Consider the following 46,747-nt stretch of genomic DNA (forward strand, 5'->3'; position numbering starts at 1 on the left):
GCGCACCGCGCTCAAGGTCATGGTCACCGGCTGACGTGCCGCCCGGCGGACGGGCGGGCCCGCGTACGGCCCGCCCGCGCCCTGCGGCCGGGTCCGCTCCGACCCGGCCGGTACGTTCTAGGCGTGCGAGCGGCGGTTGCCGGTGACAACCCGGTAGAGCACCAGCAGGATCAGCGATCCGACGATGGCGGCGATCCAGGTCGAGAGTTCGAAGAAGCCGTCGATGGAGTCGACGCCGAAGACGACCTTGCCCAGCCAGCCGCCCAGCAGGCCTCCCGCGATGCCGATCAGCATGGTGACGATGATGCCGCCCGGGTCCTTGCCCGGCAGCAGAAGCTTGGCGATGGCCCCGGCCAGCAGGCCGATCAGAATCCACGCGATGATTCCCACAATTCCTCCACCGTCCGTTCGAAATCCGTTCCTGGTCCTCCGTGTACGCCGTTGATGCGAAAACAAACATCCTCCGCCGCGATTCCCCGGCACCGCGTCCGGCACGTCGGTCTCCGCACCGGCGCTCCCGGGGCACGGCGACACCGGACGGGCCGGTCGGGACCAGCCGCTCGACGCACGACGGGCGCCGAGGCCGCGGCCGCGCCGGCCCGCGGGGCGCCCGGCCGAAACGCGCACAACTGGCCGACAACGGCAGGTGGTCGAGCGCCGCGACGGTCGGCGCGCTGCTCCGGGCGCACCCCTTATCCGCCAATGGCGCGACGTCGCGGGACGGAACGACACACCGAGGAAGCGCCGGCCGTGCCACGCCCGGCACCTCGCGCTGTCATGCATAAATGCACGAAGTCACCGTCCGTGAGCGCTCGTTCACGGACTCTCCGCCCGGCGTCCACTTCCGGCCGCGCCGCTTCCGGCGTGTGCCGCCGGGGGCAGACGGTGCGTTCGCCGGATGCCTAGCCTCCCCGGTCATGCGATCCACACACACCAGACGCCTCGGCCTCGTCGGCATCCTCACCCTCGTCCTCGCGCTGTTCGGCCTCGCGCCCACCGCGAGCGCGGCCGAACCGGGCCCCGCCGAACTGACGTTCACCACCGACTCCGCCACGACCACTCCGGGCGGCACGGTGAACCTCTCCATGACGATCACCAACAACAGGACGTACGACATCTGGTTCGTGTACCAGACCATCGAGCCGACCTGGCTGACCACCCAGCGGCCCGACCTCAAGTACGGCTTCACGGGCTGCAACCTGGCGACCGCCGCCGGCAGCGTGCCCTGTTCCGGCACCGGTCCTGCCAACCTGGGCGGCAACTACGGCGCCACCGTGCCGCCGGGCCAGAGCAGGACCGTCACGTTCACGCTCCAGGTGGCCGCGGACTCCGGCTGCAACGGCAACATCGGCTTCTACTCGTACTACTACGCCGAGTTCAGCGACAGCACGAGCACCAGCGCCGGGCCGGTGTTCACCCCCGAGACCCGCGTGCTCTGCGCCTGACCCGGGACCGCACCCGGGCCTCCGGGCGGCAACCGGCGTGGACCGGCTCCTGATCGGCTCAGGGGCCGGTGCACGACCCTCGGCCCGCGGCGACCCCAACTCCGGTCGCCGCGGGCCGAGTCGCGTTCGGCGGCTACCGGCCCCCGGGCCCGCGACGGGTCGCGAGGGGCGGCCGGCCTCCGCGGAGCGGCCGCCTCCGGCGACCTCGCCCCTCAAACGCGTGTCCTGAAACCGATCACTTGCCCCACGGGGGCACCGGTCTGGACCACTGGCACGCCAAACGGCGGACCATATCGTTCCAGATCACCCGCAGCCCGGGCAGGAGCCAGTAATCCAGCCCATTGGGGGGATCCCGCCGGACGACTCCCGAGATCGTCCGATGGCCGTACCAGACCCGTTTCCGACCAAATGGATGCCTGCTCTTTTCCGTCATGTTTCGCAGCAGGCGCACGAAAACTACACAGAGACCTCACTATGTGACGCGACGAAGCGTTGACGACCTACGTCTGAGGGGGGCGACGGCGTCACGCGAGGGGGTGCGTCCGCTCCACTGGAGCAGTGCTCACCCCTGCCCGGGGAGGGGACTTCACCGCATGAAGCGGACCAGAGGCACGATCGCGCTCGCTGTGGGCGCGCTCATCGCCGCACTCGGCCTACCGGCCACGACGGCGCACGCCGACACCACCACACCTCGCATCGACCTGCGGGTCCTGGTCGTGAGCGACGGCGGCCCGGCCACCGACGCCATCGCAGCCGAACTGGAAACGGCGGGCACCCCGTACACGGAGGTCGACCTGCTGCGGTCCGACCGGCCCGTGATCGACGGCGACTTCCTCGCGGACACCGCGGACGGCACACCGCGCGGCAGGTTCCAGGCCGTCGTGCTGCCCAACGACAACCCGTTCCCGGCGGACTCCACCGAGATGGCCGCCCTGGTGGACTACGAGCAGGCCTTCGCGGTCCCGCAGGTCGACGCCTACACCTACGCGCGTCCGGAGGCCGGTCTCCAGTACCCGGTGTACGGGGGCTACTCCGGAAGCCTCGACGGCGTCCGGGCCCAGGTCACCCCGGCCGGCCGGGCCGGACCGTTCGGCTACCTGGACGGCGCCGTCCCCTTCGAGGACAACTCGCCCACCGTGGGCGAGAGTTACGCCTACCTGTCGACGCCGGTCGCGGGAGCCGACTTCACCCCGTACGTCGACGCCGCCATCCCAGGACAGTCCGCACGCGGATCACTCGTCGGCGAGTACCGGCACGACGGACGGCGCGAACTCGTCGTCACGTTCGTCTACAACCAGTACCAGCAGCAGTTCCGACTGCTGGCGCGCGGCATCGTCGAGTGGATGACGGGCGGCGTCCACCTCGGCGCCTCGCACAACTACTTCGCCGTGCACGTCGACGACGTCTTCGCCGGCGACGACCGCTGGGACACGGAGCTCAACTGCACACCGGGCGACGTCGACTGCCCGCAGGGCGAGGGCACACCGGACCCGATCAGGATGACTCCGGCGGACGTCGACCACGCGACCGCCTGGCAGGACAGACAGGACTTCACCCTCGACCTGGCCTACAACGGTGCCGGCAGCGTCGACCACCGCCAGGACAACAACGGCGCCGACCCGCTCGCCGACAGGTTCATCGCCGAGCGCGCGCAGTTCCGCTGGATCAACCACACGTACTCGCACCCGTTCCTGGGCTGCGAGCAGGACACCACGGTGGTCCCCTGGCGGTGCGCCACCAACGCCGACGGCAGCACCAAGTGGGTCGGCCGCAACACCATCTCGGACGAGATCGCCACCAACCGCGTCTGGGGCCAGACCAACGCACTCCCCCTGGAGAACGGCGAGTTGGTGACCGGCGAGCACTCCGGCCTCCAAGTGCTCCCGCAGCAGTCCGCGGACAACCCCAACCTGGCACCCGCGCTGGCCGACAACGGAATCACCTGGCTCGGGTCCGACAACTCCCGTGAGCCCCAGCAGCGCCAGGTCGGCCCGGCCACGACCGTTCCGCGGTACCCGATGAACGTCTTCTACAACGCCGGACGTGCCGCCGAGCAGGTCGACGAGTACAACTGGATCTACACCGGCCGCGCCCAGGGCGGCAGCGGCATCTGCGAGGACCACCCGGACACGTCCACCTGCCTGCCCGCGCCGCTCGACACGGCCACCGGCTACGCCGACCACATCGTGCCGCTGGAGACCCGCATCGGCCTCGGGCACGTCCTCGCCAACGACCCCAAGCCGCACTTCATCCACCAGTCGAACCTGGCCGAGGACCGCATCGCCTACCCGGTCCTGGACGGCATCCTCGACGGGTACGCCGGCCTCTTCGCGGACAGCACCCCCGTGGTGAACCTGCGGCAGAAGGACATCGGCGCCGAACTGAAGCGGCGTGCCGCCTGGAAGGCCGCCGTGGCCGCCGGCCAGGTCACCGCCCACCGTGTCGGCGACACGGTGACCGTCGAGGCACCCGCCGGCGTCGCCGTTCCCGCGACCATGCCGACCGGCACCTCCCGCGCCGGCTCCGGGTTCGGCAGTGCCTACGCGGGCGGGCTGTCCGGCTGGACGACCTCCGCGGGGACACCGCTGACGTTCGACCTGCCCGCCTCCGCCACCCCGCCCGCCGCCACGGAGGAGTCGCCCGGGCAGAGCAGCGCGACCCGCTCGGCGCCACGCACCCGGGTACCGGCCGGCGTACGCGAACCCGTGCCCTACACGCCGGAACCGGCCGACCGCTGACCGGCGCACCGCCCCGCCGGTCCCGGCGGCCCGGACCGGCCACCTCCCACCCCACACCTCGCCCGTGGAGCACACCGATGCACGTTCCCCACGGCGCGCGACGCCCCGGCGCGACGCGCGTCACCCTGCTCACCGAAGGCACGTACCCGCACAGTCACGGCGGCGTGAGCGTCTGGTGCGACCAACTCGTCGACGGGATGCCCGACATCGACTTCGACGTCATCGCCGTCACCGGAACCGGACGTGAACCCCTCGTCTGGGACATCCCGGAGCAGGTGTCCCGGGTCGTGTCGGTCCCCATGTGGGGACCCGCACCCGCGGGCCGCCCGCCCCGCGGCCGCCGCCGCAACCAACTGACCGCCGCCTACGAGCGGTTCGTCACCGCGCTGCTCGACCCGTGCGCCGAGGACGGGTTCGGCCCCGCCCTGTACGTCATGGCCGCGGCCGCGGCCGACGGGCTGCTCGGCCCGTTCCTGCGCGGCGACCGCGCGACCGCGGTGCTCACCTCCGTGTGGAACCGCCCGGGGCTGGCGGTCCGCGAGGCCCGGCCCACCCTGCACGACGCGCTCACCGCGACCGCGCTGCTGGAGCACGCGCTGCGCCCGCTGGCCACGCCCCTGCCGGAGCACGGGGTGGCCCACGCGGTCAGCGGCGGCGTGGCCGTACTGCCCGGACTGGCCGCGCTCGAACGGCACGGTGTGCCCCTGCTGCTGACCGAGCACGGCGTCTACCTGCGCGAGCGCTACCTCGGATACCGCACCGCCCCGTACCGCTGGCCGGTCAAGGCGGTCGTCCTGGGCTTCTTCCGGCTGCTGGCCGAGGAAACGTATCGGCGCGCCTCGCTGATCACCCCGGGCAACCGCTACAACCGGCTGTGGGAGGAGCAGGGCGGCGCCGACCCCGAGGCGATCCGCACGGTCTACAACGGCGTGGACCCGAGCGCGTTCCCACCGGCCGGACCGGAACCGGAGAGGCCCACCCTGAGCTGGGCCGGTCGGGTCGACCCCATCAAGGACCTGGAGACACTGGTCCGCGCGTTCGCGCTCGTCCGGCGCCGGCTGCCCGACGCCAGGCTGCGGCTGTTCGGCGGAACACCGCGCGGCGGCGAGGCCTACCGGGAGCGCTGCGAGGCGCTGGCCGCCGACCTCGGGCACGCCGACGCCGTCACGTTCGAGGGCCGCGTCGACGACATCAAGGACGCCTACGCCGCGGGCAACGTGGTCATGCTGTCCAGCATCAGCGAGGGCTTCCCCTTCACCCTGATCGAGGCCATGTCATGCGGCCGGGCGACCGTCTCCACGGACGTGGGGGGCGTACGCGAGGCCGTCGGGGACACCGGGCTCGTGGTTCCGCCGCGCGACCCGGCCGCCATGGCCGCGGCCGCGCTGGAACTTCTCGGAGACCCGGCCCGCCGCCGGTCGATGGGCGAGGCCGCCCGACTGCGGGTGATCGAGCAGTTCACGCTGCGGCAGACCGTCGACACCTTCCGCGCCATCTACCTGGAGCTGTCGGCGCTCGGCCGGATCGTCCCGCGCGACCCCTGGACGGCGGACACCGGCGTCGTCGTCGAGGCGGACCGGGCGCAGGACGCGAGACCGAGGAGCCTGGCCGGATGAGCGGACCGATGGCCCTCGAACCGGGCGGCACGGAACGCGACACGCTGGCCCTGCGGCTGGCCGACGACCGCACCCTGGCCCTGCGCATGCCGGACCGGGGCGTGGACCCGGACGCGGTCGACCTGCTCGCCGCCGAACTCGCCGACCGCGTCGGGCCGGCCGTCCACCCCTACGAGGTGGCCGCTCTCCTGGAGTCCGAGGGGCTCACCGGCGAGGTCATCCAGGAGCGGTACGGGCATCCCGACCTGTTCTCGCTCGCCTCCGCGCTGTACGAACGCGTGCCGCGCACCTACCCCGAGCCGGCCCCGCCGCCCGACCCGTGGCGGCCCGACCACCTGCGCTGCGCACTGCGCGGGGCGCTGTTCGCCCTGCCCGGCCTCGCCTATCTGCTCACGGGTCGGCTGTGGCACGCGGAGCGCGACACCGACGTGCTGATCGCCGCCGGGCTGGCCTCCTGGGCCTGGGGCCAGGCCCTCGGGCACCGGGCGTTCCTGCGGATGACCACCGGGCGGCGCGAGGCGGGCCGCACGCTCCTCAAGGGGGCGCCCCTCGGTGCCGTGGTGGCCACGGCCGCCGGCTCGCTGTTCGCCGGGAGCGCCACGGCGGCCGGAGTGGCGGCGGCCCAGTCGGTGTACCTCGCGGCGGCCGGAGTGCTGCTGGTGCTGGCCGGGGAGCGGCTCCTGCTGGCCGCGCTCGTCCCGGTGATCGCGGGCGCGGCGGCGCTGCCCTGGTGGGAGCCGGGCACCGCGCTGCGGGCGGCCCTGCCGCTGCTGTCGCTGGCCGGGGCGGTCGCCGCGGCGGCCTGGATGCTGCGGTCGGCGCTCGCGGCCTCCCCCGTACCGGGCGGAGCGCGGCCCCCGGTACTGCGTTCCCTGCCGTACGGGCTGTTCGGCCTGGCCGCCGGCGTGCTCGTCCTGGTCGAGGGCCATCGGCACCCGTACGCCGTGATCGTGCTGACCGTGAGCATGGGGCCGGCCGAGTGGCTCCTCTACAAGTACCGCGGGATGTCGGTGGCGGCGCTGCGGGCGGTCACCACACCGGCCGCCTTCCTGCTGCGTTCGGCCGGCGTCCTCGCCCTGTGCCTGCTCGCCTACCTGCTGCCGCTGCTGCCCGCGGCCCGGCTCACCGACTCGGCGCCGGTCCCCCTGATGCTGCTCGCGGCGGCGCTGTGGACCGCGCTGCTCCTCCAGGCCTTCGGGATGGCCTGGCCACCGGCGGCCGTGTGCCTCACGGCCGCCGCCGGGAGCGCGGCGGCCACCGTTCTCCATCGCCCGCCGGGCGACACCGCCGCGTCCCTGTGCTGCGGTGCGGCCGCGCTGTGTCTGGCGGTCTGCGCACTGCGCCTGCTGGGCCGCCCGGCGGCGCACGCCTGACCGCACTCGCCAGGCGGCCCGGACCGGCGCCCGGCACCGAGGGCGCCGAAGGGCCGGAAGAGCAACGCGACTTGGCCCGCGGGACGCAAGCCACAACGGAAAACAGAGCGACAAAGAGCCACAGCGACAAGGCAACAAAGCAGTCAACGGACAGACACCGCACGCGCAACCGACCGGAAGGAAACACGAGTTGACCTCCGCACCGCTCGTCGCCGTCACCGGAGCCGAGGGCTTCATCGGCTCCCACCTGACCGAGGCGCTGGTCGCCTCCGGGTGCCGGGTGAGGGCAATGGCGCAATACAACTCCTTCTCCTCCTACGGCTGGCTGGAGACCCTCTCCCCCGAGGTGCTGGACCACGTCGAGATCGTCCTCGGCGACGTCCGCGACCCCGGCTCGGTCCGCGGTCTCGTCGAGGACGCCGAGTGCGTCTACCACCTCGCCGCACTGATCGCGATCCCGTACTCCTACCGCGCACCGCACAGCTACGTGGACACCAATGTCACCGGCACGCTCAACGTGCTGGAGGCGGTGCGCGCCCTGGGCACCCCGCGGCTCGTGCACACCTCCACCAGCGAGACGTACGGAACGGCGCAGACCGTACCGATCACCGAGGACCACCCCATCAACACCCAGTCCCCGTACGCCGCTTCGAAGGCCGGGGGCGACCGCCTCGCCGACAGCTACCACGCAAGCTTCGGCACGCCCGTGGTGACGCTGCGACCGTTCAACACCTTCGGCCCCCGCCAGTCCATGCGGGCCGTCATCCCCAGCGTCATCGGGCAGGTGGCGGCGGGCGGGACGACCATCACGCTCGGCGATCTGCGGCCGACCCGTGACTTCACCTACGTCAAGGACACCGCACAGGCGTTCCTCGCGGTCGGCACCGCCCCGGCCGAGGACGTCGTGGGACGCACCTTCAACGCCGGTACCGGCGGCGAGATCTCGGTCGGCGACCTGGTGTCCCTGATCGGCAAGGTGATGGACACCGCGCTGGACGTGCGCGAGGACGCCGAGCGGATCCGGCCCGCGAACTCCGAGGTCATGCGGCTGGTCGCCGACGCGACGAGGCTCGGCGCCGCCACCGGCTGGAGTCCGGGCCACACGCTGGAGCAAGGTCTCGCCCGCACGGTCGAGTTCTTCCGGAACCCGGCCAACCTCGCGCGCTACAAGACCGGCATCTACAACATCTGACCCGTCGGGCACGTCCAAGAAGGAGGAGTCCCATGCACGCAGTGATCCTGGCGGGAGGCAAGGGCGTCCGGCTGCGGCCGTACACGACCGCGCTGCCGAAGCCGCTCGTGCCCATCGGCGACCAGCACGCCATCCTGGAGATCGTGCTGCGCCAGCTCGGCGCGGCCGGCTTCACGAGCTGCACCATCGCGATCGGCCACCTCGGCGAGATCATCCGCGCCTACGTCGGCGACGGCTCCCAGTGGGGCATGGCCGTCGAGTACGCCACCGAGGAGAGCCCGCTCGGCACGATGGGCCCGCTGCTGACCATGCGCGAGAGCCTGCCCGAGACGTTCCTCGTGATGAACGGGGACGTACTCACCGACCTCGACTTCGCCGACGTCCTGCTGCGACACCGGGGTTCGGGCGCACCCCTGACGATCGCCACGTACGCCCGCAAGGTGCACATCGACTTCGGGGTGCTCACCACCGACGCCAGCCGGGTCGTCGCCTTCACCGAGAAGCCCAGCATCGACTACCGCGTGTCGATGGGCGTGTACGGGCTCACACGGTCGACGCTCGACGGCTACACGCCCGGCCTGCCGCTCGGATTCGACGAACTGGTACTGGACCTGCTGCGGGACCACAACCCGCCGCATGCCTACGACTTCGACGGGTACTGGCTCGACATCGGGAGGCCCGACGACTACGACCGGGCCAACGCCGAGTTCACCACCCGCAAGTCGCTGCTGCTCAAGGGAGCCTGACCACCGCATGCGCATTCTCGTCCTGGGCTTCACCGGTTTTCTGGGCAGCCGGGTCGCCGAGCAGGTGCACGCCCTGCCGGGCGCGCGGCTGTTCGGCGCCGGCCGCTCGCCCGCCGCGGAGTTCGGCATCGACCTGGCCACCGCCCGACCGGACCGGCTGGCGACGGTACTGGCCTCCGTGGCGCCCGACGCCGTGATCAACTGCGCGGGCGCCACCGGGGGCGACGCCACGACCCTCGCCGAGGTCAACACGCGGGGTGCCGCCGTGCTGTGCGCGGCGCTGCGCGAAGGTGCGCCCGCGGCGCGCCTGGTCCACCTGGGTTCGGCGGCCGAGTACGGCCCGGGCACCGAGGGCAGCCTCGTCACCGAGTCGGCGGCCACCCGCCCGGTCTCGGTGTACGGCGCGACCAAGCTCGCCGGCACCGTCGCGGTCAGCACGTCCGGTCTGGACGCCGTGGTGCTGCGGGTGGGCAACCCGGTCGGCCCCGGTGCCCCGGCGACCGGACTGCCGGGGCGGGTGGCGGGGCTGCTGCGCGAGGCGGGCACGGACCCGGAGGCGGTACTGCGGCTGGGCGACCTGTCCGCGTACCGCGACTTCGTGGACGTGCGCGACGTGGCCCGGGCCGCCGTCCGCGCCGCCACCGCGCCCGGACCGCTGCCGCGCGTCCTCAACATCGGCAGCGGCCGGGCCGTCCCGGTCCGCGACCTGGTCGGCGGGCTGGCGCGGATCGCGGGGTTCCGTGGACGCGTCGAGGAGGGCGGCGCAGGCTCCGGCCGCTCGGGCGGGGTCTCGTGGCAGTGCTCCGACATCACGGCCGCCGGCGAGGCTCTCGACTGGCGGCCGGCCCACGGCCTCGACGACTCTCTGGCCGCGCTGTGGGAGGAGCCGTGCCGGCTCTCCTCCCGGCGGCTGGAAGGCGACCCGGCGCGGTGAACCTGCTGATCCCGCTGTATGTGCACCCGGCGGAGGACCCGGGTGCCTGGCACCGGCTGATCACGTCGGCCGACCGTACGTACGCGGTGGTGCTGAACCCCGCGGACGGTCCGGGACCCACCCCGGACCCCGCGTTCGTCTCGGCGGCCGAGGCGCTGCGGGCGGCCGGCGCGCGGCTCCTCGGGTACGTCGACACCGACTACGGGACGCGGGAGCCCGACACGGTCGCGGACGAGGCCGGCCGGCACCGCGAGTGGTACGGGGCGGAGGGCTGCTTCCTCGACCGGGTGCCCTCGGACGCGGAGTCGCTGCCCGCCTGCCGCCGCCTGGTGCGGGCCGTCCGCCGGCTGGGCACGGCCCCCGTGGTGCTGAACCCCGGTGTCCATCCCGCCCCGGGGTACGCCCGTCTGGCGGACCTGGTCGTGACCTTCGAGGGCCACTGGTCCACCTACGTGTCGGCGTTCAGCAGGCCGAAGTGGACCGCCCGGCATCCGCCCGAGCGCTTCTGCCACCTCGTGTACGGCGTCCCGGAGGCTCTCGTGCCGCTGGCCGTGCGCACGGCGCGCGAGCGCGGCGCGGCGGTGTCCGGACCCGTGACGGGCGAACTGCCCAACCCGTGGTCGCGGTTGACGCCCGCCCTGGGCGGGACGGCGCCCTGACGGCGCCCGCCGCCGCTCCCCCGGGAGCCCGGGAGCCCGGGAGCAGTGTCCCGCGCTCCGGGCTCCCGGGCTTTCGGGTTCCGCTCCAGCCGCTCCAGCCGCTCCAGCCGCTCCAGAGAGTGTGACCTTTCCTACTGAATCGGCGCGGGGGATGACTTCGCGGCTTTCGGGGGAAGGCGGAGGCGGACGGCCGGGCCGTTCCACCCCCACCCGCGGGTGGAACGGCCCGAAGACCCGGAACCCGTGGGGCCCGGAACCAAGGAACGGCACAGGAGGCAGTACATGTCCGATGAGCGTGGGGAGTCCGCCGGAACGGCGCTCGTTCTCGGCCCGAACGAGGCCGACCAGCGAAAACAGCGCCTTCGCAGACGACTGGAGCGGCTGCTCGGCATAGCCGCGACGGAAGGCAACGAACTCGTTCCGCTGCGCAACGGCGACGCCATCTTCCCGGCGATGCTCAAGGCGATCCGGTCGGCCGAGCACACCGTCGACATGATGACCTTCGTGTACTGGCGGGGTGACATCGCCAGCGAGTTCGCGGAGGCCCTCGCCGAGCGTGCCAGGGCCGGAGTCCGGGTGCGCCTGCTGCTCGACGGGTTCGGTGCCAAGGAGATCGAGCCGACGCTCCTGGACGCGATGGACGCCGCCGGTGTGGTGGTCGCGTGGTTCCGCAAGCCCACGCGGCTGTCGCCGCTCAAGCAGAACCACCGCTGCCACCGCAAGGCGCTGATCGTCGACGAGCAGACCGCGTTCACCGGCGGGGTCGGGATCGCCGAGGAGTGGCGCGGGAACGCCTCCAGCCCCGACGAGTGGCGCGACACCCACGTCCAGGTGCGCGGGCCGGCCGTCGACGGGATCGCCGCGGCCTTCGCCCAGAACTGGGCGGAGTGCCACGACGAGCTGTACGACGACCGCGACCGCTTCACCGCGCAGCCGCAGCCGGGCTCGTCCGCGGTGCAGGTGGTTCGCGGCTCGGCCAGTTTCGGCTGGCAGGACATGCAGACCCTGATCCGCGTCGTGCTCAGCTCGGCCGAGAAGCGCTTCCGGCTGTCGACCGCCTACTTCGCCCCCGACGCCTACTTCGCCGACCTGCTGGCGGCCACCGCCCGCCGCGGGGTCGCGGTCGAGATCGTCCTGCCCGGTCCTTACACCGACCAGCGCGCCTGCCAGCTCGCGGGCCAGCAGTTCTACCAGCAGCTCGTGGACGCCGGCGTGGACATCCGCCAGTACCAGCCGACCATGCTCCACACGAAGATCATCACGGTGGACGGGGTCGCCTCGCTGATCGGTTCGACCAACTTCAACCGCCGGTCCATGGAGCACGACGAGGAGATCATGCTCGCCGTCCTGGACGAGCGGTTCACCGCCGAGCTCGACCGGGACTTCGAGGCCGACCAGCAACGCAGCGAGGCGATCGATCCGCTCCGGTGGAGGCGGCGCCCGATGACCCAGCGCCTCGGCGAACTGGCCGTGACCCCCATCCGGCGCTTCCTGTGACGTGACCCCGGTCCCCGCTCCCCGGTCCACCGGCCGGGGACCGGCTCGCTCCCGCCGCCCGGACGCCCCGGCCCCGGCGCGCCGACGCCGCCTCACGCCGGGGCAAGGGCGGTCCCGCGGAACGGCGGCTCCGGTTGTGCCCGTCCGCCGCCCGACCCGGGTCCCGGTGGCCCCGCGCGAAGGCCCCCGGCCCCTTTCGGGTCCGGGGGCCGGGACACGCGCCGGTCAGAACTCGCTGTCGATGCCGGTGACGACCGCCGGACCCAGCGGGGCGTCCCGGTCCGTGAGCCCGTTGTCGCGCAGCGCCCCGGACACGAGCCGTACCGCCTCGGACTCGGCGCCGGCCCGGTCGTCCGCGTCGACTTCGACCCGCACGACGAACATCCCGTCGTCCTGCACCGTCAGCAGGCTCAGCTCCTCGCTCTCCCCGAGGTCCGTGTTCTTCGGATCCTGCGGACGGAGCCTGCGCTCGATGCCGGCGCGGGCCTCGTCGGAGACGCCGTGCACGAAGGTGCCGGGGACGGTGATGACGTACGTGGTCATGGGAACTCCTTACGGGAACGCCCTCGGCGTCGAGGGCCTCGTGGGGGCGGCGCAGGCCGTTCGTGGTCCCTGCCCCGGGAGGGCTCCGGGCCGACGGGTACGGCGGGCGGGCGCGGCGAGCCCCCCGCACCTGCCTCTCCCGCACCGGCCCGGCATCCCGCTCAGGCCGGTCGCGGGGCGGGGCGACCGGTGGGGGCATCGGCTTCGGACGGTCTCCTGAGTCGCATGAATGGCATCTTCCCCGCCTTCGGCCGGGAATGCTGATCACGCCACCACAGCCCCTCGCGGCGGTCGCGTCCCACCCGGCCCGGACCGCGAAAGACTTCGGCCGGATTGGTGGCCGGATCCCGTACTCGGCGCGGCCGAACCCCCTCGGGTGGGTAGCCCTTCCGCGGACACCGATCGCGGGGGTGGGGGGAGATGGCCCTGGTGACACGGAGGGGGCGTCGGTCCAGGACCGGCGTGTCGCGCCGCTCGCAGCGACGCCGCACGATCCGGGCCCTGCGCGCCGAGGGGCGGTACGGGCCCCGGCTGCGCGACGTGCTCCCCGCGCTCGCGGTGGTCGTCGTGGCCTTCTGCGCGGTGGTGGCCGGACTCGCCACGGCCTACCGCGCGCTCGGCCCGGGCATACCGGTCGGCGCGCTGGTGGTGCTCGCCGTCGTCGTCCCCGCCGTCGTCCGCCACAACCGTCCGCTGGCCCGCCGCCGACTGGGCTACTACACGCCCGAGGAGCTCGCGGACCTCGACGCGCACGGCCTCGCCCTCGCCGTGTCCCGCATGCTGCGCAGGGACGGCTGGCGGGTGCTGTCCGTGCCGGACACGCCGGACAGGCCGCGCGTGCGGGCGCGCGACGGCAGCGGCCACCGCATGGAGGTGGCGTTCCGGCCGGTGGCCGAGCCGCTGCCCGACGAGGACCCGCCCACCCGGTCCGGGCGGCGCGCCCAGGCGGGGCCGCACGTCCGCCTGGTCGTGCACCGGGGCACGTTCAGCCACCGCGACGTGCAGTGGGCGCGACGCCAGGGCGGGGTCCGCCTCATCGACGGTTCGCACCTGCGGCGCTGGGCCCACGGCACCCACCTGGACGAACTCACGGACGTGTCCTGACCGGTGCGCCCGCCCCGCGGCCGCACCGGCCCGCCCCTCACATGCCGGTCGCGTCCACCACGGTGCCGAGGTCGACGAACTTGAAGCCGGTCGACGTACGGCTGCCGCCCTCGCCGTCCGGTGCCGCGGGGGTCTCCAGGCCGTCCTGCACGACGAGCAGGCCCCGCGGATAGCGCGCTCCCAGCGGTGCGTTCAGCACGGCGGCCCCGTCGCACTCCTCCACTCCGTCGAGCGTCCGCGTGGCGGCGCCGATCCGGAATCCGCCCTCGTACTCGTTGCCGTCGCCCACCTCCCGGTCGTACAGGGCGAAGCTGTTGTCGCCCTGGCCGGAGGCGAGCAGGTGGCCGTCGCCGTCGCGTTCCAGGAACAGGGTCAGGCCCTCGACGTCGGCGGCCAGCCGCTCGCCGCCGTATCCGGGGTCCGCGCCGGGCACGCATTCCTCGGACACCTCGTCGTACGTGCCCGGCACGCCGAACTCCCTGACCCGGTCCACCAGTACCGGCCGGTCGGTGAGGTCTGCGCGCAGGCGCCAGATGCCGACGTCCTCCTGGCCCGCGTAGAGGGTGCCCGTGGCCGGGTCGACGACCATGCCCTCGACCTGGGGCAGTTCGCCCGGCTCCGCGCACGGACTCCAGGCCGTGCCGTCCGGCAGCGTGAAGGACGAGGGCAGCGCGAGCGTGCGCACCTTGCGGTAGCCGACGGCGCCGTTCGCGGCCGGGAGCAGTTCGAGCAGCGCCAGCTCGGTGCGCTCACGGCGGCTGACGAGCGCGTACGCGCGGCCGGTGGCCGTGTCCTTCCAGGCGGCCAGGCCGTAGGCGGTGCGCTGGTCGTTGATCTCCGCCTGGTCGGCGGAGAACACCGGTGCCGCCGCCGGGTCGGTGATGTCGGTGAGCGGCCCGCCCCGCCGCGCCGGGTCGATGCGGTAGATCCTCAACCGGTCGTTCCCCCGGTCGCTCACGACGGCCACGTCGGCGCGGCCCGCGGCGGTCCGCAGGCCCGCGACCAGGTCGACGTTGTTGAAGCGGCCGGGCGCGTCGCCCTCGGCGGGCGGTCGCGGGGCGGCGAGCGACTGCACCTGCCGCGCCCCCAGGTCGTAGACCCGCAGTCCGCCCTCCTTGGCGGTGGCGACGACGAGACTGCGCCCGGGGTCGGCCGCGTTGCGCCAGATCGCGGGGTCGTCCGCGTCGGCGTTGCCGCCCGCCTCGTCGTCGTACAGGGCGGCCGTCTCGCTCCTGGCGGTCACTGTCGGCAGGCCGGGCGCGCCGGCGCCCGCCGGGGACGCGGCGAGGAGGGTGACCAGCGCCGTGCCCGTGGCGAGGGCCGCGGCTCCGCGCGCGGTGCGGTGGGTTCTCACGGTCTCTTCCCAACCTTCGAGGATGTGTCGAGGACATGACGATGATGCCCGGGCAATCCTGCGCGCAGGCGACGTGCACCTGTCCGGGCAGTCATCTGCCGTACGCCCTCGCGTCGGCCGGAGTTCGCCGGGCGGGACCGGGCCCCGCATTCCGCGGGCCGCGTCGGCGGCCCGGCGCGGCGTGCGGCCCAGCGCCGGCGCGGGTCGGGCCGCGACGAGGGCGGCCGCCGACCGCCGGCAGCGGGCAGCGGGCAGCGGGCAGCGGGCAGCGGGCGGAATCGTGCCCCGGTGCCGCACCCGGCACCGTTCCCGTCGGCGGAGGGATCGCGGACCGGACGCGTCGGGGCTCATCGGGCGCGTCGGGCGCGTGAACACCGGCGGACCGTCGGGGTCCGGGCCGCCCGGGTCCCGAACCCGGGTCCCCAACAGGTCCCGTGCGGCGCGGAGGACTGCCGCACGGGCTCGGACAGCGGGCCACCCGGTGGCGGCGGGCCCGTCCGGTGGCGCCCCTCACTGACCCAGCGGGCTCGGCGGACTCGTCTCGGACACCGGAGCGGGCAGTGGCGGACGGGCGGTCGCCGCCGCCTCCCGCGTCAGGGCGTGGCTGACCTTGCGTGCCAGTAGCGGGTCGACCGGGAGGACGTGCGAGGCGAACCAGCGCGCGGCCGACGGGTCGGGGGACGGCTCGACGAACTCGGCGCCCGCGTAGTCGTCCAGCGGCGGGTCGTACACGTAACCGGACACCACACCGTGGCCGACGAGGCGCTCTATCAGGACGTCGCGGTCGTGGACGAGGAGCGGTACGCGGAAGAGGGGCAGCGGACCGTACTGCGCGCCCCGCTCGCGAAGCGCCGGGGAGGCCCAGGCGGTGCCCGACAGCAGTGAGACACCTGCCCTGCGCCGGGCGAGGTCGTCGTCGAGCAGGGCCATGCGGACCGCCAACTGGCCCCGGACCAGGGCCCCGTGGCGGGCGCGGAAGCCGTGCAGATCGACCCTGACCCAGGGCTCGTACGCGGTCAGGCTCGGTGCCTCCCGCGCGCAGCCTGCGAGTTTCGCCGCGTGCAGCGACATACGGAACTCGTCGCGTTCCAGCACCCCGAGCCGCTGCATCGTCCGCCACACGGGGCGGACCAGGTGGAGGGTGCGTACCCCCGAACGAGCCAGTGGGCGCAGGGTCGTTGCGAGGTCGGCGCGCAGCCGGCGCGGCTCCAGGAGGTCGTCCCGCAGCAGTTCCAGCTCGCGCCGGGTGCGGGCGTCGTCCACGGCGAGGAACCCGCCGGCCGTGGCCGCCACGTGCTTGGAGAGGCTGAAGACCGCCGCCCTGCCGAAGGTGCCGATCGGCTGCCCGTCGACATGGGTGCCGATCGCGTGGGCCGCGTCCTCGAACAGCGGAATACCCAACTGCTCGCACTTGCGCCGCAGTTCCACGACGCGGTCCGGTACGCCGTAGAGGTTGGTCGTCAGTACGGCGTCCACGTTCCGCCAGGTCGACTCCGGAACCGCGGCGGGGTCGATGTTCCCGTCGCGCACGGACACGGGGGCCGTGACCGGGCGCAGTCCGGCGGCCAGGACGACGAAGAGGATCACGTCGTCGTTCACCGGCGACATCAGCACGCGCGCACCCGGCCTGCACCAGCGCCGCAGGGCCAGGTAGAGAGCCAGCCGCGCAGACGGCGTGTAGACGCATTCGCGTCCGAGCCGCCGTGTCATCGCCGCGGCGAGCCGCGATCCGTACGGCATCGTCACCTCTTCGGTTCGTCGGGTCGTCGGGTCGGCCGAGGTACACAGCACGCTCTCGCGAGCGCCGTTCGGGGTGCGCCGTTCCTGGGTCCCGCCCCCGGGCTCCTTCGGCGGCGGCGAGGCCGGGGGCCGGGTGTTCCGCCGTGGGCTCAGCGGGCGCGCGGGGAGGCCTTGCCGGAGGGGACCCGGCCCGACGTGCGCAGTGTGCCGACCGTCCTCAGCAGCCGGTCCGCCGGCCGGCGCAGGGCGGGATGGGCCAGGACCACGTTCCGCAGGCCTCGCACGGGCCTGCGCCAGAGCCGGTGCGCGGCCGCCACCGGGTGGGGGCGCGTCGCGAAGCCCTCGCCCACCCGCAGCTCACGGGTCTTGAGCCAGTCCTTGTACTCCTTCTCGCCGCGGCCCAGGTCCATGATCCGTACGCCCTGCCGGCCCGCGGCCTCGGCCATCCTGAGGTGCATGATGAGCCCGGGCGAGTAGTAGCGCAGCTCGGGGTCGTACGCGGTGAACCACGCGGCGAACACTGTGCGCGAGCGCGGACCGAAGTGCGCGGCCACGGGCCGGTCCCCGGCGTAGACCACGGACAGGATTCCCGTGAAGTGCTCCTCGCGGACCCGGAACAGATGCTCCACCAGCTCGACGATCCACGGCCGCGCGAACCGGTCCATGCGGCCCGTCCTGCGGTACTGCGCGGACTTCCAGTCCATGAGGCGGCGCAGCGCCTCGGGATCGCGCTCGTCGAACACGAAGCGCATCTCCCCGAGGTCGCGCCCCAGTCGGCGCTCCTTCTTCAGCGTGGTCTTGGCGAGCCCCGGGTACGCGGCGCGCAGCCACTCCGCGTAACTGCCGCCGCCGTCCTTGAGGTCGACCACGGGTGAGGCGAACGTGCCGGTGACGTAAGGGCCGAACGGCTGCTGCTCCTCGACGAGGTGGTCGAACTCGAACACGGACAGCCCGCAGGCCCGCAGCAGTTCCTGCGGGTCCCAGGTGACCCCGGAGCGGTGCACGAGGGCCTGGCAGTCGGAGAGGCCGAGGCCGATGGCCCGTCCCACTCCGAGGGAGTTGTGCTCGTACGGCAGGAACCCGACGGGTTCGCCGCCCTCCCGCAGCACGGCGACCCTCGCTCCGCCGCGGCAGGTGCCCACCCCGGCCGCGAACTCCGGTGCCAGGAAGGGGTTCGCGTAGTCCGGCGACTCGTCCATCAGCCGGTGCCAGGCCCGGCGGAGCGCCTCGTCGAGCTCCTCGGGTCTGTGGATCGTGACGTCCATCTCAGATCGACCGCCCTTCCGCGGGCTCCGCGTGAGACCTACCGGATTCGGCGCAAGTCCGTAAGGCGTGTTGATCGCTGTTCGTGGAACGCATGGACGATCGCCCCCATCTCCCCCGTGGCGCTCTGCCGGCGCCCCAGCCGTCCTGCCGTCGTGCCGCCCCCGGGCCGTCCGCGGCCCACACCGTCCACGTCCTGCCCCACGGTCAACGACCGCGACTCGAGGTGTTCGGCGTTGCTCAAACGTCGCGAAACAGTACGCACCCTGTCAAGGGTGTCGGCCGTAACGAAAACGTGGGATCGGGACAGGTTCCGTCCTGCCCGGCCGCGGCGGTACCGCGCGGACGAGCCCGCCACCGGAGGCCACGGGCCGATCAACAACGGCGGCACACGGCCCTCCATGTGCGCGATTGGCGACACTTCACATCAAACATCGGTACGCCGCCTTCCCGCTCACTACCGTCCTCTTCCTGTCACACCGCGTAATCGGTGGTGCGGCACCGAGGGCGACCACGCGGAGGTGACCGGTTGGATCCGGCGACATTGGTGATGCAGGCCCTGGCCACGGGCGCCGGCGCGGGACTCGGCAACGCGGCGTCCGCGTCGGTCTTCGACGCCTACCGCGCGCTGCGGCAGGCGTGCGTCCAGCGTCTGCCCGGGCGGCTCGGGACGTCGGGGCACGAGGAGGACCCCGCGGACGTGACCGAGGCCTGCTCGCCCTTCCAGGCACAGGAGTTGGTGCGCGCGCTGGCGGCGGCCGGCGCGCTCGACGCGCACCTCGTGGACCTCGCCCGGCGACTGCTGGACCTTGCCGACGCGGCGGGGACGCGGTCCGGCGCCCACCGGGTCGACGCGCGCGGAGCCCGAGGGGTGCAGGTCGGCGACCACAACACGCAGCACAACACGTTCAGTTAGGCGTCCGGCGCACACCGACGCCCTCCGGAAGGCAGCACAGCGATGAGGATCGACCGCCCCAAGGGCGCGCAGGTCGGCGACGGCAACGTCCAGCACAACACCTACGTCCCGCCCCAGGCGGGCCCACGCCACCGTTCGCCGTCGATGTCCGTGTCGGCCGGCGACCACGCCCACGTCACCCAGAAGAACACCAGCCTCAAGTTCTCCATCCCGGTGGTCGGCCCGCTGCTCGCCCTCGCCGCCGCCCACCCGGTGGTCGCCGCCGGCGCCGCCGCGCTGGTTCTCGGCGGCGGGGGCCTCGCGGCGAACGCGGCCCTGTCCGACTCCGGGTCCGGGGCGTCCACGGCACTGGTGCGCGGCTTCACTCTCAAGAACAGCCCGGACGGCGCCTCCACCGGCTACGACTTCTCGCACACCCCGCCGGTGGTCGCCGACACGGCCACGGACGCCATCTACATGTCGGGGAGCCTTCTCGTGGCGACCAACGGCAAGCTGGCCCAGTGGAACACGTCGGAACTCCCCACGGGGGACGACTGCCGCGCCCTGCTGGCCGAGCAGCCGGTGCGCAGCGTCCCCGTCGGCCCGCAGACCGTGGTCTGCTACCTGGACCGCAACGGCGACCCCGGCTACATCTCGGTCACCTCCTCCGACATCGAGGCCACCACCGTCGACACCGCCCATCTGCGCTGACTCCGGCCGGAAGCCGGGCGACCGCATCAGAATCCGTAACTCGTCGTGTAGGCGCACTCGGTGTAGATGAACCCCGGTGACAGCTTCGCGGTGTCGGAGGCGGGGCTCTTGCCGATGCCGCCCTGCGCCTTGTGCACGAAGTAGGTGGTGCCGACGGGCAGCCGGATGGTGCGCTGGGGGTAGTTCTTGCCGCTGTCGTTGCACGGCTTGAAGCCCAGACCCAGCGTGCTGCCCAGGGAGTAGCTCTTGCAGCTCCCGCACGCCTTGAGCTTGAAGCTGCCCGTCACCGGTCCCGTGTAGAGGACCGTGATGTCGTCGGGGCTGTCGTTCTTGACCGTGACGGAGATGCTGCCGCCCGAGGCGGTGGTCGGCAGTCGCTTGCCGGCGGCGGGCACGGTCTGGGCGACCTCGGCGGCGATGGCGATCTTCTTGGCCCGCGCCCGGTTCTTGTGGTTCGGGTTGTCCTTGGCGAAGGCGTTCATGCTCGTGACCGCCGCGCTGAAACTGCCGTCCTTGTACTGGTCGACACCGCAGGCGTAGCCGCCCGTGCTGACGCTCTTCTCCGCCCGGCCCGCCTCCTTGTCCAGGGCGTCGCCGAGTTCGCCCTGCTTCCCCGGCAGCCCGCGGACCTGGGTGGCGAGGCCGTCCAGGCCCTCGACGGCCTTGCACGGATCGTCCCCGCCCACGGACTTCACGCCCTTGTCCACGGCGGACTGCACCGCGGGCCCCACCTTCCCCGCCGGCTCGGACTCCGGGAACGTGGTGAGGAGTTCGCCGAAGTGCGTCGTCCAGTCCGCGACGCGGCCGCTCAGCGACTTCGCGCCGCACTCGTACAGCGAGGTCGCCAGGCGGTCGTCGGGCCAGGTGGCCAGGTCCCCGAGCGCCTCCTTGCCCATCGTGCGCGGGACCGTGCGGAGATACTTCAACGGCTCGACGGCGGAGCAGTAGTTCTCCGCCTCGTAGGGCGAGGCGACACCCGTGTAGAAGGTCTTGAGGCTGGCGGGCACCCGCTTCGCGGCCCGCGAGTCCGGGTGGTCGGCGCGCAGGTCGCGGTAGGCCCGCAGGGCGCGGCGGTAGTCCCCCTCCGCCGTGCCGAACATCTGCTCCCCGGACGCCTTCACCAGTTTGTCGGCCCGCTCCAGGCGGTCCAGGAGCATCTGCTCGGTGGCCTCGTCGCGCGCGTCGCCGTAGAGGACGACCCCGCCCGCGGGAGCGGCCAGCAGCACGAGGCCGAGCACGGCCGCGATCCAGGCGGCCGGCAGCCATGACAGCCGGGTACGCAACCCGGTATAGGCACCGTGCGCGGCGGCGAGCACGAGCAGGACCAGGTACAGGACGACGGCCGGGCCGGGCACCCCGTCCGGGTCCGCGGGCAGGGCCACCACGAGCAGCAGTGCCGTCGCGACCCAGCAGACCCCCATCAGGGCCCAGCGGCGCGTGAGCGCGTAGCCGAGCCCCAGTCCGGAGAGGTTCAGCAGCCCCACGGCGACGGCCCGCAGCGGGTCGGCCGGAGCGGGTGGCGGTGCGGTCGGCATCGGTGGTACGACGAAGTTGTCACGCGAACCGTACGGGTCCCAGGACATGACGGCTCCCCCAGTCAATCACGCCTGACGTTATGTGCCGCACAAGCGTACGGTGAGCAGGCTCACGACAACAGTGGGTTCACGCAAACCTGCGTACCCGTTCGCCGCATTTCCCGGTTCCGCGCACCCGGACCGCCTCCCGACGCGCCCCCGGACCTCAACTCCCCTACAGGGGACGGGAGTCAGGCAGCGGCAGTCCGCGGCGCCGGTCGCGGTCCGGTCGCCGCCGCCCGGACGGGGGCGTCGAACAGGCCCTGCTGAACCGGGTGGGTGTCGGCCGTGCCCTCGGGGTGCCACTGGACGGCTGCGAACCAGCCGGGCGCGGCCAGGAGTTGCAGCCCTGCGGACGGCGAGCACGGGAAGCCCATACTGCCCGGCAACCTGCTCACCCGATGGCGCCACGGAGCAACTCCGGTGCGCGAGAGCGCGTTTCGGCCCAGGATGCCTCGCGAATCGCCACCTCCGGCCCTCAAGTGCCGTGCAGCCCCACCGGCTTGTGTCGATCCGAGGACAACCTCCGCACCGGCGACTATGATCCGTGGCCATATATTGGGGGATCCCGGTAACAGATATGCCAGCAAACGCACATACTCGGCAGAGGTCGTTCACAGCCGCCCATCGGCACACGGGCCGCGCACCGACCGACCGCCGCCGTCACGCCGGTGGACTCCACCCGGCACCACCGCCCTCGCGGGCCGACCGCGCAGCTCACCGTACGCGCGCCCGCCACGACCGCAGCCGCCTGCCCGCCCCGCAGCCCTGAGCCGAGTGGGCCGGCGCCGGACCAGGGACCCGTGACCCACCGGACCACCCGCCCCATCACGCACGAACGACATTCACCCCATTGCGAAATAATTCAACACGCTCGATGAAAGGTTACTTTCGTGATCAACAGTGACGACGCGACTGATTACGAGAGCGTTCTGCTCGACCGGCGGGGCCAAGCCGAGGCCTTCGACGCCATCGGCGACCGCTACGACGAGGCGTTCCCCCACAAGGAGGGCCAGCTCGCCGCGGGCCAGTGGCTGATCGGCTCGCTCGAATCAGGCGCGCGCGTACTGGACCTCGGCTGCGGTACCGGGGTGCCGACCTCCCGCCAACTGGCGGACGCCGGGCTGCGGGTCGTGGGCGTCGACCTGTCCGCCCGCATGGTCGAACTGGCCGGGCAGTACGTGCCGGAGGCCACGTTCGAGCAGGCCGACATCGCCGACCTGCGCCCGGGCGGACCGCGCGACCTGGGCCGATTCGACGGCGTCGCCGCCTTCTTCTCGCTGCTCATGCTGCCACGCGCGGAGATCCCCCTCGCACTGCGGACGATCCGTCAACTTCTGCTCCCCGGCGGCCGGTTCGTCCTGTCCATGGTCGAGGCCGATGTCGACGACTTCGCGATCCCGTTCCTCGGGAACACGATCCGGGTCTCGGGCTACCTGCGGGAGGACCTGCACAAGGTCATCGAGGCCGCCGGATTCGAGATCGTCGACGAGTCCTCGTACACGTACGCCCCCGCGGTCGCCGACGTACCGCCGGAGGAGCAGGTCTTCCTCTGCTGCAGGCGCAGCGACTGAGCACGCGCGGCCCCACGATCACGACCGCGCCACCCACCCGACGGGACGAAACGCGTGACGGAGCACCACACACCCCATGACGGCGGCGGCGAGCCCGCCCGGCCTCCCGGCGGTCCGCCGGGCAGGACCGGCCCCGCCGCACCGCTCGCGTCCGCGGACCCGCACGCCACCGCGTCTCCCCCGTCCCTGCCGTCCCTGCCGCCCCTGCCGTCCGGCCCCTCCGTCCCGTCTCCCGGGTCGTCCCCGCCGCACGGCCGGCCCTCCGAGGAACGGCCGGGGCAGCCACCGCACCCGCCCCGGCCGCCGCTGCGGCCGGGTGCGGCCCGGCCCGCACCCGCCGACGGACCCGAGGCCGAGCACGCCCGGGACGTGGCACACCCCGGAGCCGCGCTGAACGCCCTGGACGGGCCGCAGACCGACCGGCTCCTGTACCTCGACGTGGCGACGCGCCGCATCGCCCGCGGCATGGACCTCGACGAGACGATCGGTGAGCTGCGCCGGGCGGCCGTCCCCGCGTTCTGCGACGCGCTCTGCGTCCATCTGCACGACCCGCTGCCGGTCGGCGACGAGAAGCCCACCGCGCCCGTCGTCCTGAGGCTGCACAGCGTGGACCGCACACCTGACGCAGCGAGCAGCGGCGGGGCCCGGACGGCGCCGCTGCGCAACGTCCCGCTGCACTCGACACCGGTCGAGCGCGTCCCGCTCACCGCCACGGGCAGGCTCGCGCGCCTGCTGCTCGCCGGGCGGCCCGTGTTCGGCGACGCCCCCGGCACCGGACCCGCGATGGCCGAACTCCTCGGCCCCGCCGCCGGGGAGCCGGGTGCACTGCCGCCGGGACGCCGGTCGATCATCGCCCCGCTGCACGGCCGGAACCACGTGATGGGCAGCGTCGTACTGCTGCGCCGGGCCGAGCGCCCCGCCTTCACCGACGACGACCTGCTCGTCGCCTCGCAGCTCGCGACCCACACCGCGCTCGGCGTGCAGAAGGCGGTGATGTACGGCCACGAGGCCTCCGTCGCGGACACGCTCCAGCACACCATGCTCCCGTCCTCGCTGCCCGAACCCACCGGTGTCCGGCTGGCGAGCCGGTATCTGCCCGCCTCGAAGACGGCCCAGGTCGGCGGGGACTGGTACGACGCGATCCCGCTGCCCGGCAACCGGGTCGCGCTGGTCGTCGGGGACGTCATGGGCCACTCCATGACGTCCGCGGCGATCATGGGCCAGCTCCGCACCATCGTGCAGACCCTGGCCGGACTCGACCTGCCTCCGCACGAGGTCCTGCACCACCTCGACGAGCAGGCCCAGCGCCTCGGCAGCGACCACATCGCGACCTGCCTCTACGCCATCTACGACCCGATATCGCACCGGCTGCTGATGGCGAACGCCGGCCACCCGCCCCCGGTTCTCCTGTGCCCGGACGGCCACGGCGAGATCCTGCGTGTGCCGCCCGGCGCTCCGATCGGTGTCGGCGGTGTCGCGTTCGAGTCCGTCGAGATGCCCGCGCCCGTCGGAGCCACCCTGCTGCTCTACACGGACGGCCTGGTCGAGTCCCGGGTCACGGACGTGGGGACGGGCGTCGAGGCACTGCGCGCCCGGCTCTCGGACCCCGCGGGGCCGGGCGCCGGCCCCTCGCTGGAACTCCTCTGCGACCAGGTGCTGAGCACCCTGGGCCCCGGTGACCGGGACGACGACATCGCCCTGCTCACCGCCCGCTTCGAGGGCTTCCCTCCGGACAGCGTCAGGTACTGGTACCTGGAGCCGCAGCCCCTCACCGCGCGGCAGGCCCGCCGCCTGACCCGCAGGGCGCTGCGCATGTGGGGCCTGGACTCCCTGCTCGACTCCACGGAACTCATGGTCAGCGAGGTGGTGACGAACGCCGTGCGCTTCGCGACCCGCCCCATCTCCCTGCGGCTGCTCCGCACCGACGTGCTCCGCTGCGAGGTCACCGACGACTCGCCGCAGGTTCCCCGGATGCAGCGGGCGGCGCCGGCCGACGAGGGCGGACGGGGCCTGTTCCTGGTCGACCAGCTCGCCCGGCGCTGGGGGGCGACACGGCTCAGCGCGGGCAAGGTCGTCTGGTTCGAGCAGCAGATCCCGAAGAAGCAGTAGGGCGGGTCCCCGGAAGCCGTACGTCTGCCCCTGGGGACGCCGTACGTCTGCCCTGGGCCGGACGGGCGACCGCGACGGCGACAGCACCGCCGCACGGACGCCGAACCGCTTCAGCACCGGAACTCACCCGAACGGCCGTCCCGCGGTGCGTCGGCCGCCCCCGCTGCACAGGCTGACGGCAACGTTCCAGCCACTCCGGGAGGGGCTCCATGAGTTCCATGGACATGCCGGCCGACGCACCGCGGGACGAGGTGCGGCCCGCGAGAACACGAGCGGTGTCGGCGCCCCGGCTGAGCTGGCTCACGCTCGCCCTGATGACGACGGCGTCCGTGGCCAGCCTGCGGGCCGCCCCCACCATGGCCGTGTACGGCCTCGCCTGCGTGTTCCTCTACCTGGTACCGGCGGTGGTGTTCCTGCTGCCGACGGCCCTGGTCTCGGCGGAGCTCGCCTCCGGCTGGAACGGCGGCGTCTACCGCTGGGTGAGCGAGGGGCTGTCGAAGCCGCTCGGATTCCTCGCCGTGTGGTGCCAGTTCGCGATGACGATCTTCTACTATCCGAGCCTGCTGGCCTTCGTGGCGAGCACGATCGCGTACATCATCGATCCGGCCCTCGCCTCCAGCGGCCTCTACACCGCGATCGTCATCATGGTCCTCTACTGGACCGGCGTGTGGGTCTCGTCCCGGGGCACCAAGGCACTGGCGGGACTGTCCAGTTGGGGACTGGTCATCGGCACCCTGGTGCCCGGCACGATCCTCGTCGTGCTCGGCATGGTGTTCCTGGCCGAGGGGAACCCGTCGGCCGCGCCCATGACCGCGAGCCATCTGCTGCCGCAGTGGACGGGTCTGGCCAGCCTCGTGCTGATCGTCAACAACTTCCTGTCCTACTCGGGCATGGAGATGAACGCCGTCCACGTGTCGTCGCTGAAGAACCCGGCGAAGGAGTACCCGAAGTCGATGTTCCTGGCGATGGGCCTGGTGCTGCTGATCTTCATCCTGCCCGCGCTGGCCATCAGCTGGGTCGTGCCCGCGGACCAGACCAGCCTCACCGCCGGCGTGATGCAGGCGTTCGAGGCGTTCTTCTCGTACTTCCACATCGGCTGGATGACACCGATCGCGGCGGTCATGCTGATCTCCGCGTCGCTCGCGGGCATGCTGACCTGGCTCGCCGGACCGTCCAAGGGCCTGCTGGAGATCTCCCGCAGCGAGGGCTACCTGCCCCCGTACCTGCAGCGGCTGAACCGGTTCGGCGTCCAGCAGAACATCCTGGTCACCCAGGGCGTCGTGACCACGATCATCGCCCTCGGGTACGCGTTCATCCCGAACGTGTCCAACGTCTACTGGATCTTCTCGACGATCACCACGCAGGTGTACCTGATCGTGTACCTGTTGATGTTCGTCGCGGCGATGAAGCTGCGGAGGAACCAGCCCGACCACCCGCGCGGCTACCGCGTCCCCGCCCTCAACGTCCTGTGCACCGTCGGCCTGCTCGCCTCGGCCGCGGCCATGGTCATCGGCTTCGTGCCGCCCTCCCAGTTCGGCGGCGGCAGCGTGCTCGTGTACGTCTGCATCATCGGTGCCGGACTCGGCATCCTCGGCCTGCTGATCCCGTGGGCGTTCCTGCGCTTCAGGAAGCCGAGCTGGCAGACGGAGGCCGCGCGCGAGGAGGAGGCCACGTCATGAGTCCCACCCGGTTCGCGTCCGAGCACAAGTGGATCTACCTCGGCTCCATCGTCGTGCTCCTCGCCCTCGTCGTGATCGGCCTCGTGCGCTACATGGGCATCGCCAGGAACAACGAGGCGGCACAGAAGGCCAATCGGCTGGCCGACGCCGCCGAGGAGGCCGGCTACCCGCGCCCGAACATCTCCGTGATCGAGGGCGCCCTCGGCACGGACGGAGGCCTGGTCTGCGAGGACCCGGCCAGCGCCCTCAAGTCGGCCCTGTGGAAGATCAACGTGTCCAACGGGGCGGCGTTCGTGGGCCAGCGGCCCGTCATCGGCGACCGAAAGGCGCTGCGGGCCGAGGCCAAAATCCTGGAGATCTACTGCCCGGACAAGCTGGACAGGATCGAGGACAGGCTGGACGACCTGAAGACCGACGACACCGTGAGGCGGTGACCCATGTCCGAACTCGCCGAGACGATCGCCGGGTTGATGGAGCGCGCCCGGACGGACCTGGCGGAGCTGGTCGCCATCCCCTCCGTCGCCGACCCTCGCCAGTACCCGCCCGAGGAGTGCCACCGCGCGGCACAGTGGGTGGCCGACGCCTTCATCGGGGCGGGGCTGCACGACGTCCACCTCGCCGAGACGCCGGACGGCAGCCACGCCGTCATCGGCCACCGTCCGCCGCCGCCCGGCGCGCCGACCGTGCTGCTGTACTGCCACTACGACGTGCAGCCGCCGCTGGACGACGACGCCTGGACCACACCGCCGTTCACGCTCACCGAACGCGACGGCCGCTGGTACGGGCGCGGCACGGCGGACTGCAAGGGCAACATCGTGATGCACCTGACCGCCCTGCGCGCGCTCGGCGACGACCTCCCCGTCGGCGTGAAGTTCGTCGCCGAGGGCTCCGAGGAGCAGGGCACCGGGGGCCTGGAGCAGTACGTCGTCCAGCACCCCGAGCAGTTCCTCGCCGACGCCCTGCTCGTCTGCGACACCGGCAACGCGGAGGTCGGCACGGGCACCGCCACGACGACCCTGCGCGGTCTCGCCGATGTCGTCGTCACGGTCGACACCCTGGCGGGCGAGGTCCATTCGGGCATGTTCGGGGGTCCGGCACCCGACGCGCTGGCGGCGCTGATCCAGATGCTCGCCTCGCTGCGGGACCCGCGGACCGGCGCCACCCGGATCGACGGAATCGACTGCGAGGGGAGTTGGCCGGGCGTCGGCTACGACGAGGAGCAGTTCCGCACCGACGCGGGCGTGCTCGACGGCGTCCGTCTCACCGGCACCGGCACGGTCGCGGACCGGTTGTGGGCCCGTCCGGCCGTCACGGTCCTCGGCATCGACTGCCCGCCCGTGGTCGGCTCGACCGCGGCCGTGCCGCCCACCGCGCGGGCCCGGGTGAGCCTGCGTGTCCCACCGGGCACCGACGCGGCGGCGGCCCGCGAGGCCCTCACGCGGCATCTCGCCGGGGCCGCGCCCTGGGGAGCGCGTGTCACGGTCGAGACCGGGGGCACCGGATCGCCGTTCCGGGCCGCCACCGACGGGCCCGCGTACGCCGCGCTCGGCCGGGCCGTGAACGAGGTCTACGGCAAGCCCATGGCCTTCCTCGGCCAGGGCGGCTCCATCCCGCTGTGCAACGTGCTGGCCGGGACGTATCCGCGCGCCGAGATCGTCCTCATGGGCGTGGAGGAGCCCCGCTGCCTCATCCACGCGCCCAACGAGAGCGTGGACCCGACCGAGATCGAGCACATGGCGCACGTCGAGGCGCTGTTCCTGCGCGAGTACGCCGCGTCGCACCGCCGCTGACCGCGCCCGGGCCGGCCGCCACGGCCCGCCGGGTCCGCGAGTCCGCCACCGAAGGCCGGACCCGCGGCCCCCGGACGTGGACCGGCCGGACTCGCGGCCCCCGGGCGTGGACCGGCCGGTCCACGCGACCGTCGGCACGGTCCACGGGTCGGCGGTCCGCGTCCTCACGGGACCGCCGATACCGGTCCGCGGGTCCCGGACCGCCCTCCGGCCCGGCCCGGCACGCAGGACAGGCGGGGCCGCTCACCACGCCTCGGTGCCGTCGCCACGCACCGGCGGGGTGCGCCCCTCGTCCTTGTCCGCTCCCGCACGCAGCTTGAGGGCGAGCAGCGGGAAGACGAGGACGGAGATCATCGCGGCCCCGACGAGCGCCGCCGCCTCACCCGTCGTCAGCACCTTCTCCTCCAGGCCGATCGTGGTGATGGCGACGACCAGCGGCAGACACGTGGCGCAGTACAGGGTCAGGGCCCGCCGGTCGGCGCCGCCGAGGTCGCGCGGGGCGAGGACGTACACCGGAAGGCCCCGCACCACCACGAACAGCACGAGGAAGGCGGGCAGCAGGGCCAGTGTGCCGCCACCGCCGAGCAGCGCGTCGAGGTCGAACTCGATCCCGGTGACGACGAAGAAGATCGGCACGAGGAAGCCGAAGCCCATCGCCTCGACCTTGCCGAGGATCTCCTCGCTGCTGTCGGGCACCGCACCCTGGAGCACGAGCCGGGTGAGCAGACCGGCGGCGAAGGCGCCCAGCAGGACGTCGAGTCCGAACGCCTGGGACAGCGCGAGCATGCAGACGAGCAGCAGCATCACGAACCGGACCGCGAACTGGCCGCTGCTGTGCAGGGTGTTGGCGATGACCCGGGAGAACCACGGGGGCCTGGGCCGCAGCGCCCACACCACGGCGGCCGCGGTGATGGCGGCGAACCCGGCCAGCAGGGCCGTCGACTCCCCGGGTCTGCGCCCACTGAGCAGGAGCGCCATCGCGATGATGGGCCCGAACTCGCCGACCGCGCCGAAGGCCAGCATCACCGTGCCGAAGCGGCCGCGCAGATCGCCGCTGTCGCGCAGGATCGGCAGGACCGTGCCGAGCGCGGTGCTGGTGAGTGCCGTTCCGATGACGACGGTCTTGTCGAGGTCCGCCCCGGTCAGGGCCAGTGCGACGCCGAGGCCGGCGAGCAGCGAGATGATCCAGGCCCGTACCGACCTGCGCAGCGTGTCGCCCCGTACGGCCGCGAAGTCGATCTCGTACCCGGCAAGGAAGATCAGCATCGAGAGGCCGAGGTTGGACAGGACGTCGATGACGTCCTCCTGATGGGCCCAGCCGAGCACGTCGGGGCCGATGAGGATGCCGAGCAGGATCTCGAAGATCACCAGCGGCACCCGCACCCATCGGCCCAGTCCGTGGGCGAGGAGGGGCGCGAGCACGGCGACGGCCATGATGAGGAGGAGTGTGCTCGGGTGGGACATGGCTCGTATCTAGCATGAATCGGGATCAATACGTTGTCCTGGGCCGCCCGGTCGAACATGTCGGAGGGCGCGGCGCCCGCGGGGGCATACCCCGGTGGCCGGCTCGCGGGCCGTGTCAGGCGTCGGCCGTCCGCTGCCCCTTCGGTTCGCGCTTCCACCACCGCAGCACCAGACGGGCCGTCAGGAAGGAGACGACGGACGCCATGACGATCAGGGGCATCTGCTCGTACGCGTCGTCACCCAGCAGCAGCACCGCGAGGACCGCGCTGGTGAGGGGCAGGCCGGTGACGGCCACCGCGGACGCGGCGATGCCGAGCCCGAGCGCCGGGGTGACCCCGAAGCCGGGCAGTCCCGAACAGGCCATCGCGGTGGCGACACCCAGCAGCACGCTGGGGAAGATGGGACCGCCGCGCAGGCTGCCCAGGCAGATGCCCCAGGCCAGGCCCTTGCAGACGACGAGCGCGACGAGGGCGCCGACCGACCAGGCGTGCGGGTCGGCGGCGATGGCCCCCAACTCGGCCTGTCCCGACAGCGCCGCCTCCTCCGGGGAGCGGCCGGTGATCAGGGCGTACGCGGCGATGCAGCAGCCGACCGCGACCGCGCACAGGACCGTCCGGACGCTTTTGCTGTGGGCGGTCCACCGCACCGTGAACCGACCGAGCCGGTGGGCCGTCGTGATGACGAGCGCGACCAGCACGGCGGCCGGGAGGCCCCAGAGGAAGTCGCCCGCGTCGGGCGTCGCGTCGGGCGGCACGGTGGTCAGCGACAGGGCGCCGATCGACAGGCCCGTCCAGTGGCCGAACCCGGTGAAGACGAGCGCCCCGGTGCCGCTCGCCGTCATGCAGGGCAGCAGCAGCATCGCCACCCGGGGGCCCGCGAGGCCGGCCGCCTCCAGGACGAACAGGGCGGCCACGACCGGGCCTCCCAGGATCGTGGAGATCGCCGCGGTCGATCCCGTCGTGGCCACGACCGTCATCGACCGCTGGTCGCCCGCCGCCCTGGCGAGGCGCAGGATCAGCAGCGCGAGACCGCTGCCCAGCGCCATGAGCGGGGCTTCCGGACCCAGCACGACACCGAGCGGAAGGGTGGCGAGGGCGGCCAGGATCACACTGGGCAGCTCCCTGGGGCCGATCGGCGGGCCGCCCAGTCCGTCGGCGGGCACGTGACCTCCGGCGCCCGGCATGCGCGTCACGACCGGCGCGAGGATCAGGCCTGCGAGCAGCAGCGCGGGCAGCGGCCACCACCAGGGAGGCCCGTCGTAGCCCAGCGCCTCGGGAAGGTTCTGCCACACCTGGTTCTGGAGTTCGTGCTGGGCGCTCACGAAGAAGAAGCAGGCCAGGCCGACGGGCAGGCCGAGCACGGCAGAGAGCAGGAGCAGACGCAGGTAGCGGCCGGTCAGCAGCACCTCCCACCCGGTCTCGGCACCGGATGCGGCGGGCTTCTCCGTGGCGCCGCTCACCGTGTCGTCGCCCAGGGCCCGTCGAGGCGTTCGCGGCTCCCCCGGCGCGCGCTCCCCGTGGTCCCGTGCGGACGAGGTGCGGTGGTGGGCCCCATGCGTGCTCCTTCGGGGAGGTTCCGGACGGTGCGCGAACGAGGTCCCGCCCCGTCCCCCATGCAAGTCCGGTCCGCGGCGCGGCGCCCGTCGACGGGGCCCAACGGGTGACGCGGAGCGCCGCGCGGGCGGTCCGGACCGGGTCGGTGCCGACGCGCGCCCCGACCGCGCGCGCTCTCACCCGAACGCACCGCGCCGCGAGCGCATCGCGCCGTCAGCGGTTGTGCTGGCTTGCATCTGCACGACGTCCACGTGCACGCGGAGGGAGCCCGCCATGCCGGAGAGCGACACCAGCGGCAACGGGGGGCCGGGCCGTCGCGACGACGAACTGGCTCAACTGCACGCGCGCATCGCCTCGCTGGAGGCGGCCCAGCGGACCGCGAAGCCCCGCCGGCACCGCGGGAGGTCCTTCCTCGCCGCCCTGCTGATCGTCCTCGGGTGCGTGCTCGCGCCGTTGAGCGCCGTGGCCTCGTGGGCCTCCGACGTCGTCGGCGACACCGACACGTACGTGGACACCGTCGCGCCCCTCGCCTCCGACCCGGACATCCAGAACGCCGTCGCGAACCGTGTCACCGACGCGGTCATGGAGCGGCTGGACCTCCAGACCCTCCTGCAGGACGTCGCTCCGAAGGACCGGCCCCTGCTGGAGAAGGCGCTCGGCAAGCTGGGCGACTCGCTGGAGGACGCGGTCCGCAGCTTCGTCCACGACAAGGCGCAGGACGTGGCCGCCTCCGACACCTTCGAGCGGATCTGGACGCAGGCCAACCGCCGTGTCCACTCGGCGGTCGACAAGGCGCTCACCGGCAGCGGCGGGGGCGCGGTCAAGATCAACGACGACACGGTCACCCTGGACCTCGGTCCGGTCGTCGAGGACGTCAAGCAGCGCCTCGTCGACGAGGGGCTGACGGCGGCGGGGAAGATCCCCGAGGTCAGCACCGACTTCACCCTCGTGAAGTCCGAGGACGTCGGCAAGGTCAAGACGTACTTCCGGATTCTGCAGCTGATGGGCAACTGGCTGCCGGTCATCGCGGTCCTGCTGGTGGCGGTGGGCGTCTGGCTCTCCGCGCACCGCCGCCGGGTCCTCGTCGCGGCCGCACTCGGATTCGCCTTCGCCACGGCCGTGCTGGGCGTGGCGCTCACGGTCTTCCGGGCCGTCTACCTCGACGCGCTGCCTCCGGGCGTCTCCCAGGGCGCCGCGGGTGCGGTGTACGACACGCTGATCCACTATCTGCGCACGGCGATCCGCACCGTGGTGACCCTCGGCGTGGTGGTCGCCCTGGCCGCCTGGCTGACAGGACCGGGCCGCTGGGCCACGGCGCTGCGGACCCTGTGGGGCGCGGGCATCGGCGCGACGCGCGCAGCCGCCGACAGGCTCGGCATGCGGACCGGGCCCGTGGGCCCCTTCATCCGGCGCCACCGCCGCTGGTTCACGTGGATCCTCGTCCTCGGGGCCGTGCTGGCGTACGTCTTCTGGAGCCGCCCGACGGGCTGGGTGGTGGTCGGCCTGGCCCTCGCGCTGCTGTTCGCGTTCGCGGTGGTCGGCTTCCTGGCCGCCGACGGGGACGCGGGCGGGGACGCGGACCGGGACGACGACAGAGACAGCGGCGGCGGCGACGGCGGCGGGAAGGGCCCGGAGGGCGGCAGGCCCGTGAAGGGCACCGAGGTGGGCGCCGGCGGCTGACAGCCCCGCGTCCGGTGCAAAGACGCCGCACCCCGGACGGCACCCGCGGACGATCCGGCACCCGTCGCCGGTCCGGCACCCCGGTCGACCCGGTGCACGCACTCACCCGCTCACCCGTTTGCACTACGCCGTGTGGCCGTACGGCGGTCGCGGGCGAAGGCTCGGATTTGCCCGCCGGCCCCCGCCACGGGGCGCACCGGGACGAGGCAGCGGAAGGAAGGGCGACATGAGCCAGCAGGCGGAACAACCGAGGGGACCGTCCCGGGAGGGCACTTCGCGGGCGACGGCGGGGTCGCGGGAGCACGACGCCTGGGTGACGGGCGGGGTGACCTTCGCGGGTGTCCTGCTGCTGTGCGGCGGCGTGCTCGCCGTGCTGCAGGGCATCGCGGCCATCGCCGAGGACGACGTGTACGCCCGCGTCGGCACGTACGTCTACGAACTGGACCTCACCGGATGGGGCTGGATCCACCTCGTCATCGGCGTGCTGGCCGCTGCCACCGGCGCCGGCCTCCTCAAGGGCATGCAGTGGGCACGCTACGCGGGCGTCTTCCTCGCCTCGCTCAGCCTGATCACCCAGTTCCTCTTCCTGCCGTACGCGCCGGTCTGGTCCGTCATCATGATCGGTATCGACGTGTTCGTCATCTGGGCGCTGGCCAGTCGCCCGAGGAACGCGGTCTGACCGGTCCGCGCGCTCAACCCTCGGCCGGCACCACGGTGTTCACCTTGCCCCGGGTGTCGGCCCGCAGGTATCCGCCGCCGCCGTACTCGTCGCTCAGGTACACGCTGATCCCCGCCGGAAGGTCGAACGCGGTACTCCGCGGGAGGGCCATGAGGTAACGGTTCTCCACCTTGGCGACCTTGAGCCTCCTTCCCGCCTCGGCCAGCAGCGCGGGGAGCACGTCCCAGTCGTAGTCGTCGAGGCGCATCGGGCGGTCGTCCCCCACCAACGTGCCCTTGCCGAGGCCCTTCTCCACACCCCGGCCGACCCGGTAGGTGTAACTGTCGTACTTGGTCTCGCTGCCCTCGACCATGACGTGGGCCATCACGTAGTCCGGGTACACGACGAAGCGGCCGAACCGGTCGCCGCCCGACTCCTTCTCCAGGGCCCGGATGGCGGTACGGACGCCGTCGGGGGTCAGCAGACCGGTCGGCCCCTCCTCCTGCGCTCCGTCCTCCTTCGCGCCGTCCGTCCGCCGGGGCGTGGGCGTCGTCGAGGGCTTCCCCGACGTCCCGCCCCCGGAGTCCTCGGAACCCTGCGCGTCGTTCGAGCCCTGCGAGCTCTTCGAGGGAGTGGCGCCGGTACCGCCGTCGCCGCCCGGCAGGAACCACCACACCAGCACACCGGTGAGCACGGTGCCCGCGACCGACAGCGCGACGACCAGCCACCGGCTCCGCCCCGCACGGCCGGAGGGCCCGGAGGGGGCGGCAACGGGCGTCGGCGACCCGCCGGGGCCTGTCGGGGAAACGGGCGGCACGTCGGCCGGGGGCGGGGCCAACCGGTACGACGTGGGTTCCCCGTCGCCGTCGACGACGGCCGCGAGCATGCGGTCGAGCGTCCCGGCGTCGGGGCGCGCCACCGCGTCCCTCACGAGCACGCCCATCAGCACGTCCCCCAGCGGTCCGGCCCGCTCCGGTGGCGGCACCTCGTCGTGGAGCACCGCGGCGAGGGTGGCCAGCGTCGTGCCCCTGCGCAGCGGATGGTGCCCCTCCACCGCGGCGTACAGCATCATCGCCAGCGACCACAGGTCCGAGGCCGCGCCGGCGTCCTGGCCCGAGATGCGCTCGGGTGCCATGTAGTCGGGCGTACCGATGATGGACCCGGTGGCGGTGAGGGCCGTGGAGTCCAGGATCGCCGCGATGCCGAAGTCCGTGAGTACGGGACGGCCGTCGGGGCGCAGCAGGACGTTGGCGGGCTTGACGTCCCGGTGGTGGATGCCCGCCTCGTGGGCCGCGCTCAGGGCGGCCAGCACCTCGCGTCCGGTGCGTGCGGCGCCGGCGGGGTCCATCGGTCCCCGGTTCAGCAGGTCGGCGAGCGAGCCGCCGCCGACCAGTTCCATGACGATCCACGGGTAGGTGCCCTCGCCGCCGTCGACGATGTGGTGGATCGTGACGACATTGGGGTGGTCGATCCGGGCCAGCGCCCTGGCCTCGCGAAGCACCCGCTCCCGCAGCAGGCGGGCCCCGTCCGGGTCGTACTCGGCGAGTGCCGGATCGGGCGGCCGCACCTCCTTGACGGCCACGCTCCGGTGCAGCGCCAGGTCGGTGGCGCGCCAGACCGTGCCCATCCCGCCCCCGCCGAGCCTCGCCTCCAGCCGGAACCGTCCGTCGATGACCCGTCTGCCGGTGTCCGCGTCGTTCATGCGCGGGAGCCTAGAGGAAAATGCGTTCGACCACGATCACCGGAGGCAGCGCCGCCTGTGCGCAACTCGCTGCGATCCTCGGCAGTCAGGCCCGCACCATCCGCGTACCGCACGACACCGGCATACCGCAGGGATCGCCCGACATCACGCCTGACGACGTACGCATCCGGCGCGAGTCGGGGGAGCGTCGAAGACACTCCCCCGGACATGTCCCGACTTCACTGTCGGGGAATCACATCTCTGCGAGTTCTTTCATCTCGTCGATCACCCGGTTGTCTTCGAAAACTGGATACCCGCCTACCAGGTGACTGATCCCGGACGTCACAAATTCCTGGACTTCAGACACATACTCCGCCAGATCACATTCAGGCGCCACGGCGCCCGCTCCGTGCGAGGGAGTAAATTTCACCCTACTGTCCTGCAGTTTGATTCGAATCACGTAGGAGTTCTCGGTGAAGTCGATTTCCGCGGAACCGTTCGAGCCGAGATCACGGACTGAAAGCGACAGGGTGTACATGATGTCCACCAGCGGGAGTTGCGCTGCGGTCAGAAATTCTTGACCACCCACCTTGAAATCAACTGGGTATATGAAGTACCCATAGCGCAAATCCGTCGCACTTACGGTGGAAAGATTGATGATGCCGGACTTCCAAGCGCGCTCGACAGCCGCCGGGAAGTCGCATCCGTTGTTCGATGTGAAGCCGATCTTCAGCAACACTCTCCTCCTGACCCGGGTGCGCGGTCGGGCAACCGCCGGACGCGTGGCGCGAGTACGGCGGCGCGGCCCGGCGCCCCTGTCGCGGGAGCGGGCTACGGGGTGGCGGCCGTCGACCTGCCGAGGTAGGTGAGGGGTCCCGGGTCGGGGACCTGGATCTCGTGGAAGCCGAGGCGGTCGTAGAAGGCCCTGGCGGACGTGTTGGCGGTGACCATGCCGAGGTGGACGGCCGGAACGCCGCGCTCGTGCAGCGCGGCGAGGAACGCGTTCATCAACTCGCGACCGTGGCCGCGGCGTTGCCGGTCCGGGAGCAGGTCGATGTGCAAGTGGGCCGGGTAGGCGGCGAGTTCGGGCACGAGCATCCGCTCGGGGGTGTGCAGGAGGCGGAGCATCTCCTCGCTGGGGGTGCGGGGCGTGCCCGCGGGGTCCGGGTGGCGTCCCGCCACCAGGGGAATCCAGGTCTCCCGGAAGTCCTTGACGAAGCGCTCGGTGTCGGCGGTGCCGAGGACGTAGCCGACGGGACGGCCGGCTCCGTCGTCCAGGACGAAGGCCAGCTCCGGCTCCAGGCGGCAGTAGGGATCGGCGAAGATCGACGGCATCAGTTCCAGGTCGGGGTACACCTCACGCGAGTCCCCGCCCTCGTATGCGGTCCGTACACAGATGTCCGCGACGCCCGCGCGGTCGGTGGGCCGGTAGGGACGAACGCTCGGCCGCGACTGCGGCTGCAAGGGCGACATGTCGTCATCCTGACCGCTCGGGAGCGCTCCCACAACACCTTTGCGGGAGCGCGTCAGGCACCCCTACCGAGCGGGTACCCCTGGTGCGCCAAGAGGCACGACCCCACTCGACGGCGCACCCCATTACCAGACATGAACGGCAAGGACTACGAGAACACCCCGATGCACACGCGGTCTTCACGACGTGGTTAAGCTCCAGTGCTTCATCCGGATCTGGAGGGGACCTCTCTTGCGCAAGAACACTGTCGCGGCCGCGCTCGTCACGGCCTGCGCGCTGGCCGCCGTCGTCGCGGCACCTGCCCACGCCGCCGAGTACCAGTCGGCGCTCAAGGTGCGCGGCGTGCAGTACGACGCGCCCGGCAGCGACTCCAACCGCTGCACCACCGGGAACACCGACGAGGAGTACTTGACCATCAAGAACTTCTCGGCCTCGGCGACGGTCAACCTCAAGGGCTACGTCGTCAAGGACGCCACGGGCAACCGCTTCGCCTTCACCGCGAACCACTACCTCCAGCCCGGTGACTACGTGAAGCTGCGCGGCGGGAACGGCAACGACTCCGACGCCTCCAACGTCGTCTACCGCGACAACTGCAACTTCATGTGGAACAACGACCGCGACACGATCTACTTCTACAAGCCCTCGGGCAGCCGCGCCGACGTCCACGCCTACAGCAAGACCGGCTCGGACCCCGACCGCGACGGCTACGTGCGCTTCCACGGCTGATCCCGGCAGCCCTTCGGGGACGCCTTGGGGGGGTCCCCGAAGGGCTGAGCCCGAGGACCCCCGTCGGGCCCCGTGCCCGAGGGCGGTCGCTCAGGCCCGGGCCGTGCTCGCGACGTCGAGAGCCGCTATGTGCCCGAAGGTCATCGCCGGGCCGATGGTCGAGCCCGCTCCCGCGTAGCTGTGCCCCATGACGGCCGCGCTGGCATTCCCCGCGGCGTACAGCCGGGGGATCACCGACCCGTCGGGGCGCAGGACCCGCGCGCGGGCGTCGGTGCGCATGCCGCCCTTCGTGCCGAGGTCGCCCGGGACGATCCGGAAGGCGTAGAACGGCGCCAGCCACAGGGGCGCCAGGCACGAGTTGGGGCGGACCGCGGGGTCCGTGTAGTAGTGGTCGTACGCGCTCTGCCCGCGCCGGAAGTCGGTGTCCGTACCGGTCAGGGCGAGGCCGTTGAAGCGGTTGACGGTGGCGCGCAGCGCGGCCGGCGGCACACCGATCCGCTCCGCGAGGGCGTCAAGGGTCCACGCCTTGTGGGCGGCACCGGACGCGTACCACGACTCGGGCAGGGTGAACGTCGGTGCCACGTCCTTGAAGAGGTACCGGTTGCGGTAGTTCTGGTCGACGATCAGCCAGGCCGGGATGTCCGGGTCCGTCGCGTGGCGTTCGTACATGATGTGCACGACATCGCTGTACGGGGCGGCCTCGTTGACGAATCGGGCTCCGGCGGCGTTGACGAGGAGGCCGCCGGGCAGGGTGCGTTCGGCGAGGCAGAAGTAGGGCTGGTCGGGCAGCGGGATGGCGGGACCCCACCATGCGTCGTCCATCAGGTCCAGCGCGGCACCGGCCCGCTCCCCCGCCCGGATTCCGTCGCCGGTGTTCTCCTTGGCGCCCACCGTCCACTCGGTGCCGATCGGCTGGCGCTGGTACCGCTCGCGCATGGCCGCGTTGTGCTCGAAGCCCCCCGAGCCGACGATCACTCCGTGCCGGGCCCTGATCAGTCCGGCCGACCCGTTCCTGGTCACGACCGCTCCCGCGGCGGCCCCGTTCTCCAAGTACAGGTCGGTGAGCGGGGTGTTGAGCCAGACCGGCACCTGTGCCGTGAGCAGGCCCGCGCGCAGACCGGCCGCCAGCGACTGCCCCATGGTGAGGGGTTTCTGGCCGAGGAGGGCGGCCCTGGTCCCGCGGGCGAGGCACTCCGTGGCGACGGCCGCTCCCCGCGCGCTGACCGCTGCGAGAGCGAGCCATTTGTAGTCGGCGCTGAACACGACCATGCCGCTCGGCACCGCCATGTAGGGCGGGTTCAGCCGGGCGAGTTCGGGCCCGAGGATGTTCCCGTCGAGCATGGCCGGTTCGATGGAACGGCCGCCCGGCAGCCCTCCGGCCAACTCGGGGTAGTAGTCGCTGTACCCCTCCATCCAGCGGAAACGGAGCGGGCTGTTGGCCATGACGAACGAGATCATGGCGGGGCCGTGCCCCAGGAAGGCCTGGCGCCGTTCGGCGGAGACCTCGGGGCCGACGACGGCCGCCAGGTAGGTGGCGGCCTTCGCGGGGGTGTCGGGCACGCCCGCGGCGAGGATCACCGGGTTGTTGGGAATCCAGATGCCCGCGCCCGAGCGGGCGGCCGACCCGCCGAAGGTGGCCGCCTTCTCCACGACGACGCAGCTCAGCCCTTGCTTGGCGGCGGTCAGCGCGGCGGTCATGCCCGCCGCTCCGGAGCCGATCACGACGACGTCGTACGTTCCCAGGAGCGGCACGTCGGCCGCGTCGGCGGCCGTGGGGAGACCGGCCGCGAGCGTGAGCCCGGCTCCCGTCGCGGCGCCGAGCACCCGGCGCCGCGAGGGGCCCGGCAGGACGGCGGGGTCAGTACGTCTGGCAGGGTCCGCGTTGGTCATGGCAGAGCACTCCAGCGGGGCGAAGGAATGGGAGAGCGTGCTGTGCCCCGGGGCGGCGACGGTCGTGCCGCGCACCGGTTCTGATGCGGAGTCAGGAATGTCGCGCGGTGGTCTTGGGAAGTCAAGGCATGCGCCGGGCCCGGTGCTGCCCGGGCCACCCGGAGCCCCACGCGGGGAGGTCCGGTCGGCCGCTGTGCCGGTGGCCGTCCGGAAGGCCTGCCCTGGTCGCCGGTCCGGGTGGCCCGTCCTGCTCCGCCGGTCCGGGGCGCGGGGCCGGGCGCCTGTCGGACCGGCTTCCCCCGAACACGCGGAAGGGGCGGTCGGACCTGCCCGTTCCGGCAGGTCCGACCGCCCCTTTCACCGCACGTGGCGGCTAGAGCAGTGTCACTCCGCTCCCGCCCTGATGCGGCGCAGGAGCACGAAGCCGAGGATCACGAGCACTCCTCCGGCCGCGGCCGGCCAGAGCTGGGTGCCGGTCTCCGCGAGGCTTCCCGATTCGCCCGCCGCGGACGCGTCGTTGGCGTCCGTCGGCTCGGGACCGGGCACCGCGGTGTCGACGTCGTCACCCGATCCGCCGGCGGCCGCGTCGGTCTCGGCAGCCGACGGGGACGGATCCGACTTGGGCTCCGTGGTGGGCTTGTCGCCGTTGTCGTTGCCGTTGTCGGCACCGTCGTCACCATTGTCGTTGCCGCCGTTGCCGCCCGCGGGCTCGGTCGCCTGCGGGGCGCTGGTGGCCGGGTCCGGCGTCTCGTCGTCGCCGCCACCGTTGCCACCGTTGTCGGCGCCGTCGTCACCGCCGTTGTTGCCGCCGTTGTCGGCGCCGTCGTCGTCACCGCCGTTGCCGCCGTTGTCACCGCCGTTGTCGCCGTCGTCCGGCGCGTCCGGGGTCTCGGTGGCCGTCGGCTCGGGGTCGGGCTCGTCGCCCGGCTCCTCGCCGCCACCGCCACCGCCGGCACCGGCACCGCAGTTGCGGCCGCCGTTGATGCACTCCACCATCTCCTTCATCAGGTCCTCTTCGAAGACGTTGATGAAGTCGCCGTGGTCGGTGATCGGCTTGTGCAGGTTCTCCGGGAAGGAGTCCACGGCGAACAGCGGGGTCGTCTTGCCGCCGTCCTGGATGCTCGGCGCGTCGACGTCGTAGACGATGCGCTGCACCAGCTGCGGGATGGCCTTGAAGCCGCCCGCGCAGTTGCCGGCCGCGTCGGCGAACGCCACGTGGGTGCGGTGGTTGGCGCTGTCGATGTTCCGCCCGTCCCAGCAGCTCTGGAACTTGAAGGTGCGGACCACGTCACTGCCCTGCGGGCAGAGCGGGTACTTGTCCTTCAGCTGACGGTCCTCGAGGCCCGTGCAGCTCCAGGAGGCGTTGGCGTTGGCGGGACCGTTCACGAACGCCTTGGCGTCACCGGTGATGATGCGCAGCAGCTTCGGCATCTCGGCGACGTCGCCGCTCGGGCTGCCGACGAACTTCATCGTGACCTGCTTGGGCGTGATGATCTCACCGGCGTTGCCCTCGATGGCACCACCCGGGGAGTTCGCGTCCTTCTCGTCGGCGCCGTTCTGCAGGCGCAGCACGGGCCAGAAGTACGAGGACTTGTCGCCCTTGTTCTCACAGGTCGTGTCCGCGCCCGCGAGGTCCTCGTCGCTCGCGAAGGCGTCGTTGTCCTGGTTGCCGACGTAGTCGTGGAAGTGGTGGGCGCCGTTGGTGACACCCGGGGCCACGATCACGTTGTCGGAGTTGAACACGCCGTTGGCGTTGACACCGCAGCTGGTGGCGAAGCTGCCGGTGGAGGCGTTGTCGCCGCCCTGCGGGTTCTGCACGTTCGGCTGGACGGACTTGATGTCGACGAAGTCGGCGGCCACGGGGCCGTTGCCGGCCTGGCCGCCGTTGCCGGGCTGGGCGCCGCCCTGGTCGCCGCCACCGGGCGCCTGGCTCTGCTCGCCGGGCGCCTGGCTCTGGTCACCCGGTGCCTGGCTCTCCTCGCCCTGCTCGCCGTCCTGCTCGCCGCCCTGGGCGTCCTCGTTGTTGCCGGAGGCTCGCAGCACACAGGGGGCGAAGGCCTCGAGGCCCTCGGGACGGTCGCCCACCCGGTCGATGGCGATGAGGATCCGCTCGATGGTGGCGGCCCTCTTCTCCTTCAGCGGGTTCATGATCGAGGAGTCGGCGAAGTTGCTGTCCTGCTCGATGGCCTTCTCGGAGCTCTGCAGCCGCTGGTAGGCCTCGGCGATCTGCTTGTCCAGCACGGAGAGTTCGTTGTCGACCTCCGTGCGCGCCCCGTCCGGCACCGCCGTCAACTGACTGCCGACGTCCGGGCAGTCGATGGTGGCGGCCCCCGAAGCAAGGGCCTGGGCGTTCCGGGTCGGGCCCTCCGTGGAGCCCTCACTGGCGGTGGCGTAGACGTTCACTGCCGCCAGCCCACCTCCGCCCAGCATCAGTGCGACCGCCGCAAAGGTCGCGCGACGTGCGCCTGTTGGGCGTCTGCGCGTGTTGCGTCTCAAGGAAGTACTCCTACGCTTCGTTCCCGGCTCGGCATGGCAATCCCCCCGCTCAATACGCGGAGGAGCACTCTGGTGTTCAAACGCCCCGGGAATTCTTGGAAATTACTCATGGACCCGGCCGCCCCGGGGGCACCGTCCGGTCACTGCGCGTCATCCCCCGAGGTACGGCTCACGCATCGGCCGACCGCCCCGGAGGCACGGAGGATACCGGGTCGCGGAAGCCGGGAGTCCGGCGCCCCCGAGGCGCCTCGCCGCCGGGGCCGCGACCGGCCGGGCACCCGCCGCAGCGGTGCGCCACGCCGGGCCGCCCCGCCCGGCGGACGACACGACTCGCCGGGCCCGGTCGTCCCTCGGACCCGCCCGGGAGCCGCTCCAGGCCCCGCCCGGCCCCGCCCCGGGTGCCCACTCCAGACCCCGCCCGTGCGCCACCCCGGACCCGCCCCGGGTGCCGCCCCGGGTGCCGCCCCCGCCGCCGCCCCCTTGTCCCGCCGGTTTCCGACACTCCATCAGGTCATCCGTCCCGGACCCTTGACTCTGTTTGCGCTACTCGGGATTCTCGACCCATCGCTTGTATGAGCCATGACAACCACGTCGCGGGGCCGCGCCCCCGACGGTCCGGGCTCCTCGACCCCTACGGTCCGGCTCCTCGCCCCCACCGACCACCGACCGAAGCGTGAGTGATGACCATGACCCGACCACCGTCCCTCAGGCGCAGACCCCTCACCGTCGTGTCGCTGCTCCTCCTCGTGATGGCCGTGACGCTCGGCCCCACACCCAGCTCAGCGGCCGGGACGGACTGGTGGAACCCGGTGGCCCGGCCCGCGCCGGACTCCCGGATCGACGTCACGGGCGAGCCCTTCAAGGGCACGAACGCACAGGGTGAGGTGCGCGGGTTCGTCGACGCGCACAACCACCTGATGGCCAACGAGGCCTTCGGCGGCCGGCTCATCTGCGGCAAGGCGTTCTCCGAACTGGGCGTGGCCGACGCGCTGAAGGACTGCCCCGAGCACTATCCGGACGGATCGCTCGCGGTCTTCGACTTCATCACCAAGGGCGGCGACGGCAGGCACGACCCGAACGGCTGGCCCACGTTCAAGGACTGGCCCGCGCACGACTCGCTGACCCACCAGCAGAACTACTACGCCTGGGTCGAGCGCGCCTGGCGCGGAGGCCAGCGCGTCCTCGTCAACGACCTCGTCACCAACGGTGTGATCTGCTCGGTCTACTTCTTCAAGGACCGCAGCTGCGACGAGATGACCTCCATCCGGCTCCAGGCCAAGCTGACGTACGACATGCAGGCCTACATCGACAAGATGTACGGCGGCACCGGCAAGGGCTGGTTCAGGATCGTCACCGACAGTGCCCAGGCCCGCCAGGTGGTCCAGCAGGGCAAGCTGGCGGTGGTCCTCGGCGTCGAGACCTCAGAGCCGTTCGGCTGCAAGCAGGTCCTCGACATCTCCCAGTGCAGCAGGGCCGACATCGACCGCGGCCTGGACGAACTGCACGCGCTGGGCGTGCGCAGCATGTTCCTGTGCCACAAGTTCGACAACGCCCTGTGCGGTGTCCGGTTCGACGAGGGCACCCTCGGCACGGCCATCAACGTCGGGCAGTTCCTGTCCACCGGCACCTTCTGGAAGACCGAGAAGTGCACCGGCCCGCAGCACGACAACCCCATCGGCGGCGCGGCGGCTCCCGCCGCCGAGAAGGAGCTGCCGGCGGGCGTGGACGTGCCGTCGTACGCGGCCGACGCCCAGTGCAACACCCGTGGCCTCACCGAACTCGGCGAGTACGCGGTGAAGGGCATGATGCAGCGCAAGATGATGCTCGAGATCGACCACATGAGCGTCAAGGCCACGGGGCGGGTCCTCGACATCTTCGAGTCGCAGTCCTACCCCGGTGTCATCTCCTCGCACAGCTGGATGGACCTGAACTGGACCGAGCGGGTCTACCGCCTCGGCGGCTTCGTCGCCCAGTACATGCACGGCTCCGAGGGGTTCGTGGCGGAGGCGGGCCGCACGGAGGCCCTGCGCGACAAGTACGGCGTGGGCTACGGCTACGGCACCGACATGAACGGAGTCGGCGGCTGGCCCGCCCCGCGCGGCGCGAACACCTCGAACCCCGTGCGCTACCCGTTCCGCAGCGCGGACGGCGGTTCCGTCATCGAGCGGCAGACCACCGGCGAACGCACCTGGGACATCAACACGGACGGGGCCGCGCACTACGGCCTCGTGCCGGACTGGCTGGAGGACATCCGGACCGTCGGCGGCCAGGAGGTCGTGGACGACCTGTTCCGGGGTGCCGAGTCCTACCTCGACACCTGGGGAGCGTCCGAGCACCACGCGGCGGGGGCGGACCTCAGCACGGGCGCGTCCGCCACGGCCAGTTCGTCGGAGTGGAGCCTGTTCACGAGCTACGCGCCCGGCCGGGCCGTGGACGACGACACGGGCACACGCTGGGCGAGCGACTGGAGCGACGACCAGTGGCTGCGGATCGACCTCGGGGCCACCCACCGGGTGGGCCGCGTGACCCTGGACTGGGAGCGCGCCTACGCCTCCTCGTACCGGGTCGAACTGTCCACCGACGGCACGGACTGGAAGCCGGTATGGTCCACGACCAGTGGTGACGGCGGCCTGGACACGGCCCGGTTCACCGGCACACCGGCCCGGTACGTACGCGTCCTGGGGCTGGACCGCGGCACCGAATGGGGCTACTCCCTCAAGGAAGTCGGTGTCCACAGCGACTGAGAGCACACCCGAGGTGGTGTCCTGGGCCGGGGCCGGCCGGATCGTCCGAACCGATCCGGCCGGCCCCGGCACGGCTCCCCCGGTCCACGACGAGTACGAAGGACCACCCACATGGCACGGAGGCCATCGGCCGAGCGGCGCCGGCAGTTGACCGAGGGCGCCATCCGCGCGATGACCCGGGACGGCGTCGCCGGCACGACCACGCGTTCGATCGCCGCCGAGGCCGGGGTGTCCCTGAGCGTCTTCCACTACTGCTTCGACTCCAAGCGCGCCCTCGTGGAGTCCGTCATCGAGACGATCACCGGCCACTCGGTCGCGGTGGTGAGGGAGGCGATCCGCCCGAAGGCCACACTGGCGGAGACCATCGGGGCGGGTTTCCAGGCCTATTGGGACCATGTGCGCGCCCATCCCGCGGAGCACATGCTCACCTACGAGCTGACGCAGTACGCCCTGCGGCAGACCGGCTTCGAGCATCTGGCGCGCAGGCAGTACGAGTTGTACGGCGACACCTACGCCGAGCTGATCGAACAGCTGCGGCACGAGATGGACTTCGAGCTCCGTGTGCCGGTGCCCGTGCTGGCCCGGTACCTCGCGGCGATGACCGACGGACTGACCCTGCACTTCCTGGTGCTGGGCGACGACGGCACATGGCCCGCGGTACTCGGCACGGTCACGGACCATGTGGCGGGCCTCGTCCGAGACGGCGACGGCGACGGCGACGGCGACGGCGACGAGGCACGGTCGGCCACCCGTTGACCCGGGGTGACACGGCCGGGGTCCCGCCCGTCCCCGGGGGACTCAAGTCCCCTCCCGCGACGGCACATGCAGCAAAACTCCTCCCGCGCACGCCTGTACGGCGGATTCACCTTGACGGTTGAATTCGAGACATCGACCGAACGGGTCCACTCCCCGCCGGACAAGGTGTCTCCCCGCACGTGGGCGGCCCGCAGCGGCCCTGGCGCGGGGCGTGGAACCCGTCGGCGCACCCCGACTCGGGACGGATCATGGCTGGGATGATGCGAGTACCATCCGGCCCCAGCAGCACTCGTTGCATGAGGAGAGGTAACTGCCATGTCCGACGGCGAACCGACGACCACGGAACTCAAGACGCAGTACGCCGCTCAGGTGGCCGCGGACCTTGAGCGCAACGCCAAGGAGCAGGAACGTATCGGCGCCGAAGTTGCGGCGCTTCAGGCGCAGTTGGGCGGTCTGCAGCACGACCACGCCCTGTTGGTGAATCTGCGCCAGACGCTGGGCGGGGAGGACTCCCCCGCGGAGCCGGCCGAGGCCGCGCCCAGTACCCCGCCCGCGAAGGCTCCGGCTGCCGAGCCGCTGGTGCCGCGCCAGGCGTCCGGCGAGGACAAGCCCCCGAGGCGCAAGAGGGCGACCGCCGTGAAGTCCCGCAAGGGCACGGTGAAGAGCGGTGGCACCAAGGCGTCGGCCTCCACGTCCGCCGCCAAGGCCGGCACCGGCAGGGCCGGAACGACCAAGTCCGGGGCGGGCAAGACCGCCCGCACGGGGCCGTCCGCGTCCGAGTCGGCGTCCGAGTCGGCCGACAAGCTGCCCACGCTCGTGGAGCTGATCCGCGACCATCTCGCCCGGCAGCCCGAACCGCGGTCCGCCGCGGAGATCACCACCGCGCTCACGGCGGCCCACCCCGATCGCGACATCAAGCCCAAGGTCGTGCGCACCACGACCGAGGGGCTCGTCGCCAAGGGCCACGTGCAGCGCACCAAGCAGGGCAGTTCCGTCTTCTACACCCCGGCCGAGGCCGCGGAGGCCGTCGCCCCCGCGAAGGAGAAGGACGCGGCCACCGCGTGACCGTCCGGCGCCGCTGCGGGCGGAGCC

Annotated in this window: 36 protein-coding genes; 23 read left to right on the forward strand and 13 right to left on the reverse strand. The window is 72.4% G+C overall.

What is annotated here, in order from left to right; all coding sequences use genetic code 11:
- Positions 1–117 precede the first annotated feature (117 nt).
- Entirely contained in the window at positions 118–390 is a 273-nt protein-coding gene (locus tag IE265_RS29260; protein ID WP_190038737.1) for a GlsB/YeaQ/YmgE family stress response membrane protein, read from the reverse strand.
- Between the two features lie 527 nt (positions 391–917).
- Between IE265_RS29260 and IE265_RS29265 the strand changes: the two genes are divergently transcribed.
- The 9 genes from IE265_RS29265 to IE265_RS29305 all read left to right on the forward strand — a co-directional run bounded on the left by IE265_RS29265 (position 918) and on the right by IE265_RS29305 (position 12,200).
- Positions 918–1,445 (forward strand): COG1361 family protein, encoded by a 528-nt coding sequence (locus IE265_RS29265; RefSeq protein ID WP_190038738.1) that lies wholly within the window; start codon positions 918–920, stop codon positions 1,443–1,445.
- Between the two features lie 593 nt (positions 1,446–2,038).
- A complete protein-coding gene (locus tag IE265_RS29270) occupies positions 2,039–4,183 on the forward strand; it encodes a hypothetical protein (RefSeq protein ID WP_190038739.1) in 2,145 nt (714 codons plus the stop codon).
- 77 nt (positions 4,184–4,260) lie between these two features.
- Complete coding sequence (gene pelF, locus IE265_RS29275; RefSeq protein ID WP_190038740.1) at positions 4,261–5,799, forward strand: GT4 family glycosyltransferase PelF; 1,539 nt, start codon at positions 4,261–4,263, stop codon at positions 5,797–5,799.
- Entirely contained in the window at positions 5,796–7,172 is a 1,377-nt protein-coding gene (locus IE265_RS29280) for a hypothetical protein (protein WP_190038741.1), read from the forward strand. The genes pelF and IE265_RS29280 overlap by 4 nt, the downstream gene beginning before the upstream one ends.
- Before the next feature lie 190 nt (positions 7,173–7,362).
- Complete coding sequence (locus IE265_RS29285) at positions 7,363–8,364, forward strand: SDR family NAD(P)-dependent oxidoreductase (RefSeq protein WP_190038742.1); 1,002 nt, start codon at positions 7,363–7,365, stop codon at positions 8,362–8,364.
- Between the two features lie 32 nt (positions 8,365–8,396).
- On the forward strand, positions 8,397–9,110 hold the full coding sequence (locus tag IE265_RS29290) for a sugar phosphate nucleotidyltransferase (protein WP_190038743.1): 714 nt from the start codon (positions 8,397–8,399) through the stop codon (positions 9,108–9,110).
- Between the two features lie 7 nt (positions 9,111–9,117).
- Positions 9,118–10,044 carry an NAD-dependent epimerase/dehydratase family protein gene (locus IE265_RS29295; protein ID WP_190038744.1) on the forward strand — a complete coding sequence of 309 codons (927 nt, stop codon included), beginning with the start codon at positions 9,118–9,120 and terminating at the stop codon, positions 10,042–10,044.
- Positions 10,041–10,703 (forward strand): spherulation-specific family 4 protein, encoded by a 663-nt coding sequence (locus IE265_RS29300; RefSeq protein ID WP_190038745.1) that lies wholly within the window; start codon positions 10,041–10,043, stop codon positions 10,701–10,703. Before IE265_RS29295 ends, IE265_RS29300 begins: the two co-directional genes overlap by 4 nt.
- 282 nt (positions 10,704–10,985) lie before the next feature.
- On the forward strand, positions 10,986–12,200 hold the full coding sequence (locus IE265_RS29305; RefSeq protein WP_190038746.1) for a phospholipase D-like domain-containing protein: 1,215 nt from the start codon (positions 10,986–10,988) through the stop codon (positions 12,198–12,200).
- A gap of 225 nt (positions 12,201–12,425) precedes the next feature.
- Here the strand turns inward: IE265_RS29305 and IE265_RS29310 are convergent, their stop codons facing one another.
- Positions 12,426–12,743: a hypothetical protein gene (locus IE265_RS29310; RefSeq protein WP_190038747.1), complete on the reverse strand. Its 318-nt coding sequence runs from the start codon at positions 12,741–12,743 to the stop codon at positions 12,426–12,428.
- A 462-nt stretch (positions 12,744–13,205) separates the two neighbouring features.
- Here IE265_RS29310 and IE265_RS29315 point away from each other — a divergent pair, with 462 nt between their 5' ends.
- Entirely contained in the window at positions 13,206–13,847 is a 642-nt protein-coding gene (locus tag IE265_RS29315) for a hypothetical protein (protein ID WP_229916679.1), read from the forward strand.
- A 37-nt stretch (positions 13,848–13,884) separates the two neighbouring features.
- On the opposite strand, the gene IE265_RS29320 is transcribed toward IE265_RS29315, so the two are convergent.
- The 3 genes from IE265_RS29320 to IE265_RS29330 form a co-directional block, all read right to left on the reverse strand.
- Positions 13,885–15,201, reverse strand: coding sequence for a phytase (locus IE265_RS29320; RefSeq protein ID WP_190038749.1), 1,317 nt, complete (start codon positions 15,199–15,201; stop codon positions 13,885–13,887).
- A 510-nt stretch (positions 15,202–15,711) separates the two neighbouring features.
- A complete protein-coding gene (locus IE265_RS29325) occupies positions 15,712–16,941 on the reverse strand; it encodes a DegT/DnrJ/EryC1/StrS family aminotransferase (protein WP_190038750.1) in 1,230 nt (409 codons plus the stop codon).
- A 149-nt stretch (positions 16,942–17,090) separates the two neighbouring features.
- A complete protein-coding gene (locus IE265_RS29330; protein WP_190038751.1) occupies positions 17,091–18,206 on the reverse strand; it encodes a GNAT family N-acetyltransferase in 1,116 nt (371 codons plus the stop codon).
- 527 nt (positions 18,207–18,733) lie between these two features.
- Between IE265_RS29330 and IE265_RS29335 the strand changes: the two genes are divergently transcribed.
- Both IE265_RS29335 and IE265_RS29340 read left to right on the forward strand, forming a co-directional pair.
- Positions 18,734–19,120, forward strand: coding sequence for a hypothetical protein (locus tag IE265_RS29335; protein WP_190038752.1), 387 nt, complete (start codon positions 18,734–18,736; stop codon positions 19,118–19,120).
- 42 nt (positions 19,121–19,162) lie between these two features.
- Positions 19,163–19,810: a hypothetical protein gene (locus tag IE265_RS29340; protein ID WP_190038753.1), complete on the forward strand. Its 648-nt coding sequence runs from the start codon at positions 19,163–19,165 to the stop codon at positions 19,808–19,810.
- Positions 19,811–19,836: 26 nt separating this feature from the next.
- Here the strand turns inward: IE265_RS29340 and IE265_RS29345 are convergent, their stop codons facing one another.
- Entirely contained in the window at positions 19,837–21,393 is a 1,557-nt protein-coding gene (locus IE265_RS29345; RefSeq protein WP_190038754.1) for a hypothetical protein, read from the reverse strand.
- An 884-nt stretch (positions 21,394–22,277) separates the two neighbouring features.
- Between IE265_RS29345 and IE265_RS29350 the strand changes: the two genes are divergently transcribed.
- The 5 genes from IE265_RS29350 to IE265_RS29370 all read left to right on the forward strand — a co-directional run bounded on the left by IE265_RS29350 (position 22,278) and on the right by IE265_RS29370 (position 28,536).
- On the forward strand, positions 22,278–22,958 hold the full coding sequence (locus IE265_RS29350) for a class I SAM-dependent DNA methyltransferase (protein WP_190038755.1): 681 nt from the start codon (positions 22,278–22,280) through the stop codon (positions 22,956–22,958).
- 54 nt (positions 22,959–23,012) lie between these two features.
- A complete protein-coding gene (locus IE265_RS29355) occupies positions 23,013–25,067 on the forward strand; it encodes a SpoIIE family protein phosphatase (protein WP_190038756.1) in 2,055 nt (684 codons plus the stop codon).
- Between the two features lie 209 nt (positions 25,068–25,276).
- Positions 25,277–26,746 (forward strand): glutamate/gamma-aminobutyrate antiporter GadC, encoded by a 1,470-nt coding sequence (gadC, locus tag IE265_RS29360; protein ID WP_190038757.1) that lies wholly within the window; start codon positions 25,277–25,279, stop codon positions 26,744–26,746.
- Positions 26,743–27,180: a hypothetical protein gene (locus IE265_RS29365; protein ID WP_190038758.1), complete on the forward strand. Its 438-nt coding sequence runs from the start codon at positions 26,743–26,745 to the stop codon at positions 27,178–27,180. Before gadC ends, IE265_RS29365 begins: the two co-directional genes overlap by 4 nt.
- Before the next feature lie 3 nt (positions 27,181–27,183).
- Entirely contained in the window at positions 27,184–28,536 is a 1,353-nt protein-coding gene (locus IE265_RS29370) for a dipeptidase (protein ID WP_190038759.1), read from the forward strand.
- Between the two features lie 243 nt (positions 28,537–28,779).
- Here the strand turns inward: IE265_RS29370 and IE265_RS29375 are convergent, their stop codons facing one another.
- Together IE265_RS29375 and IE265_RS29380 are read right to left on the reverse strand one after the other, a co-directional pair.
- Positions 28,780–30,000, reverse strand: coding sequence for a cation:proton antiporter (locus IE265_RS29375; RefSeq protein ID WP_190038760.1), 1,221 nt, complete (start codon positions 29,998–30,000; stop codon positions 28,780–28,782).
- Positions 30,001–30,115: 115 nt separating this feature from the next.
- Complete coding sequence (locus IE265_RS29380) at positions 30,116–31,459, reverse strand: chloride channel protein (RefSeq protein ID WP_190038761.1); 1,344 nt, start codon at positions 31,457–31,459, stop codon at positions 30,116–30,118.
- 367 nt (positions 31,460–31,826) lie between these two features.
- Between IE265_RS29380 and IE265_RS29385 the strand changes: the two genes are divergently transcribed.
- A complete protein-coding gene (locus tag IE265_RS29385; protein ID WP_229916681.1) occupies positions 31,827–33,233 on the forward strand; it encodes a hypothetical protein in 1,407 nt (468 codons plus the stop codon).
- 226 nt (positions 33,234–33,459) lie between these two features.
- Positions 33,460–33,912, forward strand: coding sequence for a DUF7144 family membrane protein (locus IE265_RS29390; RefSeq protein ID WP_229916683.1), 453 nt, complete (start codon positions 33,460–33,462; stop codon positions 33,910–33,912).
- Between the two features lie 13 nt (positions 33,913–33,925).
- Here the strand turns inward: IE265_RS29390 and IE265_RS29395 are convergent, their stop codons facing one another.
- From IE265_RS29395 to IE265_RS29405, 3 genes are all read right to left on the reverse strand, one after another.
- Complete coding sequence (locus tag IE265_RS29395; RefSeq protein ID WP_190038762.1) at positions 33,926–35,593, reverse strand: serine/threonine-protein kinase; 1,668 nt, start codon at positions 35,591–35,593, stop codon at positions 33,926–33,928.
- 232 nt (positions 35,594–35,825) lie between these two features.
- Positions 35,826–36,311, reverse strand: a complete 486-nt coding sequence (locus IE265_RS29400) for a hypothetical protein (protein WP_190038763.1) — start codon at positions 36,309–36,311, stop codon at positions 35,826–35,828.
- A 92-nt stretch (positions 36,312–36,403) separates the two neighbouring features.
- Positions 36,404–37,045, reverse strand: a complete 642-nt coding sequence (locus tag IE265_RS29405) for a GNAT family N-acetyltransferase (RefSeq protein WP_190038764.1) — start codon at positions 37,043–37,045, stop codon at positions 36,404–36,406.
- 229 nt (positions 37,046–37,274) lie between these two features.
- Between IE265_RS29405 and IE265_RS29410 the strand changes: the two genes are divergently transcribed.
- Positions 37,275–37,769 (forward strand): lamin tail domain-containing protein, encoded by a 495-nt coding sequence (locus tag IE265_RS29410; protein ID WP_190038765.1) that lies wholly within the window; start codon positions 37,275–37,277, stop codon positions 37,767–37,769.
- Positions 37,770–37,859: 90 nt separating this feature from the next.
- Here IE265_RS29410 and kstD read toward each other — a convergent pair whose 3' ends face one another.
- Together kstD and IE265_RS29420 are read right to left on the reverse strand one after the other, a co-directional pair.
- Complete coding sequence (gene kstD / locus IE265_RS29415; protein ID WP_190038766.1) at positions 37,860–39,659, reverse strand: 3-oxosteroid 1-dehydrogenase; 1,800 nt, start codon at positions 39,657–39,659, stop codon at positions 37,860–37,862.
- Positions 39,660–40,043: 384 nt separating this feature from the next.
- Positions 40,044–42,089, reverse strand: coding sequence for a DUF1996 domain-containing protein (locus IE265_RS29420; protein ID WP_190038767.1), 2,046 nt, complete (start codon positions 42,087–42,089; stop codon positions 40,044–40,046).
- A 752-nt stretch (positions 42,090–42,841) separates the two neighbouring features.
- Here IE265_RS29420 and IE265_RS29425 point away from each other — a divergent pair.
- The 3 genes from IE265_RS29425 (at position 42,842) to IE265_RS29435 (ending at position 46,720) form a co-directional block, all read left to right on the forward strand.
- Positions 42,842–44,899 (forward strand): galactose-binding domain-containing protein, encoded by a 2,058-nt coding sequence (locus IE265_RS29425; RefSeq protein WP_373303054.1) that lies wholly within the window; start codon positions 42,842–42,844, stop codon positions 44,897–44,899.
- Positions 44,900–45,010: 111 nt separating this feature from the next.
- Positions 45,011–45,655, forward strand: a complete 645-nt coding sequence (locus IE265_RS29430; protein ID WP_190038769.1) for a TetR/AcrR family transcriptional regulator — start codon at positions 45,011–45,013, stop codon at positions 45,653–45,655.
- Between the two features lie 315 nt (positions 45,656–45,970).
- Positions 45,971–46,720: a hypothetical protein gene (locus IE265_RS29435; RefSeq protein WP_190038770.1), complete on the forward strand. Its 750-nt coding sequence runs from the start codon at positions 45,971–45,973 to the stop codon at positions 46,718–46,720.
- Positions 46,721–46,747: the final 27 nt, after the last annotated feature.

This window comes from Streptomyces fructofermentans (assembly GCF_014651055.1).
Lineage (GTDB): Bacteria > Actinomycetota > Actinomycetes > Streptomycetales > Streptomycetaceae > Streptomyces > Streptomyces fructofermentans.

Bases quoted from the DNA above. Each gene is read 5' to 3' on its own strand.
- IE265_RS29270 (WP_190038739.1), top strand. From the start codon at position 2,039: ATGAAGCGGACCAGAGGCACGATCGCGCTCGCTGTGGGCGCGCTCATC.
- IE265_RS29325 (WP_190038750.1), bottom strand. From the start codon at position 16,941: ATGCCGTACGGATCGCGGCTCGCCGCGGCGATGACACGGCGGCTCGGA.
- IE265_RS29340 (WP_190038753.1), top strand. From the start codon at position 19,163: ATGAGGATCGACCGCCCCAAGGGCGCGCAGGTCGGCGACGGCAACGTC.
- IE265_RS29305 (WP_190038746.1), top strand. From the start codon at position 10,986: ATGTCCGATGAGCGTGGGGAGTCCGCCGGAACGGCGCTCGTTCTCGGC.
- IE265_RS29390 (WP_229916683.1), top strand. From the start codon at position 33,460: ATGAGCCAGCAGGCGGAACAACCGAGGGGACCGTCCCGGGAGGGCACT.
- IE265_RS29265 (WP_190038738.1), top strand. From the start codon at position 918: ATGCGATCCACACACACCAGACGCCTCGGCCTCGTCGGCATCCTCACC.
- IE265_RS29435 (WP_190038770.1), top strand. From the start codon at position 45,971: ATGTCCGACGGCGAACCGACGACCACGGAACTCAAGACGCAGTACGCC.
- IE265_RS29395 (WP_190038762.1), bottom strand. From the start codon at position 35,593: ATGAACGACGCGGACACCGGCAGACGGGTCATCGACGGACGGTTCCGG.
- kstD (WP_190038766.1), bottom strand. From the start codon at position 39,659: ATGACCAACGCGGACCCTGCCAGACGTACTGACCCCGCCGTCCTGCCG.
- IE265_RS29385 (WP_229916681.1), top strand. From the start codon at position 31,827: ATGCCGGAGAGCGACACCAGCGGCAACGGGGGGCCGGGCCGTCGCGAC.
- IE265_RS29375 (WP_190038760.1), bottom strand. From the start codon at position 30,000: ATGTCCCACCCGAGCACACTCCTCCTCATCATGGCCGTCGCCGTGCTC.
- IE265_RS29345 (WP_190038754.1), bottom strand. From the start codon at position 21,393: ATGTCCTGGGACCCGTACGGTTCGCGTGACAACTTCGTCGTACCACCG.
- IE265_RS29290 (WP_190038743.1), top strand. From the start codon at position 8,397: ATGCACGCAGTGATCCTGGCGGGAGGCAAGGGCGTCCGGCTGCGGCCG.
- IE265_RS29420 (WP_190038767.1), bottom strand. From the start codon at position 42,089: ATGCTGGGCGGAGGTGGGCTGGCGGCAGTGAACGTCTACGCCACCGCC.
- IE265_RS29370 (WP_190038759.1), top strand. From the start codon at position 27,184: ATGTCCGAACTCGCCGAGACGATCGCCGGGTTGATGGAGCGCGCCCGG.
- IE265_RS29310 (WP_190038747.1), bottom strand. From the start codon at position 12,743: ATGACCACGTACGTCATCACCGTCCCCGGCACCTTCGTGCACGGCGTC.
- IE265_RS29430 (WP_190038769.1), top strand. From the start codon at position 45,011: ATGGCACGGAGGCCATCGGCCGAGCGGCGCCGGCAGTTGACCGAGGGC.
- IE265_RS29330 (WP_190038751.1), bottom strand. From the start codon at position 18,206: ATGGACGTCACGATCCACAGACCCGAGGAGCTCGACGAGGCGCTCCGC.
- gadC (WP_190038757.1), top strand. From the start codon at position 25,277: ATGAGTTCCATGGACATGCCGGCCGACGCACCGCGGGACGAGGTGCGG.
- IE265_RS29280 (WP_190038741.1), top strand. From the start codon at position 5,796: ATGAGCGGACCGATGGCCCTCGAACCGGGCGGCACGGAACGCGACACG.
- pelF (WP_190038740.1), top strand. From the start codon at position 4,261: ATGCACGTTCCCCACGGCGCGCGACGCCCCGGCGCGACGCGCGTCACC.
- IE265_RS29295 (WP_190038744.1), top strand. From the start codon at position 9,118: ATGCGCATTCTCGTCCTGGGCTTCACCGGTTTTCTGGGCAGCCGGGTC.
- IE265_RS29365 (WP_190038758.1), top strand. From the start codon at position 26,743: ATGAGTCCCACCCGGTTCGCGTCCGAGCACAAGTGGATCTACCTCGGC.
- IE265_RS29405 (WP_190038764.1), bottom strand. From the start codon at position 37,045: ATGTCGCCCTTGCAGCCGCAGTCGCGGCCGAGCGTTCGTCCCTACCGG.
- IE265_RS29425 (WP_373303054.1), top strand. From the start codon at position 42,842: ATGACCCGACCACCGTCCCTCAGGCGCAGACCCCTCACCGTCGTGTCG.